Here is a 42,380-nt window from a genome sequence, read left to right as displayed (position 1 = left end):
TCTTTCTTCATGGCGTTGCTCTCCTCAGTGGAATCGGCACCCCGAGCCTAACGGCTCAAGGCGGGCAACGCCGCCCACTTCAGAGTTTCAACAGAGACCGGGACATTCCCGCGGCGTGGGGCGTGACGAAGACGCGCGGATGGGTCCAGAGCGGGCTCGACGCGGGCAGCGGCTCGACGTTGAAGACGTCGAGCGAGGCTTCCAACAGGATGTCCTGATCAAGCGCGTCGAGGATCGCCGCTTCGTTCTGCAGGCCGCCTCGGCCGGCATTGATCAGGATCGGGCCGCCGAGCGGCGTCTGCCGCTTCAGGCGCGACAACAGGCCGGCATCGATGATGCCACGCGTTTCGGTGGTCAGCGGCAGCAGCACGACGAGAATGTCGGTCGCGGCGAGAAAACCGTCGAGCCCGGCCTGGCCCGCGAAAGTTTCGGCGCCCGCGACCGTCTTTTGCGTGCGGCTCCAGCCGGCGATGCGGAAGCCCAGCGGTTTCAGCTTGCCGGCGGCGTCCTGGCCGAGCTCGCCGAAGCCCATGAAGCCGACGGTGATTTCGCGGGCCGCCGGCTGCATCCGCTCGTGCCAGATCTTTTGCGCCTGCTGGCTGCGATAGGCGCGGCCGCGGCGGAAATGGTCGAGCACCCGCCAGACGATATATTCGCTCATGCGGCTCGACAGATCGTCGGCGACGATCCGCACCACCGGAACGTCCGGCAGCTGCTTGTCCGCGAAAATATGGTCGACCCCCGCGCCGAGCGAGAAGATCGCCTTGAGGTTGGGCAGGTTTTCCAGGAGCGCCGGCGGCTGCTTCCAGACGACGGCGTAGTCGATCGCGGTATCGGCGCTGCTCGTCGGCTCCAGCACGATCGGGCGATCGCCGCCGGCCGCTTCGAGTGCCGCCCGCCAGCGCATCGGATCGAAACCGGTGACGGACAGGAGAATGGTCAAGGCTCGTCCTCTCTGTCGAGTGTTCCGGACAGCACCTGCGCCCGCGCACGCCCCTTGCGGGCGAACCAATGGGCGCAGCCGACCAGGAAGGCGTTTTCGATGCGGCCGTCGTCGACGGCGGCGATCAGATCGTCAACCTTGGCGAGGATCGGACGGATGTCCTCATGCTCGCCGTCCTTGCCGGCCGATTCGGTGAGGTCCGACGCATCCACGATGGCTAGAAAGATCGTCGCGTGCTCGGTGGTCAGGCCGGGCGACGACAGGATCCGGTAACAGCGCTCGATCGCCTGAGCTGTGAGGCCGGTTTCCTCGTGAAGCTCCCGCAGGGCGGCCGCCTCGCCGTCCTCGCCCGGATCGACGATGCCAGCCGGCAATTCCAGCGCCGCCGCCAGATCGAGCACCAGCGCGGCGGCGATGCGGAACTGGCGAATGACGACGATGGCGTCCCGCGCGGGATCGTAAGGGATGACGATGACGACCTCGCCGGTGGCGAGATATTCCCGCCGGATGGGGCCGAGCTCGCCTTCGCCGTCGAAACGCTCGTGATGCAGCGTCGTCGCCTGGAGCGGCCGAAAGCCGTCATGCAGGGTCTCGGTCTCGACGACCCGGAAATCCAGATGCTGGTCGGCGAGCTGATCGCGGTAATGGCCTTTGGTCACTGGGACAGGACCTCGGTCGGCACGGCGGCGATGTCGAAGGCCGCCGCCATCAGCGCCTTGGTGTAATCGGTCTGCGGCCGGTCGAAGATGTCCTCGGCCGGGCCGCGCTCGACGACGACGCCGTTGCGCATGACGATGACCTCGTTGGCAAGTGCCCGCACGACCTTCAGATCGTGGCTGATGAAGAGATAGGCGAGGTCATGCTTCTTCTGCAGGTCGCGCAGGAGGTCGACGACCTGTGCCTGGACGCTCATATCGAGCGCCGAGGTCGGCTCGTCCAGCATGACGAAGCGCGGGTTGAGCACCATCGCGCGCGCAATGGCGACGCGCTGGCGCTGGCCGCCGGAAAATTCGTGCGGAAACCGGAAGCGCGTCGCCGGGTCGAGCCCGACCTCATCCAGGGCGGCGACGACGCGGGCGTCGCGCTCGGCGGGCGTCAGCCGCTTTTCGTGGATCGCCAGGCCCTCGGCGACGATGTCGGCGATGCTCATGCGCGGCGACAGCGAACCGAACGGGTCCTGGAAGACGATCTGCAGCTTCTCGCGCAGCGGCTTCATCGCCTTGAACGAGCGTTCGTCGATGCGCTCCCCCTCGAAGCGGATTTCGCCTTCGGACGAGATCATTCGGCACAGCGCCAGGCCGAGCGTCGTCTTGCCCGAGCCCGACTCGCCGACGACGCCGACGGTCTGGCCGGCGCGCACGGTGATGTCGATGCCGTCGACGGCCTTCACATGGTCGGTGGTGCGGCGGAAGAATCCGGTCTTGATCGGAAACCAGACCTTGAGGTTTTCCGCTTCCATCACCACCGGCGCGTTGGCGTTGGCGGCGGGGGGGCGGCCCTTCGGTTCGGCCGCGAGAAGATGTTTCGTGTAGGCGTGCTGGGGATCGGCGAAAATCCGCTCGGTCGGCCCTTCCTCGACGATCTTGCCCTGATACATCACGCAGACCCGATCGGCGATCTTGCGGACGATGCCGAGGTCGTGGGTGATGAACAGCATCGCCATGCGCCGCTCGGCCTGGAGGGTCTTCAACAGCTCCAGAATCTGCGCCTGCACCGTCACGTCCAGCGCCGTCGTCGGCTCGTCGGCGATCAGAAGGTCCGGCTCGTTGGCGAGCGCCATGGCGATCATCACACGCTGGCGCTGGCCGCCCGACAATTGGTGCGGATAGGCGCCGAGCCGCTTTTCCGGATCGCGGATGCCGACCTGGCGCATGAGTTCCAGCGTGCGCTCGCGCGCCGCCTGATCGCGCAGGCCGCGATGGATCTTCAGGATCTCGCCGATCTGCCGCTCGATCGTATGCAGCGGATTGAGCGAGGACATCGGCTCCTGGAAGATCATCGAGATACGGTTGCCGCGCACCTTCCGCAGATCGTGTTCGTCATCGTCGATGAGGTTCTCGCCGTCGAACATCACGGCGCCGCCGGGGTGGCTGGCGGAGGGGTAAGGCAAGAGCTTGAGGATCGACAGCGCCGAGACCGACTTGCCGGAGCCGGATTCGCCGACCAGCGCCAACGTCTCGCCCTTGCCGATCGAAAACGAGATATCGTCCACGGCGATCTGCGTCTTGCCGCCCTGATGGAAGGCGACAGAGAGATTCTCCACGGACAGGAGCGGGTCGCGGGAAGTGGCGGCTGCGGCGGTGATCGGGCTCAAGCGGATCGATCCTTCAAATGGGCGTCGTCGTGCCGGTGCGCGTGGTCATGGTCCGCGCAACAATCGCGCTCGATCTCGACCGTGGCATGGCCGATCGCAAAGCGGCGCTTCAATTCCATCTTGATCGCGCGAGTCACTACCGTGCCGTCCGCCGCTTCCTCGATGCAGGCGTGGAGCGTCGCCATGCGCCGCTCCGGCGTGATCGACCAGGCGTGGACGTGATGGACCTCGCGCAGTCCCGCGACGCTCTCCACCAGATGCGGCTCGACGTCGGTCACATCCAATCCGCTAGGCGTGCCTTCGAGCAGCACATGACCGGCATCGCGGACGAGCCGCCACGCCGAGACGAGGACGAGAACGGCGACGAGTACCGACAGAATGGGATCGATCGGCGTCCAGCCGGTGGCAAGGATCACAACCGCCGCGACGATCGCCGCGACCGAGCCGAGCATATCGCCGAGCACGTGCAGAACCGCGCCGCGGATGTTGAGGTTGTCGCGGTCGGCGCCGTGCAGGATCGCGAAGACGACGATGTTGACGATCAGCCCGCCGATCGCGACGACAAGCATGGTGCCGCCGAGAATGTCGCCGGGCGAGCGCAGGCGATCGACTGCCTCGACGACGATGAAGCCGGCGATGACGAACAGCGCCAGGCCGTTGACGAAGGCGACCAGCACCTCGAAGCGGTGATAACCGAAGGTGCGGCGCTCGTCGCTGGGCCGCCGCGAGAGCCGGAAGGCAAACCAGCCGAGGCCGAGCGCGGCGAAGTCGGTCAGCATGTGCGCGGCGTCGGCGAGCAGCGCCAGCGAGCCCGAGATCAGGCCGCCGACCACCTCGGCGACCATGAACAGGCCGGTCAGCAGCGCCGCGATGCCGATCCGCGTCTCATTGGCTCCGGCGGTGTGGCCGGTGAAGCCGTGCGAATGGTTGTGATCGTGGCTCAAGGTAAGGTGTTCCAATCCGGCAGTGTGCCGATGTCCAGCATCTCCAATGTCGTTGGGGCTCGAATTCGTCGATCGGCCGTCAGGAAATATTGGCATTCGGCTTCGATCGCGGATGCGACGTGTATCGCATCCGGTGTCCGACCACCGAACTCAGCGCGCAGTTCAGCGCATCTCCTCAGCACAGTGCGACCTACGGGGACAATGACGATACCATCTCCGGTCGTTAAGAAACCTTCATAGTGTGCGACAAGTTCATGATCCCGGTCTTTGATTGGGAGCACCAACACTTCCGCGAGCGTTACCTCGCTGCTTACGACCATGCCATTACGCGCATGGACACTTCGCAAGAAAGCCTGAACCTCTTCATCGCGATACTCGATCAATCTGATGACGATGTTGGTATCAAGATAAACCGACGGATGGTCCATCAATCCCATTCGTCCCGAAGTTTGCGGATACGGGTCACGGCTTCTGCGACGCTCGTATTCTTGTGCGCTGCGATCCCCCAGTAGCGGAGATATTTCGGCAATTTTTCGGACGAATCGGAGCGTTCCGCCACCTCTTCTACGATGGTGACGGTCAAAAGCGCGTTCGGTGCCAGTCCTTCCCGCATATCGGCTGGAAGATGACCCGTCGGCACATGTTCAATTGTCTTGCGACGAACCTCATTCATTTTTCGCCAATCCTTATCGTCTCATCCGAAACTCTTGCGCGGATCGAAGGCGTCGCGCACCGCCTCGCCGACGAAGACCAGCAGCGAGAGCATCAAGGATATCACGAGGAAGCCGGAAAAGCCGAGCCAGGGCGCCTGCAGGTTGTTCTTGCCCTGGGCCAGCAATTCGCCGAGCGACGGCGAGCCCGGCGGCAGGCCGAAGCCGAGGAAGTCGAGCGAGGTCAGCGTGGTGATCGAGCCGTTGAGGATGAACGGCAGGAAGGTCAGCGTCGCCACCATCGCATTCGGCAGAAGGTGGCGGGTGATGATCGTCCAGTCGCCGACCCCGAGCGCCCGCGCCGCGTTGACATACTCGAAATTGCGCGCCCTGAGAAATTCCGCCCGCACGACGCCGACGAAGGCGACCCAGGAGAACAAAAGCATGATGCCGAGCAGGATCCAGAAGCCGGGCGGCAGGATCGCGGCGATGATCAGCAGAAGATACAGCACCGGGATCGACGACCAGATCTCGATGAAGCGCTGGAACAGAAGGTCGATCCAGCCGCCGAAATAGCCCTGGACGGCGCCGGCCGCGACGCCAATCACCGCCGAGGCGGCGGTCAGGATCAGGCCGAACAGCACGGAGATCCGGAAGCCGTAGATCAGCCGCGCCGCGACGTCCCGTGCCTGGTCGTCGGTGCCGAGCCAGTTCATGTTGCCGAAGCTGCAATTCGGGTCGTCGACGCCGAGAGGATAGCGCTGGCAGCGTTCCTCCTTCGAGAAGGTCCAGGAGGGGGCGGAGGGCGCCGGCGTCGGGATCTCGTTGTTGACGCTCTGGAAGGAATAGCGGATCGGCGGCCAGATCGCCCAGCCGTTGGCGGCGATCTCGTCCTGCACGAAGGGGTCGCGATAGTTGGTGACCGGCAGGAAGCCGCCGAACACCTCCTCGGGGTAGTCGACCACGACCGGATAGTAGAACTCGCCCTTGTATTCGACCAACAGCGGCCTGTCGTTGGCGACGAACTCGGCGAACAGCGTGACGATGAAGAGGAAGGCGAAGATCCACAGCGACCAGTAGCCGCGTCGGTTTGCCTTGAAGTTCTGCCAGCGCCGCTGGTTCAGCGGCGACAGGCGCGGTCGCCGGACGAATTCCGACTCCGGCGCCATCTGGGCGATGCCGCTGGTCTGCTCCTCGGCGATGCGAGCGGCCTCGGTCGCAGCATCTGGCTGGTGCCGGTTCTCCTCCAGGCGGTCTTTGAGAGCGTCATCCATATCAGACCTCCCGCTTTTCGAAGTCGATGCGGGGATCGATCCAGGTATAGGTGAGGTCGGAAATCAGCGTCGTCACCAGACCGATCAGGGAAAAGATATAGAGCGTCGCGAAGACCACCGGGTAGTCGCGCTTGTAGATCGATTCAAAGCCGAGCAGGCCGAGACCGTCGAGCGAGAAGATCGTCTCGATCAGCAGCGAGCCGGCGAAGAATGCCGAGATGAACGCGCCGGGAAATCCGGCGACGATGATCAGCATGGCATTGCGAAAGACGTGACCGTAAAGGACGCGCCGCTCCGACAGCCCCTTGGCCCGCGCCGTCGTCACATATTGCTTGCGGATCTCGTCGAGGAACGAGTTCTTGGTGAGCAGCGTCGTCGTGGCGAAGGCCGACAGCGACATCGCGATCAGCGGCAGCGTCAGATGCCAGAAATAGTCGGGGACTGTCCGAGTAGCGCAGTTCGGCAGATCGAAGGCCGGCGACCACGGCGCGCACCAGTCGCCGCGCACGCCGTCCGAGAGAAGGCCGCGCAGCGGGAACCAGTCGTAGAACGAGCCGCCGGCGAACAGCACGATCAGGATCACGGCGAACAGGAAGCCGGGGATCGCATAGGCGACGATGACGACGCCCGACGTCCAGACGTCGAAGGCGGAGCCGTCCTTCAAGGCCTTGCGAATGCCGAGCGGGATCGAAATCAGATAGGATAGAAGCGTGATCCAGATACCGAGCGAGATCGACACCGGCATCTTTTCCAGGATCAGTTCGAGCACCGAGATCGACCGGAAATAGCTCTCGCCGAAATCGAAACGGCTATAGTCCCACAGCATCTTGCCGAAGCGTTCCAGCGGCGGCTTGTCGAAGCCGAATTGTTTTTCTAGCCGGGCGATGAATTCCGGGTCGAGGCCTTGTGCGCCACGGTAACCGGAGTTTTCGCCGCCGCCCTGGCCGCTGCCGAAATCGCCGCCGCCGCCGGAGACGCGGTCGGTGGCGCCGCCGGCCTCACCCTGCAGGCTGGCGATGACCTGTTCGACCGGTCCGCCGGGGGCGAACTGGATGACGGCGAAGGAAATCGCCATGATGCCGATCAGCGTCGGGATCATCAGCAAGATGCGGCGAAGAATATAGGCGCCCATGTGCGGGGAATCGTCTCCGAGATGTCAGGCGAGCCGGCCGATTCGCGACCGAACGACGTGGTTGATCTTGATAGCCCGCCTTGCGGGGATCGCAAAACGCGGCCCCGCCGCGGCGCGACGGGCCGGAATTCTCAGGCGCGGCCGATCGCCTTGGCCTTTTCCTTGTCGAACCACCAAAGGCTTTCCACCGGCCAGCCATAGTCCGGCTTGGTGTCCTTGAAGCCGAAGATGTTCCAGAAGGCCGCGCGGTGAACATTTGCATTGATGTTCGGCAGCCAGTCGAGGCGCCAGCGCAGCACCCGGTCGAGGGCGAGCATCGCCGTCACCAGATCGTCGCGGCTGTTGGCCGAGCCCGCCTTCGCCAGCAGCGCATCAACCGTCTTGCTCGTCATGCCGGGATAATTGTAGGCGCCCGGACGGTCCGCCGCTTCGCTGCCGAAGAACAGCGTGAGACTCTCGCGGGTCGGGGTCGCGCTGAGGCTGAAAGCGGCGAGGATCATGTCGAAGTCGAAGCGGTTCACCCGATCCTGATATTGCGCTGCGTCGACGAGCCGGGTCGAGGCGTCGATGCCGATCATGCGCAACGTTTCCATGAATTTGGCATAGACGCGCTGCTGTTCCTGGCCTTGGGTCATGAACTCCAGGCGAAACGCTTCGCCCGCTTCGTTGACCAGCCGGTTGCCCTGGCGCGTCCAGCCGGCCTCGGCGAAAAGCCGGGTCGCCTCGCGCAGCATCCCCCGATCGCGGCCGCTGCCGTCGCTGACCGGCTGCACCCAAACCTCGCCGAAGACGTCGTCCGGCATTTCGCCCCGCAGCGGTTCCAGAAGCGCAAGCTCTGCCTCCGATGGCTTGTCTTCGGCGACGAATTCCGAGCCCTGGAAGGGCGAGTTGGAATGAATGCGCTGGCCGAACAGAAGGTTCGCGTTGGTCCATTCGAAGTCGAAGCACATGTTGATCGCGTGGCGCACCCGGCTGTCGGCGAAGCGCGTCCGCCGCTGATTGAGCGCCCAGCACTGGAATTTCGGCCGCTCCTCGCCGGGGAACTCCCGTTTCACCACCGCGCCGCTCGTCACCGCCGGAAAATCGTACTCCGTCGCCCAGTCCTTGGTGGTGAACTCCTCGCGGAAGGTGATGATGCCCTTCTTGAACGCTTCCAGCGCCGGCTGCCGGTCGCGGAAGAAATCGATGCGCAGCGTGTCGAAGTGATCGAGACCCCTGGCAAAGGGCAGATCCTTCGCCCAATAGTCGTCGCGCTTGCGATATTCGATGAAGCGGCCGAATTCGGAACGGGCGATCTCGAAGCGGCCGCTGCCGGGGATCGCCTCGCCGCTCACCCGGTCGAATTCCTTATCCTCGAAGAATGCGCGCGGGACGACCGGGATACCGAACGCGTTCAGTGCGTCCTGATAGCTCTGTTCGCCGGAAAAGCCGATCCGAACCGTCCGCGCGTCGTCCGCGACGATCTCGCTCACCGCCCGCAGCACGACTTGCAGGCTGGGATGACCGAGTTCCTTCAGCGTCTCATAAGTGAAGACGACGTCGTCGGCGGTCACCGGCTCGCCGGTCGAGAACTTGGCCTCCGGCCGCAGCTTGAAGGTGAAGGCATTGCGGTCTTTCGAGACCGTGACGCTTTCGGCAAGCGCGCAATAGAGCGCGTCCGGCTCGTCGAGCGACGACACCATCAGCGCGTCGTAAAGGCTCTCCATGCGTGGCGGCGCGTTGCCCTGAAGGACGAAGGTGTTGAGCGTATCGAAGGTCGAGGGCGACTGATTGAGGGTCCAGTTCGACACGGCGAGGTTCATCTGGCCGCCCTGCGGTGCCTCGGGGCTCGCATAGTCGAAATGGGTAAAGTCCGGCCCGTATTTCAGCTCACCAAAGGCCGACAGGCCGTGCAGCGGGGTTTCCGTGGCGACCTCGGCGAACGCGGCGCGCGGCAGGATGGTGGTGGCGCCGGCGCCCAGCGCCAATTGGCCGAAGCGGCGGCGGGTGAGGCGGCTCAGCGCAGTGGCCATCAGTTTGCCGACGCCGTGTCTTTCTCGGCCGCCTTGATCCACCAGGAAAAGGAATCGATGCCGGAATAGGCCGGCTGCTTCTCGGGCATGCCGAACTTGTCCCAATAGGCCAGCCAGTCCTCGGATTTGTACCACTGCGGCACGACATAATATTCCCATAGCATGACCCGATCGAGGGCGCGCGTCGCGGCGACGAGATCGTCTCGGCTGGGCGCGTAGACGATGTCATTGATGAGCTGGTCGATCGCCGGGTTCTTGATGCCGGCATAGTTGCGGCTGCCGGGCGCGTCGGCGGCGACCGTGCTCCAGAAGTCGCGCTGCTCGTTGCCCGGCGACAGCGACTGGCCCGGATAGCGCATGCCGACGGCCTCGAAGTCGAAATTGTTCATCCGCTCGATATACTGGTTGGTGTCGACGATGCGGACATTGGTCTGGATGCCGAGACGCTTCAATTGGCGGGCGAAGGGCTCGAGAACCCGGCTGTCCGAGGGGTCGTTGCCGAGGAACTCGATGGCGAAGGGGTCGCCCGTCTTGGCGTCGACCAGCGTCGTGCCCTTCAACTCGTAGCCGGCCTCCTTGAGGAGGCCCAGCGCCTCGCGCAGATAGTTGCGCGTCGAGGCCGCGTCGCCATAGACCGGAAGGGTGAACTCCTCGGTGAAGACCTCGTCGGGGATCTGGCCCTTCAGGGGCTCGAGATACTTCAACTCGCGCTCGCTCGGCAGGCCGGTCGCGGACAGTTCGCTGTTGTCGAAATAGCTGTCGATCCGCTGATACAGGCCGAAGAACAGCGTGCGGTTCATCTCCTCGAAATTATAGGCCAGCGTCAGCGCCTTGCGCACCCGCCGGTCCTGGAATTTCGGCAGTCGGTTGTTGAACACATAGGCCTGCATCGACTGGACCTGGGCATTGTCGATGGTCTTGCGGATCACCTGGCCGTTCTTGACCGCCGGGAAGTCGTAGCCCTCGGCCCAGCGTCGGGAGATGTTCTCCAGCCGCCAGTCGTCGAGTCCGCCCTTCTTGAAGGCCTCCCACGCCGCGTTGGCATCGCGCAGGTAGACGTAGCGGATGCTGTCGTAGTTGTAGCGGCCGACGCGGGTCGGGTTGTCGGCGCCCCAATAGTCGGGGACGCGCTCCCATTCGATCGACTTGCCTGTCGAGACCGTGCCGACCCCGTAGGGACCCGAGCCGAGCGGTTTTTCCAGCGACGGTTCGCCGATATCCCGCGGCTTGCCGTCGGCGCCCTCGGCCTCCCACCAATGTTTCGGCAGGACCGTGAGATCGCCCATGATGTTGGGCAGCTCGCGATTGTTGGCCTGATCGAAGGTGAAGGTGACTTCCCGCTCCCCGGTCTTCTCGGCCTTGGTGACGTTCTTGTAATAGGCCGACCACTGCGGATGCAGCTTCGTCAGCGTCTCGAAACTCCAGATCACGTCCTCGACGGTGATCGGCTCGCCGTCGTGCCAGCGCGCCTTCGGGTTCAAGCGAAAGGTGACGGAGGAAAAATCGGCCGGATGGCGCATCGCCTCGGCGATCATCGCGTGGGCCGTTCCCGGCTCGTCGGGCGACTGCTCCATCAGCGTGTCGTAGAGGATGCCGCCGCCGAACACGGCAAGGCCGGCGGCCGGCGTGCCGCGCACGACGAAGGGATTGAGGCTGTCGAAGGAGCCGATGGCGACGGAATTGAGCGTGCCACCCTTGGGCGCATCGGGATTGACGTAATCATAGTGCTTGAAGTCGGCGGGGTATTTCGACGGGCCGATCAGCGACGACGAAGTCTGCCACTCCCCGGCCTCGGGGACGGCGGCGGCAACGGCGGCGGGCGGAGCGGTCGGACTGTCCGTCGCTGTCGGTATGGCCGCGTCGGTCTTGTCCTGGGAAAGGGCCGGCGCGGTTCCGAGCCCGAAGGCGATCGCGACAAGGCAGGCGAGACGGGCGGCGCGCGTCGGCAGTGGCAAGGGCGGGGCCTCCGGTTGGATCTCGTGACTTTGAATCCCAAGACAATCCGGGAATCTCAAAAGAATCCGGATCATTTATGGCCATCATTCGATGGAAGTCACCTGACCAAATCTTAATGGACGTCAATGGCACCGAGGGCCGTTGTGGTTCTCGAACATGAGGATCTACGCAAATCGGTGACGTGAGTGGTCAGGGCCTTCGTTCAGCGGTGGTCAGGTCACGAGCAGAACGAATGACCGTTTCCGATCCGAGGCGGGGATAGGCGGCGGCCTGAATGCCAGCCGCCCCGTCTACAGTTCGCGCTCGATGGCCTCGAGCAACCGGAACCGCAGCTTGCCGGGCCCGCTGTTCAGCGAGATGACAAAGCGCACGTCGCCGTGGCTGGAAGTTCTGGCGTATCCAGCCAGCGTGCGAACGCCGGAGAAGGTGCCGGTCTTGTACCGGGAGCCGTTCTTGGTGCTGCGCAGCAGTTCGGCATGGGGCGCGAAACGGTCGAGCACCTTGGCGAGGCCTCGTGCGGTGAAGCTGTTGTTGCGGCTGATGCCTGAACCCTCCTCCAGATTTATGGCGTCTTCGAGGCCGTGTTTCGCGAGGTTCTCGCGAGCGACCTGGAGCGACTTCTCAAGGCTGACCGGCCCGCCCAGGCGTTTGGCGCCGATCTCTAGGAAGACCTGGTTGGCGATGTAGTTGTTCGAGCCGATGAGCATCTGTCGCAAGATTTCGGAGAGATCGCGCGACTGGCGGTGCATGTAAACCGGCTCCAGTCCCGCGGGGACGGAGCCGACCGAGATCTCGCCCTCGATGCTGCCGTCGGCGCGCTCGATGAAGGCGGCAAGCAATTCGCCGGCATACCGCACGCTTACCTTGGGATCTTCTTTGGCCAGGCTGATGCGGCTCCGGCCGTTGGGAGCGCGTGCCCGGAACTGGCTAATCGCGAGCGGCGTGATCGGGGTTTGCTCTTCGGCGGAGCGGACGGTCTTGCCGTTTCGGACAGCGTTGATCGTGTTGAAGTTAACCGCGAGCGCCGCGTTCAGCGCGTCATAGGCTTCGTCAGTGTCCTCGATACCCGGAATACGAAGATCGGCGGGGTAATAGCTCGCGTCGATCACGATGCCGGCGAAAGGCTCTGTGCCGGTTTCGGCGAGAAGCTTAGGCGCGAGCAGCGCCAGCTCTTCGGAGACCAGAAACGGGTCGCCGCCACCGCGCACGTAAAGCACTCTGTCGTCGTCCAGATAGAAGCGGGTCTCGAAGCGGTAGTCGCCGCCGAGCACCTCCATGGCCAGCCATGCCGTGACAAGTTTGGCCACGGAAGCGGGAACGAAGGGTTTGTCGGCATTCTGCGCGACCAACTCGTTGCCTTCTGCGTCCAGTACGAGCACCAGGCCCGAAGGCGCGAGGGCAGCGACCTTGTCCTTAACGTCAGCGAAGGCCGGGGCATACAGCAGGAGCACCGCGAAACCCGCGGCGAACAGGCGAGACCACATGGCGACTCCAGCTCGGGCTAGCATAGGCGACATACACCTACACTAAGGGTGCTCAAGCGTTAGGCAAGTTGGTTTGCAGGTTTAAGTGTCAGTCCACAAAGAATTTGAATGATATGAATCGCTTGTGATTCCATGCGGTCGATTTGATTCGACGAGGGCGTGGAAGCGATGTGGACGAAAGCGAATCGCGGGAAATACAATCGGGATGGTCAGCGCTATCCGAGCGATTTGACGGATACCGAATGGGCGCTGGTCGAGCCTTTGATCCCCCCTGCCAAGCGCGGCGGCCGCAGGCGTGAGGTCGATGTCCGGGAGGTTCTCGACGGCCTGCTTTATGTTCTGAGCACCGGCTGCCAATCGCGGGCCCTGCCGAAGGACCTGCCGCCGAAAAGCACACTGTTCAGCTATTTCGACCTGTGGAACTGGGATGGCACTCTCGGTCGTATTCATAAGGAACTTTACGTGAAATGCCGCGAAGCGATGGGCCGCGAAGCCAGCCCGACGGCGGCCATCATCGACAGCCAGAGCGTCAAAGGCGCTGAAAAAGGGGGCGTCGGATTGACCCGTGCGGGTATGATGCGGGCAAGAAGGTCAAAGGCAGGAAGCGCCATATCCTCGTCGATACGGTAGGTCTTGTGCTGCACGCGCTGGTTCATCCGGCCGACATCCAGGATCGCGACGGCGGTGTGTGGGTCCTGCGGACGCTGTTCGGGCGCTATCCGTTCTTGAAGAAACTGTTTGCCGACGGCGGCTATCAGGGACCTGTCTTCGACAAGGGTCAGAAGAAAGCCATGCCCGGACTTGCGACCGCGATCGTCAAGCGATCCGACACGGCCAAGGGTTTTGAGGTTCTGCCGAGACGCTGGGTGGTCGAACGGACGTTCGCATGGCTGGGGCGATGCCGCAGGCTGTCCAAAGACTTCGAGAACCTGTCGCGAAACGCGCTCGCCTTCCTCAAACTGGCGTCAATCCGCTTCATGCTGCGAAGGTTCTGTTTGAAATGAATAACTTTCCGGACGAACTCTTAATACAATCGGCTGGGGAAGCCGCCGCAGTGACAGCTGAAGCTGACTGCAAAGTTTCAGGCCGAAGGCGAGTCAATAAACCCCCATTATGCCGCTACGGCCGGTTTGTGCAACATTCTTGACCGACGTACGATAGATGATATTGTTACTTTATTCGCACGGCACGATTTCCATCGAACGCGATGTTAATCCCAGCGGCCACGCGGCTGCGATGTGAACGATAAGAGGTGAAGCAGCTCACGGCCATCACGGAGACCCAGCGCTATGTCGGATTCAAAGCAAGCCTTCGAAGCGTACATGCAGCACGTGAGGAAACAGGGCAGTTTCGAGACACTCACCGCAGCTCGCCTTGAGGAACCGCAGCCCGGCGGGTCGACGACGTGGAAGTTCTCGGCCCAGAATTTGCTGGGGATGACTCTGGCCTCTGTGACATTCTTTTTCGACTGGGACGTGTTCGATCCGCCGTGCCGACTGCGGAACGAGCGGTGGGGAATTAAGGACCGGTTCACCGCCCCACTATTCACGATCATCGAGTCAGACGCGGAGTCGACGTCAATCGAAAAAGACGCTGACGAGTGTGAGGAGAACGTCATGGACGGCGTTCGCTTCGACATTCGAGTGACTTTCGAGGGTCCATTAAACAACGTCCCCTATCGCAACTACCTTATCATCTGGGCCGACGGAACATCCGACTGGGGGCCGCGCTAAGAGGAGGGACGCCATGCCGGTCCCCGCAGCGGTAGCCCGAGCCCGTGCGGCTGCGCGGGCGCGCCGGGCACGGCGACGACGCCAACAACGGCGTCGGCGCCAGCGCGAACGCCAACAGCAACGAGAAAGAGCGCGGGAGCGGCGGCGGCGTCAGCGTCGAGACCGACGAGAGCGCGAACGCGGACGAGAGCGTCGCGTCCGGCGCGGACGAAACGTCACTCGGCGTCAACGAGACGAGCGATATCGTCGACGAACGGGACAACAGATCATTGACGAATATAAACAGGGCAGCGTGCTCGAAGAGTTCCCCGCTGAGTACCTCCCTCGCAATTGGGAAGAAGTAAAACGGGACGCACGGGCGGGTAATGCACGAGCTCGCACCGCGCGAAAGCTACTGATGGACGGCCGGTTCGATCGTTGAGCGATAAAACGTGGCACGTGCTCTTACGTAAACCTCAGCGTTCAGCGCTGAGAACGGCTCCGGTTTTGTCGCAGGGTTCGGCGTTCTGATGTCTTCTGGACAGCGATTTCGGCGTTTCGCGGAAGGGTTGCATCGGGGTTTTTGGCCCAGCAATACCCGCCCTGAATGTGGGCGCACCTCGTTTGCGAGAGACAGAAAAACAACCCAATGGGGTCGAATCCACTGTCATGGAATGACGCCGTCTTGCGACCGATCGGGGGCGTCGGCTGACAGCGCCCCCATCAAAAAGGCCCCGGTTCGCACCGGGGCCTTTCCTGGATTCGTCTGTCATCACGGCTGGAGCGCGGCGGTCAGTTTCCGGTCTGGGCGCCGTTCTCGTCGAAGCTCGCCAGATAGGCGATGATATCGGCGACATCCTCCGGCTTCTTGATGCCGGCGAAGGACATTTTCGTGCCCGGCACGGTGCCCTTCGGGTCGGTTAGCCAGGCGGTCAGTTCCTCGACCGTCCAGGTGGGATGCTCGGCCGCATATTCGGTCAGAGCCGGGGAGAATTTGTATCCCTCGACGGCGGCGATCTTTTCGCCAACGATGCCGTTCAGTTCGGGACCGATCTTGTTCTTCGCGCCTTCGCCGACCGCATGGCAGGCCGCACATTTGCGGAACGCTTTTTCGCCGGCCTCGGGATCACCGGACACCGAAGCCGTTTGCGCTGGCGCGGCGGCTGCCGGGGCGGCTGGTGCCGCGGCTTCCGGCGGGGCCGGTTGTTCCGCTGCGGGAGCCGATTCGGCCGCCGGCTGTGCGGCGGTTTCGGCAGGCGCGGCTTCGGCTGGCTTTTCCGCCGCCGGCGCCTGAGCCTCGCTCTCGGCCGCCTGGGTCGGCGCGGCCTCGGCACCAGGTGCGGCCTGCGCCGCGTTCGTGTCGGTCACCGCCGGCGCCTGGGCCTGGGCGTCGGCGGTCGCGGCCTCTGGTTGGGTCGTCGTCGCGGGATCGGCCGCGGCGGTTTCAGCCGGGGCGGCACCCTCGGCTGCTGCCTCTGCCGGCGCGGCGGCCTCGGCCGGCGCCTCCGGCAGCGGCGCCGGACTGTCGGCAAGCGTGCGCAGATAGGCGATCAGCTCGGCGCGGGCCTCGGGATCCTTGAGGCCGGCGAAACCCATCGCGGTGCCGGACACGTAACCTTTCGGGTTCTTCAGGAAGCCATTGAGATGTTCGTAATCCCAGTTGACCGAACCACCCTGCGAGAACTCGGTCATCCCGGCCGAATAGGCGAAATCGGAAATCGAGGCGATCGGACGGTTGACGACGTCCCAGAGATGCGGCCCAACCTTGTTGGCGCCGCCCTTTTCAGCCGTATGGCAGGCGGCGCATTTCTTGAATTGTCCGGCGCCCGCCTCGGCGTCCGCGGTCTGCAGAAGCGTGGCGATCGGCGTCTCCTCGGCCTTGGCCGCGCCGCCTTCGGCGCCGCCGGCGTCCGCTTCGGCCGCGACGATCTCGTAGCCGGGGGTCTCGGGGGCCTCGGAGTGGAAGAGCCCCTCGGCGAGGATACTCCCGCCAAACAGGACGAAGATCGTCGCGAGTACAGCACCGACGATCTTGTTGAACTCGAAGGAATTCATTGGTGGGACGGTCCCTCTGCAAAGACGGCGCGACGCCGCCACAATCCACTGGCGAAAAACGCGCGGAACCTAGGTCCTTTGCGGTTTGATGGCAACAGCTGTAAGAGGCGGTTTCGGTGCCTTTTTCGCCGCGCGGGCGCAATTTCAGCGTCCGCGCGCCCATCTTTTCGGTTCATGTGGAGCCCATGACGATTCTCGTGCTCATCCCCGCGCGCCTCGGCTCCACCCGGCTGCCGAAAAAGGCGCTCGCCGATATCGCCGGTCGGCCGATGGTGGTGCGCGTCGCCGAGCGGGCCGAGGCGGCCGGCATCGGCCGGGTCGTCGTGGCGACCGATGCCGAGGAGATAAGGGCCGCCGTTATGGCCGCCGGGCACGAGGCGGTGATGACCTCGCCCGAGCACCCGTCGGGCTCCGACCGCATCTTCGAAGCGCTGACGCGACTCGATCCCGACGGCGTCGTCGAGACGGTGGTGAATGTGCAGGGCGATCTTCCGACCATCGAGCCGGAAGCGATTCGTCAGGTTCTCGCTCCGTTCGAGGACCCGCGCTGCGACGTTGCGACGCTGTGCGTGGCGATTCGCGACGAAGCGGAAAAGACCAATCCCAACGTGGTGAAGCTGGTCGGCTCGCCGATCGGGCCGACCCGGTTGAAAGCGCTGTATTTTACCCGCGCCACGGCGCCCTGGGGCGAGGGGCCGCTCTATCACCATGTCGGTCTCTACGCTTACCGGCGAGCCGGCCTGGAGCGTTTCGTCCGGCTTCCGCCTTCGACGCTGGAGATCCGCGAGCGGCTGGAGCAATTGCGGGCGCTCGAGGATGGCATGCGTATCGACGCGGAGATCGTCGATGCGGTGCCGCTCGGTGTCGACGGGCCGGACGATCTGGACCGGGCGCGGACAATGTATGGAGTTGAAGCGTGAGCGAAGCTGCGACGAAACGAATCGCGTTCCAGGGCGAACCGGGGGCGAATTCCGACATGGCCTGCCATGTCGTCCATCCGAAGATGACGCCGCTGCCCTGTCCGTCCTTCGACGACGCGTTCGACGCCGTGCGCTCCGGCGAGGCGGCGCTGGCGATGATCCCGATCGAGAATACGCTTGCCGGACGGGTCGCGGACATCCATCATCTGATGCCCGATTCAGGCCTGCAGATCGTCGGCGAATATTTCATGCCGATCCATTTCCAGCTGATGACCCTGCCCGGCGTCGGGCGGGACGAAATCCGCAGCGTCCAGAGCCATATTCATGCGCTCGGCCAGTGTCGGAAATATATCCGCGGCAATGGCTGGAAGCCGGTGGTTTCCGGCGATACGGCGGGTGCGGCGCGGGAGGTCTCGGAAGCCGGCGACCGGACGATGGCGGCGCTCGCGCCGGAGCTGGCGGCCGCCCATTACGGGCTCGATATCCTCGAACGGAATGTCGAGGATTCGGCCAACAACATCACTCGTTTCGTCATCCTGTCGCGACCCGGCGCACATGAAGCCGATCTCTGGGCCGCGCAGGGTGGCGGCGATGGTGCCAGCGCCGGAAACGGCGGTACTATCACTACCTTCGTCTTCGAGGTGCGCAACCTGCCGGCCGCCCTCTACAAGGCGATGGGCGGCTTTGCGACCAACGGCGTCAACATGACGAAGCTGGAAAGCTACCAGATCGGGGGGCATTTCATCGCCACGCAGTTCTACGCCGACGTCGAAGGCCATCCGCAGGACGAGTCGCTTCGCCTGGCGTTCGAGGAGCTGTCGTTCTTCACCCACGACGTCAAGATCATGGGCGTCTACGAGGCCGCGCCGGAGCGACTCTACGGTAATGGAGCGCCATCGAGCCAATAGGTCCCCATAGGTTAGGCACGCGGCGTCAAAGGGCGTCGTCGGCGAAGGCCTTGATCAGGTGATGGGCGATGGCGAAGCGCTGCGGCACGGCGAATGCGTCAAAATGCCGGCCCTCCAGCATCGCCTGGACCTCGTCACGGGCGAACCAGCGACAGGCCTCCAGTTCCTCGGCGTCGAAATCGATGTCGCGGCTGGTTGCCTGGGCGACGCAGCCGATCATCAGGCTGCCGGGAAACGGCCAGGGCTGCGACGCGAGATAGCGCACGGCGCCGACCGTAAGGCCTGATTCCTCGAGAGTTTCGCGTCGGACGGCGGCTTCGACAGTTTCACCAGCTTCGACGAAGCCGGCGAGACAGGACCAGAAATTCTCTGGAAAATGCGGCTGGCGACCAAGTACGCAACGGCCCTCGCCATCGTGGACGAGCATGATCGTCACCGGGTCCGTGCGCGGGAAGACGACGTCGCCGCAGCCCGTGCAACGACGCCGATATCCTGCCGCCTCCGCCGCGGTCGGTTCGCCGCAGCGGGCGCAGAACCGATTCTTGGCATGCCAGCCGAGAAGGTGCGCTGCCTGGCCGAGTTGCCCCTCGGTATCGGGATCGAGGAACGCCTGCACGGCGATGGAGCGAAGGCCGATCAGCGCAAGGTCGTCCGTCAGGGCGGGCGTCTCGTCGATCGCGGCGGCGAGCGATGGCCGGCCGGCCGGGTCGAAGCCGAGCAGGACGCAATCATCCAGATTCGCGCCGCGTTCGATAGCGGCGGGTTTGGCAAAGCTCGGGTCCGGCGCGGCACCGTCGGTGCGGCAGAGCCACTGGCCGTCGTGGGTGAGGAAGATGCGGGCGTCTGTATGTTCCAGCGCAGCGGCCAGACTGTCGCCATTGCGCCGTTCGCCGTCGCGCCACAGGCGGTTTCCGGCGAACCCGATCAGTCCGCTCAGTTCCCGTGCGGCCGCCTGTTCGCTGTCGTCCTTCATGCGGGCAGGACCGCTTGCCGGATATCGGCCGCGAATCGGCCGGCCGCCTCTGCTTCGTAGGCCTCGGCCGTGCCGTATCCCCATACCGGCCCCGGCCAGTTCGGGTCGCCGTCGCGCCGCGCCACGATGTGCAGGTGGAACATCGGAACGATATTGCCGAGCGCGCCGATGTTGATCTTGGCGGCGCCCGTGAGCTTCTTCAGCGCCTTGGAAACGAGTCCGGTCTCAAAGGTCAGCATGGTCTGGTCCAGGGGGGTGAGGTCGTGGAACTCGGTGACGCCGTCGCGCTGCGGCACCAGTAGCAGCCAAGGCCAGCGGCGATCATTCATCAGGCGCAATTCGCAGAGCCCGAGCCTGCCGATCATCGTCGTGTCCCTGGCAAGACGAGGGTCGAGTTCAAAGGCTCGCATATTTTGAGATCCTTATCTTCGCAGGGCATCCGTCTTGCAATTAGGGCACCGATCGCCGATATGGAGGCCGGGAGGTTGGTGGTGGACGAGCCACTCGCCAACCGGGTCAGGTCCGGAAGGAAGCAGCCCCAACGAGCCACGGCACGGGTCATCGTGCCAGCCTCCCACCTTCTTCTCGAAATCGCGATGCTTTGCTCGGTCGGTTGTCCGACCAGGCGTGGGCACGCGCCTATGGCAGCCGCAACAGAACCGGTAACCAGCCGCTCTGCTGCGCAAGTTCGATCAGTTCGAAGACCGGCATCGCGACGAAAAAGACCAACCCGTCAGTCAGGGTCCGGTAGATCAGCTTGGTGCGGACCTGCAGCTCTTCCTCGTCCCGAAACAGCGACGGCTTCGGCAGAAAGCGCGGCACGGTGGCCAGATACCGGCCGTAGGATGGGCCGAATTCGCCCTTCAGGAATGATTCCTCACGCGCGATGACGACCTGGAAGGCGACCGCGCAACCGATCAGAAACAGAATCGCGATGGTGACGCTGCCGGTCTGCGCGCCGACGCCCGCTGCGGCGATGCTGGAAAAGACGTAAAGCGGATTGCGGGTGACCGAGTAGGGTCCCGTCGTGACGATTTCCGCCGATTTTCGGCCGCCGATATAGAGCGTGCACCACATCCGCCCGACGATGCCGATGACGATGAAGCCGAGACCGATCGCCTCGACCATGTCGTGGATTTCTTCGTTTCCGCTGGCCCCCACGAAAAGCAGGAGAACGAAGGCGGCGAGCAACAGCACGGCCAGGCTCAGCCGGCGCATCTTCTGATATTGCGCGAGTGCCATGGGTATTCTCTTTCGCGAATCATTGGTCACCGGGGGGCGGGGACGATATACGCCGGGCGCGCTTGCGACGCACCCCGGGAATGCTCGCTGATTGTTGGAACCGTCCGCTTGGGCATTGAATGGCTTGCGTCGGGGCGTCATACGTCGGAGAAACGGCCCACCAACCGCCGCATTCCGTCCAGGGTCGCGTCATGCCGTTTTCCATCCGTCCACACTTTGCCGTCGTTGGTCTTTCGGCCGGCGGGAAGGGGGTGTGATGGCCGATGATACTCCGGCCGCAATGGCCTCGGAACAGTCAACGCCCTACCGCGTGCTGGCGCGCAAATACCGTCCCCGCTCCTTCGACGACCTGATCGGCCAGCAGCCGATGGTGCGCACGCTCACCAATGCCTTCGACACCGGCCGCATCGCCCAGGCGTGGATGCTCACCGGCGTGCGCGGCGTCGGCAAGACGACGACCGCCCGCATTCTGGCGCGCGCGCTGAATTACGAGACCGACGCGATCGATCAGCCGACGATCCACATGCAGGGGCTCGGCGTTCACTGTCAGGCGATCATGGAGGGCCGGCATGTCGACGTGGTCGAGATGGACGCCGCCTCCCACACCGGCATCGACGACGTGCGCGAGATCATTGCCCAGGTGCGCTACCGCCCGGTCTCGGCGCGCTACAAGGTCTACATTATCGACGAAGTCCACATGCTGTCGAATCAGGCCTTCAACGGCCTGTTGAAGACGCTGGAGGAGCCGCCGGAACATGTGAAATTCGTCTTCGCGACCACCGAGATCCGCAAGGTTCCGATCACGGTCCTGTCGCGTTGCCAGCGCTTCGATCTGAGGCGCGTCGATTCGGCGACGCTGATGGCGCATCTCCAGCGCATCGCCGAATCCGAAGCCGTAGCGGTCGACGACGACGCGCTGCGGCTGATCGCCCGCGCGGCCGAGGGCTCGGTGCGCGACGCGCTGTCGCTGACCGACCAGGCGATCGCTCATGGCGCCGGCGCCGTCACGGCGGACGCCGTGCGCGACATGCTGGGGCTGGCCGACCGGGTCCGTATCATCGACCTGTTCCAGATGTTGATGAAGGGCGATGGCCGCGCGGCGCTGTCGGAGCTGCGCGAGCAATATGTCGCCGGCGCCGATCCGGTGGTTATCCTCGCCGACCTCGCCGATTTCACCCATCTGGTGACGACGCTGCGCTACGTGCCGGAAGCCGCCGAGGATGCTGCGCTGTCGCCGATGGAGGCGGAAAGGGGGCTCGAATTTTCCAAGACGCTCTCGATCCGGACCCTCGGCCAGGTCTGGCAGATGCTCTTGAAGGCGCTGGACGAGGCGCGCAACGCGACATCGCCGCGCCAGGCGGCGGAAATGGCGCTGATCCGGATCGCCCATGCGGCGGATTTGCCGTCCCCGGACGACCTGGTCCGGTTGATCCGCGAGGGCGGCCTCGCGGGCCTGCCGCCGCCGGCCGGCGGCAAGAGCGGCGGCGACGGAGCGCAGGCACACGCGCAAGCCGCGCCGGCGGTGGGTGTGGCGCTGTCGTCGCCGGGTGCATCCGAACGCCAGACGGATCGAACGACGGCCTTTGCAGGCAATGGCGCCCCGCCCCGTCCGCGTCTGTCGCTCGCGCCATCTGGTCAGGCGTCGCGTCAGGTGGCGTCCGCCCCTGCGCCGACGACGGCTCCGCCCGAGGTCGAGATCGGGTCGCTGGAAGCCCTCGTGGCGCTGGCCGAGGACAAACGCGATTCCTTGATGCAGGTGTCGATCCGCCGCTATCTGCGGCTGGTCAAGCTGGAGCCGGGCCGGATCGAAGTGGCGCTCACGCCGGAGGCGCCGCGCGCCCTCGTCACCGATCTTTCGCGCAAGCTGCATGAATGGACCGGGCGGCGCTGGGTCGTGACGATCTCCAGCGGCGAGGGGCAGCCGACGCTCGAGGAAACGGCGACCGCGCGGCGCGACAGCCTGCTATCGGACGCGGAGGCCGATCCGGAGGTGGCGGCGGTGCTGGCGGCGTTTCCGGGCGCCAAGGTGCTGGATGTCCGGCTGCGCGGCGACGCCGCGGCTGCCGATCTCGCCGCGGACCTTTCCGCCGAGGTTTCCGATGACGACATATTGGACGATCCGTCCGAGCTTGCGGACGACGATGACGATTAGGAGAAGAACGGCATGAAAGATCTGATGGGCATGATGAAGCAGGCCAAGGCCATGCAGGAAAAGATGGCGGGCCTTCAGGAGGACATCGCGCGGATCACCGTCACCGGCCAGTCCGGCGGCGGCGTCGTGTCCGTCACGCTGAGCGGCAAGGGCGAGATGCAGGCGCTGGCCATCGACCCGTCGCTGTTGAAGGACGACGAGAAGGACATCGTCGAGGATCTGGTCATCGCCGCCCACAACGACGCCAAGGCCAAGCTCGACGTGGCGATCCAGGAGAAGACCCAGGAATTGACCGCCGGGCTCGAACTTCCCGCCGGCATGAAGCTGCCGTTCTAGAAAGGACGCATCTTCCTCATGGCGAAAACTATCGCGGGCCCGGAGATCGAGCGGCTGATCCAGCTGCTCGCCAAACTGCCGGGCCTCGGCCCTCGCTCGGCCCGCCGCGCCGCACTGCACCTCGTCAAGCGCCGCCAACAGCTGCTGGCGCCGCTGACGACGGCGATGGCCGAGGCGCTGGACAAGGTCACGGTCTGCTCGGCCTGCGGCAATATCGATACGCATGATCCCTGCACGATCTGCCTCGATACGGCGCGCGACCAGACGACGGTCATCGTCGTCGAGGACGTGTCCGATCTCTGGGCGCTGGAGCGGGCGAAGGCGCTCAACGCGGCCTATCATGTGCTCGGCGGCGTGTTGTCGCCGCTCGATGGCATCGGCCCGGACGATCTGACCATCCGCCAGCTGGTCGAGCGGGTGCATCGCGGCGGCGTCAAGGAACTGGTGCTGGCGGTCAACGCCACCGTTGAGGGCCAGACCACGGCGCATTATTTGATGGACCAGCTGGAGGGCCTCGACGTGAAGGTCACGCGGCTCGCCCATGGCGTGCCGGTCGGCGGCGAGCTCGACTATCTGGACGAAGGCACGCTGGCGGCGGCGATGCGGTCGCGGGCGGTGTTGTAGGGCGAGCGAATCGCAGGGTGCCGATTGTGAAGCATGTGGCAAAGGCGGCAACGCCGGCTTTGGGGTAACGCGGAGTTGGTAACTCTATTTTGGATTGACCTACAGACGCGCGTCATCCTTGCCTCGCATCATCCGAAAATGAGGGCGGGCGCAGAAGGCGCTAGGAGCGAGTCGTCTCTCGATCACGCGCCTTCCAGACAAACCAGTTTCCCAAGCGCAGTTCACGCTCCCGCTCGACAACGCGAACGCGCCTACGCGCTGCGAAGTGAGGTGTGGAGCGCCGGAAACTCAGGAAATCGATTGTCAGGGAGGATGCGTTGATCAAGAGACCGACCAACCCCCAGAAATCTGGGAGCATGATAGTCGGGCGTTATCCGAACATAAAAAAACCCGGCGATTGCCGAGCTATGTGGAGACGTTTGCCACAATAACTTTTGTGACACTGAATATAGCCGAAAGTCAATTTTCTTACTCGGTTTGAAACAGAATCTTTGTATTCCGCTTTCCGGGATTTAGGTCGCGACGCATCAGCCGGGTCAACCTTCCGCCTCCTTGGCTCGGCTGGCGGACCCAGCTACGGTCACGCGATGTTTCGCTATCTTTTCCTCCCGCTGATCACTCTCGCCATTCTGATCGCCGCGCCGCTGCCCGCCCGTGCCGACGCGGTGGCCGACGGCTTCCGCGCCTTCCTCGAAGCCGACATATGGCCTGCGGCCAAGGCGCGGGGCGTGCCGCGCGCCTTGTTCGACGCGGCGTTCAAGGGTGTGACGCCGAATTTGAAGCTGCCGGACCTCCAGCTTCCCGGGTCCAAGCAGGCCGTCGCGGAGATAAACTTCCAGGCCGAGTTCAAGAGCGGCGCCGACTATCTGTCGGAGCGGGCCGTCGCCGCCAATGCCGCGACCGGGCGCAAGCTCATCGCCCGCTATAAGTCGGTGCTCGACAGGATCGAGGCGCGCTACGGCGTGCCGGCGCCGATCATCGTCGCGATCTGGGGCCGCGAATCGGCCTTCGGCAACGCGAAGATCCCGGAAAACGCCTTCGAAGTGCTTGGCACCAAGGCCTATCTGTCGCGGCGCAAGGCGTTGTTTCGGGACGAACTCCTCGCGGCGCTCGAAATCGTCGCGGACGGGCATCTGCAAGTCTCGCAGATGAAATCTTCCTGGGCCGGGGCGCTGGGCCAGCCGCAATTCATGCCGTCGAAATTCCTCACTTTAGCAGTGGATTTTGACGGCGACGGCAAGAAGGACATCTGGAATTCAGTGCCCGACACGCTGGCCTCGATCGCGAATTATCTGCGTCAGAGCGGCTGGCAACCGGACCGGGACTGGGGCTTCGAGGCCGTCGTGCCGGCCGGCGTTTCCTGCGCCAATGAGGGGCCGGAACGCGGCCGTCCGATCGCCGAGTTCGTCGCCGCCGGCGTGACACGCGTCTCCGGCCGTCCGTTTCCGCCGCAGGAGGCGACGGAGCAGGGGCATTTGATGATGCCGGCCGGGCGCTTCGGCCCCGCCTTTATCGCGACGCCGAACTTCTACGTCATCAAGGCGTATAACAACTCCGACCTCTACGCCTTGTTCGTCGGCCATGTCGCCGACAGGATGCAAGGCGCGGGATCGCTGCAAGGGCGGTGGGCGAAGACCGATCGCATGACGCGCGGAGACGTCGCGCGGATGCAGACAAAGCTGGAGGCAAAGGGCTACGACGTCGGCGGCGCCGATGGGCTCGCTGGCTTCAAGACCCGACGCGCGATCGGCGATTTCGAGGCCCGCGCGGGCTTGCCGGAGACCTGTTGGCCTAGCCAAGCGATAGCCGCAAAATTGTGACGGCCGCCTCGGTCATCCACAGCTAATTTAAGCCTTCGTTGAGGATGTGGGTCGAAAGCATCGGGGTGTTGCGGCGTGTCCCTATCGCGTCTGCGGACCGCTCTGTATGCCAATTCTGCGGAACCCGAGGAGGGCACGCGAAGTCTATTCGCAGTGCCACGCGGCGGGAGTTGCCTGGGGAGGCGACGCGGACGGTCCGACACGAGAATCGGACCGTCTGCCCCTCTCCGGCAGGGTAAGCCGACGCAAAATCCTAAGAATTCGGCAATTGAGTAGCGGTTTCCGGCGCTTTTTCCTTGAAATGGTGGCTGCTGCAATAGTTTCGCCACATCCTGTGCCGATCACTTGTTGATCGATGGCGGCGCGATTCGCGGGCGTTCCATCAGCTTTGGGGGGAAAGCCGTTTGAACCGTTCCGTCTGGGTTCCATCCAGCATCGTGCTGCTCGCAGGTCTTGGCACCGTTTTCGTCGGGACCACCGATCGCCTGACGCCGACGGTTCCCAGCGAAGCCGTGAAGACGGCCGAATTCGTGCCGCCCGAGCGCGAAGCACGGGTCGAGGTTTCCTATCGCCGTGATGGGGACGACCCGTTTTCCGATGTTGCCGTCGCGACCGTCGAACCCTTCGATGGGGACGGCGACGACGCCTTGGAGATGATCCCCGCGAATAGCCTCCTGCCCGCTCAGGCGGTGCCGAAAGCGGCGCGCTCGCTGCAGCGTCTGGCCGCTGCCGGCGACGCCAAGGCCAAAGCCCTGAAAATCGCCGAGGCGGACGGGGACGCTTCGGCGGATCGCCAGCCCGCGGTGATCGACACACCGCCCGAACCCGCTCGGTCCGCCTGGCAGTCCGCCTATTTCGCCGACAACCCGCTGGTCGGCCAGGTCTTCGGCGCCGATGGCACGCCGTCGAGCCAGGACGCGCTGTTGGGCGCGGCGCACGGTGCCCGCTACGTGCTGCTCGGCGAAATCCACGACAATCCTGACCACCATCTGATCCAGTCCGACATTATCGGCGGGCTGGCGAAGCTGGGCGCAAAGCCCTCGGTGGTCTTCGAAATGATCCCGCAAGGCTTCGCCGACATTCTGGCGGGGTTCGAGGCTGGCGATATCAAGGATCTCGCAACGCTGGCCGAGCGGCTCGAATGGTCCGAACGGGGCTGGCCGGACTTCTCGCTGTATCGGCCAATCTTCGACTCTGCCGTGGCGAACGATCTGCCGATCCGCGCGGGCAATCTCGATCGCGAGACCGTCAGGGCGATCGCCGAGGACGGCGTTACGGCGCTCAAGGACGCCGATGTGCGGCGGTGGGGGCTGGACGATCAAATGCCAGCGGCGCAATCGGCGGAACTGGCCGAAACGATCCGCGAGGCCCATTGCGGGCTGATGCCGGACGGTGCCATCGCGCCGATGACGCTGGTGCAGCGGGCCCGTGACGGGGCATTGGCAGAGGCGATGATCGGCGCGGCCGGCGAGACCGGCAGCGCGGTGCTGATCGCCGGTTCCGGTCATGTCCGCAATGACTGGGCGGTGCCGGTGATCCTGGCCGAGCGCGAGCCGCAATCGCGCGCGGTGTCGGTGCAGATGGTCGAAGTCGCCGAGGGCGAAGGCCAGCCTGCTGACTATGGACTGACGCCGGCGGCGCCGGCTCCCTTTGACTTCACCATTTTCACGCCACGCCAGAATGTCAGCGACCGCTGCGCCGAGTTGCGTGCGCAGATGGGCGCGAGCATCGACTGACCGGCGGAGGTTGCTGAGCGGCACTCCGCCGGCGTCTCACATTCCCCTCAGAATTCGTAAAACGTCCGGATTGCCTTCCAGCCGTCTTCCGCCGTATCGGCGAAAGTGATGAGGTTGAGATCCTCGGGCGCGATGGTGCCTTCCTCGGCCAGCGCCTCGAAATTGATCACCCGCCGCCAGAATTCCTCGCCGAACAGGATCACCGGGATGCGCTGCATCCGCTGGGTCTGGATCAGCGTCAGGGCCTCGAACAGCTCGTCCATGGTGCCGAAGCCGCCCGGGAAGATCGCCATCGCCTTCGCCCGCAGCAGGAAGTGCATCTTGCGGATCGCAAAATAGTGGAAGTTGAAGGACAGATCGGGCGTGGCGAAATGGTTCGGCGCCTGCTCGTGCGGCAGGGTGATGTTGAGCGCGATCGACACTGCATCGACATCCGCAGCGCCGCGATTGCCGGCCTCCATGATGCCGGGGCCGCCGCCGGTGACGATGACGAATTCCTTGCCGCCGGAACTGTCCGCCGAGTGCTGTGAGGCCAATTGCGCGAAATTGCGCGCCTCGTCATAGAATCGGGCGTTGGCTTCGAGATTGCGCTTCTGGGTGTCGTTCTTGGCCGCCCAGGCATCGGTGCCGGGCTCGGGGATGCGGGCGCCGCCGAACAGGACGACCGTGGACAGGATGCCCGCCTCGATCAGCGCCATCTCGGGCTTCATCATCTCGAGTTGCAGGCGCACGCCGCGCAATTCCTCGCGGGTCAGGAAGTCGGCGTCGTCGAAGGCGAGGCGGTAGGTCGGCGACAGCGTCTGCGGCGTGTGCTCCTGGTCCTTGGTGGCCTCCTTGTCCCGCTGCGAACTTGGAAACGGATCCCAGCCATGCTGGTCGCGGGGTGGTTGCTGCATTATCGAGGCCTCGTTCGGTTTGCCCGTGCGGTTTCATTGACCGCTTCACCCCCTTCAACTAGGGTCCGCGCCGATTTGGACAGGGTCTTGAGGCCCTGAAGCCCCCCCCGATTTTCAGGAGTTTTGCCGATGACCGCGCCCGACCGCGCCGCTCTCGAAACCACGATCGAACGAGCCTTCGAGGACCGCGACAGCGTCTCGGCATCGACCACGGGCGAGATTCGCGACGCCGTCGACGCGGCACTCGACCTGCTCGACCGTGGCGAGGCCCGCGTCGCAACCCGTGGCGGCGATGGTCAGTGGACGGTGCATCAGTGGTTGAAGAAGGCGGTGCTGTTGTCGTTCCGGCTCAACGACATGCAGGTCATCGAGGGTGGCCCCGGCGGGGCGACCTGGTGGGACAAGGTGCCGTCGAAATTCGCCGGCTGGGACGAAACGCGCTTCCGCGCGGCAGGTCTCAGGGCGGTTCCCGGTGCCATCGTGCGGCGCTCGGCCCATATCGGCAAGGACGTCGTCTTGATGCCGTCCTTCGTCAATCTCGGCGCCTATGTCGACGAGGGTACGATGGTCGACGGCTGGGCGACCGTCGGCTCCTGCGCCCAGATCGGCAAGAACGTGCATCTGTCGGGCGGTGTCGGCATCGGCGGCGTGCTGGAGCCGATGCAGGCCGGTCCGACGATCATCGAGGACAATTGCTTTATCGGCGCGCGCTCCGAGGTGGTCGAGGGCTGCATCGTGCGCGAGGGCGCCGTGCTCGGCATGGGCGTATTCATCGGCCAGTCGACCAAGATCGTCGACCGGGCCACAGGCGAGATCAGCTATGGGGAGGTGCCGCCCTATTCGGTGGTCGTCGCCGGCGCGCTGCCCGGCAAGCCGATGGGCAATGGCGAGCCCGGCCCGAGCCTTTATTGCGCCGTCATCGTCAAGCGGGTCGACGAGCGCACGCGCTCGAAGACCTCGATCAACGAGCTGCTGCGCAACTGACGCGGGTAGAGTGCAGTGCGTCCGTTCGGGCGCACAAAGCACGCTCTAACATTTTGATTGAGCATCGGAATAATCCAAAACCGGATTCCACTTTTTAGTCTGATGCACTAGCCGGACTGCATCAGCCCGGGCCTGAGCGAGGATGAGATGGCGAGACTGCAATCCTTCTGGCCGTTGTCGCTCGCCGCGCTCGGCGGCCTGTTCGGCTGGTTGCAGCCGGCGCCGGCGATTCCGCCGGACCATCAGGGTCTCTGCCGGACCGAAACCGCCGGGGGCGTCGATTACATCGTCTGCGACGTCCCGCTCGACCGCTACGCGGTGATGCTGCGGTCCGAGGACGCGGCGGGACAGCCTTACGAGACCTTTGCCAAGGCGGCGGCGAGCGTCGGCGACCGGCGCCTGCGGCTGATCATGAACGCCGGCATGTATCACGAGGATCGCCGCGCGGTGGGACTCGCCGTGCAGGACGGGCGCGTGCTGAAGCAGGCTGTGCGCGGCACCGGTAGCGGCAATTTCTCGATGCAGCCGAACGGGGTGTTCTTCATCGAGAACGGCAAGGCTTACGTCCGCGATACGGAGCGCTATCTCGCCGGCAACCACGCCCCGGAGCTCGCCACCCAGTCGGGGCCGATGCTCTTGATCGACGGCCGGCTGCATCCCCGTTTCATCGAGGGTTCCGACAGCCGCTATGTGCGCAACGGCGTCTGCGCCAGCGAGGACGGCCGGACGGTACGCCTCGTCCTGTCCCGCGAGCCGGTGAATTTCTGGGATTTCGCGACGTTCTTCGAGGCCCGGCTCGGCTGCCGCGATGCGCTGTTCTTCGACGGCAAGGTGTCGAGCCTTGCCTATCCCGATGCCGGCATCGACTACCGCCGCGACCGGCTCGGGCCGATGCTGGTCATCGTCGATCGCGACTGAGCCGACGCTACTTGGCGGCGGTGCCGGTCATGCGCGCGGCGAGCGCGGCATCGTCCGCGACCACGGCAGTCGCTGCGACGATCCGGCCGCCCTTGGCTTCGCCGTCTCCTGAAACCGCGGCCTGGCCGCCGGTTGCCGCCGCGCTTTCGATCTGTGGCGCTGGGGCAGGCGCGGCGGCGACAGCGACCTGGTCGGCCACCTTCTCCGGCGCCGCTATCTGGACAGGCTTGGCTGAAACGGCACGAACCCTCGTCTTCGTAGACGTTGATGGCTCCTCCGACGGTGTCACGGCGGCGACGAGCGTTCCGATAAGACCCGGCTCTTCGGCAGGCGCCTCAACCACAGCCGGCATCCGCCGCCGTTTGACGATCTCGGCCATATGCGCCTTGACGGCGGAGCAATAGCGGGCGGCCGATTTGCTCATCCGGGTGGTGCGCAGCCCGCCCTTGTATTTCATCGACGCCTTGCAGACGTCGCGGCCCCCCTGTTCCCAAGCGCCCTTCAGATATTTCATGCCGTAGGTGAGGTTGGTGTCCGGGTCGTAAAGGGCGTTGGGAGATCCGGAAAAGCCCATGCTGCGGGCCGTGGCTGGCTTGATCTGGCTGAGGCCGTAGACGCCGCCGGCGCCGCGCGCCTTCGGATTGTAGCGGCTTTCCACGCGCACGACGGCATAGGCCAGCGCCGGCGGGATGCCGTTTTCGCGTGCGTGCTTTTCGATCATCCGGTCGAGGGCGGCGCTGCCGGAGATCGTGCCGCGCTCGGTGGCCTGTTTCGCCTCGCGGGCCGCGATCTTGACGTCCCCGTCGGACGGGGCGACTCCCGTGGCCAGGGCGGCGACCTCCGCCTCGGTTGCCGTATCGGTCTGTGCGGTCTCAAGGGCGGTAGCCAGCGGCGAGCCGCCAGCGACGCAACCGGTAAGGCTCGCAATGGCGACGATCGCGAACGTCGACGCCGTGACGGCGCGCCTTGTCGCTGGAATCATGAACTCCGACACTCGCATGCACTTTTCTCTCAACAAACCGGCCGCGCCCAGTCCGTTGGTCCGCTTCGCGGCGGAAAGGTGGCGAAACCATTCTTTGCTCGATTTTCCGCAGCTATGACGGTGACTTATCGCGTGCCTGTGGCGAGCCTGCATCAATTGGTCTATCTGACGCGGCCATGACACAGATGACCGATCCCGTCGACATTCTCTCGCGCCTGATCCGCTGCCCGTCGGTGACCCCCGACGAGGGCGGCGCTCTGGCCGCGCTCGAAGCCATGCTGGCGCCGCTCGGCTTTCAAGTCGAGCGCCCGGTGTTTTCCGGTGAGGGTACGCCCGATGTCGAGAACCTCTTCGCCCGCGCCGGGTCGTCCGGCCCGCATCTCGTCTTTGCCGGGCACACCGACGTAGTGCCGCCGGGCGAGATAAGCGACTGGCGGGAAGGCCCGTTCTCGGCGGCGATCGTCGATGGCGAGCTCTACGGGCGCGGCGCGGTCGACATGAAGGGCGGCATCGCCGCTTTCGTCGCCGCCTATGGGCGCCATGTCGCCCATCACGGCGCCCCGGCTGGCCGCGTCTCGCTGCTGATCACCGGCGACGAGGAAGGACCGGCGGTGAACGGCACGGTGCAGCTTCTGGAATGGGCCAAGGCGAGAGGCGAAGATTTCAACGCCTGTCTGGTCGGTGAGCCGACCAACCGCGAAGCGCTCGGCGACATGATCAAGGTCGGCCGGCGCGGCTCGCTCTCGGCGGAGGTGCTGGTCACCGGCCGGCAGGGCCACGTCGCCTATCCGCATCTGGCGGACAACCCGGTGCGCGCGGTCGTTGCGATCGCCGAGGTGCTGATGGCAGAGCCGCTGGACGCGGGCTCCGAGCGCTTCCCGGCCTCGAACCTCGAAATTACCTCGATCGATACCGGCAATCCGTCGGTCAACGTCATTCCGGCGCGCGCGCGCCTGTTCTTCAATGTCCGCTTCAGCGACCGCTGGACGCCGGAGAGCCTAAAGGAGGAACTGACGCGGCGCATCGAAGCAGCCACGGCTTCGCAGCGGTTCCGTCCCGGCCGCGAGGCGGCGGCGGTCGAGATCGTATGGCGCGAGCGTCCGGCCGAAGCGTTCCTGACGCGGGACGATGCCCTGACCCAGTCGCTGATCGACGCGATCGCTGATGTCACCGGGCGTCAGCCGGAACTCTCGACATCGGGAGGAACGTCGGACGCGCGTTTCATCAAGGATTATTGCCCGGTTGTGGAATTTGGTCTTGTCGGCAAGACTATGCACATGGCCAATGAACGGGTGGCCCTGTCCGACCTCGAGGAACTGACGAGGATTTATGAAGCTTTCATCGCCCGCTGGTTCGCCGCCCACGCCTGACTTGGTGCCGAGCATCGACGATATCGTCCGCTTTTTCTCGGGCGCCGCCTTGCTGATGGCCGGCCGGGCCGAGGGGCTGAAGCGCCTCGATCTGTCCGCCGACGGCTTCTGGCAGTCCTTTTCGGCCATCGTGGTGGCGCTGCCGCCGATCGCGCTGTCATGGATCGAGTTCGAATCGGTCCAGGGCGAGGGCCGGGCCACCGACATGGGGCCGGTCGCCGTCTATGGCGCGCACGCCTTGGCCGATGTTCTCGCATGGGTGCTGCCGATCCTCGTCCTGATGCTGGTCGCCAAGCCGATCGGCTATTCCCGCAAGATCGTGCCGCTGGTGGTCGCCACCAATTGGGGCGGTGCCATGCTCGCTTGGGTGTTCGCGCCCTATTGGCTGATCGTGCTGTTGGTCGGCATGGGTGGCGGAACGGCACTGCTCGGCGCGCTCGTCACCCTCGCCTCGATCGCGCTCACCGTGCGGCTGATCTTCTTTGCCACCGGCAAGGATCTGGGCGGCGCCGTGGCGGTCACCATTTTGATGATTGTCGCTGCCCTGGTCAGCTATGGCGCGGTGATGGACCTGACCGGCATTCCGCTGATCTGATCAGGCCATATTAGCCGGGATAAGGCGGCAGTGTGCGCTTCGGCGCCGTGCCATATTCAATCCGCGTCAGATACAGCCCGTCGGCCGGCGCCACCGGGCCGCAGCGGGTGCGGTCACGCGATTTCAGCGCGGTGACGAGGTCTTCCTCGCTCCAGCGGTGTTCGCCGACAAGCTTCAGCGTGCCGGCGAAGGAGCGGATCTGGTTGTGCAGGAACGACTGGGCCATGGCGTGGATGTGGATCTCGTCGCCGGGTCCCTTGAGGACGTCGAGGCGTTCGAGCGTGCGGATCGGGTTCTTGGCCTGACAATGGGCGGAGCGGAAGGTGTTGAAATCGTGGGTGCCGACGAGACACTGGGCGGCGTGATGCATCGCGTCCACGTCGAGCGGCTTGGAAACCCACCAGACCTGGCCGGCGAGCAGCACGGGCGGCGGCCGACGGTTGAAGATGCGGTAGAGATAATGCCGCTTGCGGGCGGAAAAGCGGGCGTCGAAATCCTCATCAACGCGCTCGACGTCGAGGATCGCGACGGCCTCGCGGCGCAAATGGGCGTTGAGCGCGTCGCGTATGACGTCGCAGTCCCATTCGCGCGACAGATCCAGATGCGCCACCTGTCCGGTGGCATGAACGCCGGCGTCGGTCCGCCCGGCGCCGAACAGCACAGCAGGCTCGCCGGAAAAACCGGCAATGGCGGTCTCGACGGCCTCCTGCACCGAGGGATCGCTGGTTTGGCGCTGCCAGCCGCAATAGGGCTTGCCGTTGTACTCGATGGTGAGCTTGTATCGGGGCATCAGGCGGTGCCGGCGACGCTGCCGGCCGGCACGGGCGATCCCCGCAAAAGGTCGTCCGCCGCCATCGGCTTGCCGCCGGCGCGTTGCAGTTCGAGAAGACGCACCGCCCCCGAACCGCAGGCGACGAGCAGGTGGCCGTCCAGCACCGTGCCCGGCGCGCCCGCGCCCGTCTCGGCCGAGGCACGCAGGATCTTCACCCGCTCTGGCTTGCCGCCGAACGACAGCGTCGTCCAGGCGCCCGGAAACGGCGAGAAGGCGTTGATCTTGGCCGCGATCGGTTGGGCTTCACCGGTAAAGTCGAGCGCGGCCTCGGCCTTGTCGATCTTCCTGGCGTAGAGCGGCGCACGCCCCGTCCGCGCGGCGATCGCGTTCTGGTCCTCGAAGGTCAGCGTACCGGCTTCGAGCTTTTCGAGCGCCTCGGCCATCAGATCGGCCGAGATCGCCGCGAGCCGGTCGTGTAATTCGCCCGCCGTTTCGGTCTGGCCGATCGGCGTCTCGGCGGCCAGCGCCACCGGGCCGGTATCGAGGCCGAGTTCCATGCGCATCACCATCATGCCGGTGGCGGCGTCGCCAGCCTCGATCGCCCGCTGGATCGGCGCGGCGCCGCGCCAGCGCGGCAGCAGCGAGCCGTGACCATTGAGACAGCCGTGGCGCGGCGCGTCGAGAATCGGACGCGGCAGCAACAGGCCATAGGCGACGACGATTGCGACGTCTGCCTCCAGTGCCGTGAAGGCCGTGATCTCCGCCTCGTCCTTGAAGTTCAGCGGCGTGCGAACGTCCAGCCCCAGCCGTTCGGCTTCGGTCTGGACGGGGGAAGGGGTCAACGTCAGGCCCCGGCGCCCGGCCTTGCGCGGCGGCTGGGTGTAGACGGCGGCGATGTCATGTTCGGCGGCGTGGATGGCGCGCAAGGTCGGGACGGCGAAGGCGGGCGTCCCCATGAAGACGACGCGCAGCGTCATCGCCGGCTCACGCGATGGCCTTGCGGGCCGCCTTGGTGAACTTCTTTACCACCATGTCCCGCTTCAGCTTGGAGATGTGGTCGATGAACAGGACGCCGTTGAGATGGTCGATCTCGTGCAAGAGGCAGGTGGCCAGGATGCCGTCCGCCGTCTCTTCGTGCATCTTGCCGTCGAGGCCGAGATAGCGGACCGTCACCTCGGCGGACCGCTCGACCTCGGCATAATAGTCCGGGATCGACAGGCAACCTTCCTCATAGACATTGCGGTCGTCGGACTCGGCCAGAATCTCGGGATTCAAAAACACCTGCGGCGCCTTGTCGTCCTCCTCCTTGGACACGTCGATGACCAGCAGGCGAAGCGGTTCGCCCACCTGGATCGCGGCGAGCCCGATGCCGGGCGCGTCGTACATCGTGTCCAGCATGTCGTCGGCCAGCCGCTTGACGCGCTCGTCAACCGTTTCGACGGGTTTGGAGGTCTGGCGCAGGATCGGATCCGGCAGAATGATGAGAGGCTTGATCGTCATGGCCGCTGAGGTAATCGCTGACACAATCGCGGTCAATCGGTGCGGTGCCGACATGCGGACGGGCTTCCATGCGCCGTTGATACTTCCAGCGCAGCAATGTTCGTGCTTTGGTCCAATTCGTTAACGAATCGAATCTAGGGTCGGACCATGGACAGCGACGCTCTTGCCGCCCTTCTCACGACGCCCATCATCACGATCGGCGACCATGCAGTCCCGGTCTTTGCCCTGGTTCTGGCGGGCCTGCTGTTGCTCCTCCTCGTCCTCTGGCTGCGCGCCCGCCGCGCCGCGCGGGAAGCACTGGAGCTGGTGGAAAGCCGCGAGGCGGAATCGTCCGATCGACTGGACGCGGTGCTGAAATCCCAGTCCGAAATTACCGGTCGGATGCAGACGATGGCCGAGATCTTCGGCGCCCGACAGGCGGACCTCACGCGCACGCTCGCCGAGCGCTTCGACGGGCTAACCTCGCGCGTCGGGCAGTCGATCCTCCAGACCACCACCACGACCAACGCCTCGCTGTCCGCCTTGTCCGAGCGCCTCGCGGTGATCGATCGCGCCCAGGGTGAAATCCGGAATTTGGCCGGCGAGGTCGTGCGGTTGCAGGACATTCTCGCCAACAAGCAGACGCGCGGCGCCTTCGGCGAGGGCCGGATGCAGGCGATTGTGGCCGACGCACTGCCGAGCGCTGCGTACTCATTCCAGGCGACGCTCTCCAACGGCAAGCGCCCCGACTGCCTGATCAAGATGCCGAACGGCGCGCCCTCGCTCGCCATCGACGCGAAGTTTCCGCTCGAGGCCTACAGCGCGCTGCGCGACGCCGAGAGCGACGATGCCCGGGACTTTGCCGCGAGCCGGCTGCGGCGCGACATGGACGTTCACGTCAAGGCGATCGCCGGTAAGTACCTCATTCCCGGCGAGACGCAGGATACCGCGTTCCTGTTCGTGCCGTCGGAGACGATCTTCGCCGAGCTGCATGAGCGGTTCGAGGACGTCGTCCAGAAAGCCTATCGGGCGCGGGTCGTCATCGTGTCGCCGTCGCTGCTGCTGTTGTCGATCCAGGTCGTTCAGGCGATCCTCAAGGATGCGCGGATGCGCGCCGAGGCCGGACGTATCCAGCAAGAGGTCCGACACCTGACGGAGGATCTGACCCGGCTCGACGCCCGCGTCGCCGCATTGAAGACCCATTTCGGTCAAGCCGGTCGTGACGTCGATCAGATCCTCGTCTCGACCGAGAAACTGATCCGGCGCGGTGAGCGGATCGAGGCCGTCGACCTCGGCGAGACGGAGACCTTGACCCCTGTCCGGGCGCGGGTGCCCGCCGAGTGACGCAAGCGGCGCGACTAGAGCTTTTCCTCAAAGTGGAAAGGTCCCGGACATCCTTTCTTAAGAAAAAATGAATTTGGTCGGGATCGAATCCGACCTTCTCGCGTTTCTTTTGTGTCACCGGACGCGAGGGGAATGACATGCGGCGCTTCACGAAGGTTCTGTTAGCGGGAATAGCCTTGGCCACCGCGCCTTTGGCGCCGCTGACGGCCGTCGCCCAGGTGTCCGAGTTGTCGATCGCCTACAACAACCAGACCGATGCCGATTTCCGCAAGGGTCTGCAGATTCGTCTCGCCTGGACCGGTGACTATGTCGGTGCCTTCGATGGCAGCATCGACGCCGCATCGCTGCGCGCTATCCGCGACTTCCAGGCCCGTCATGGGATGGCGCCAAGCGGTATCATCGACGAAGCGATGCTGGAACTTTTGATCGCGCGGTCGGACGACGCCGAGAAGGCTCTCGGCATGACGTTGGTCGATGATGCCGCGACCGGTGCCCGCGCCGCGCTGCCTCTGGGAATGGTGCGTGACTTCGGTGCCACCGAGGTCGGCAATCTGTGGCGCTCCGCTGACGATGCTGTCGAAATCGAAACCGTGCGCATCGCCGACACCGGACAGACCCTCAAGGGACTCTTCGATGTCCTGAGCCAGGCGACGGAAACGCGTTCGGTCAGCGACGCCGAGTTCGGCGGCCTGTGGTTCGTTCTGCGTGGTCAGGAATCGGGCCGCAGCTACGTGATGCGCTTCGCGAGCCGGGACGGTGATCTGCGCGGCCTTTCGATCTCCTACACCAACGGTGAGGCGGGGCGGATGGCGCCCTATGCGGTGGTCGCGTCGAATCTCTTCGATCCCTTTGCCGGCGAGCCGCAGGCGCCGCTGGTCGCGTCGAACGAGGCGAAACCATTCTCCTCGATGCTGGCGCGCAAGCGTGATGTCGGCGCGCCGGAGGCCCGCTATGCCATGGCCTATTCCTATCCGAACCGCCCGCATGTTTTCGAGCTTCCCGGCGAGACCGGCTCCGGTGCGATCCAACCGGTCGCCCGGGAATTCGACATGGCCGGCACCGGCTTCGTCGTTTCGCGCGACGGCTGGCTCCTGACCAATGCGCATGTCGTCAAGGCCTGCAGGACGGTTCTCGTCGGCGATCTCGGCGCGGCCAGCCAGACCATTATCGACACGGACAACGATCTCGCGCTGATCAAGGTCGACGGAGCGCTCGGTGAGCCTCTGGAAATCTCGGCGGGCAAGCCACGTCTTGGCGAGGACATTCTGGCGCTCGGCTATCCGCTGCGCTCGATTCTCGCAGACTCGCTCAACGTGACGCGCGGCAATGTCTCTTCGCTGCTCGGCCTGATGAACGACCCGCGCTATTTGCAGATTTCGGCCGCGGTGCAGCCCGGCAATTCCGGCGGACCGCTGGTCGATCTCGCTGGCCGCGTCGTCGGCGTGGTCACAGCCAAGCTGAACGCGGTCGCCGTCGCCGACGCCACCGGCGACATTCCCCAGTCGATCAACTTCGCCATCCGGCCCGATGCCGCGGCAGCCTTCCTCCAGGCCAACGGCATCGCCTATGAGACGGCCGATGCGTCCGAGCCGCTCGCCAGCGTGCCGGATGCGACCGCCGAGGTGAAGGATTCGATCCTGCCAATCCTCTGCGTCGGTAACTGAGGGCATATCGCGTCGTCCCCTCTGACCGCATAAATTGCAAGCGGTTTAACGGGGTCCCGCGCCGCTCCGGTCGCCAAAGCGCCAGAACGCGAGCGAAAATCGGGTTCGCCGTTGCGGAACTTCTTCCGAAACCACTGCGTTTTTCACCAAACGCTACGGGCGTGCCGCTACGCCGCCCACCACCCCGTTGAGGAGACCTGAATGCCCGATCTCGACACAGACCCGTCAATGATGCGCGAGCAGCAGGACCGGGACACGCCCCAGTCCATTGGCTCTGATACATTTCCCGCGCGGGAAAGCAGTGACAGCGACGCCGGTAGCCGAGCGGATCGCGAGGCGGCGAAAGCCGGTTTGGCCGCCCGGCCCAAGGAAATGACACCGAGGACGAACCACGAGGACCGGCCCGTGCAGGCGGCTGGTCCCTACGACATCGCGTTGATGCGGAAAGCCGCGCTCGCCCGGGGTGCCAGCCTCGTCAGGAAAGGCCGGTCGCTGCTCGGCAACTGAACCGACCGACGGGTCAGCGCACCGACCGCAGGAACGTCGCCAGATCGTCGGTGACGTAGTCGATGTGTTCGCCGTCGCGGCCCTCGTGCTCCCAGACGTCGCCGAAGGCTTCTTCCAGATTGCGCGGCACGATCAGCACCGTGCGCATGCCGAGCCGCTTCGGCACTTCGAGATTGCGCGCCAGATCCTCGAACATGACCGCGCGATCGGCGTCGATCCGGTGCAGCCCCATGAACTTGTCGTAGGTCTCGGAGGCGGGCTTCGGAACGAGCCCGGCGGCGACCAGATCGAAGATATCCTCGAAATGATCGAGAATGCCGAGCTGGCGCGCCGTGCGTTCGGCGTGGCCGCGGTCGCCATTGGTGAAGATGAACTTGCGCCCCGGCAGCGCCTTGATCTCGTCGCCGAGCGCGGGATCGGGGCTGAGCCACGAATAGTCGATGTCGTGGACATATTGCAGGAAGGCGTCGGGATCGACGGCGTGCTCTTGCATCAACCCGCGCAGGGTGGTGCCGTAGCGTCGGTAGAAATCCTTCTGGACCACACGCGCCTCGTCTCTCGGCAGGGACAGGAAATCCGAGACGAAGGCAGTCATGCGCTGATCGATCTGCGCGAACAGGTTCGTGTGGCGCGGGTAGAGCGTGTTGTCGAGATCGAAGACCCAGTCGCGGATGTCGGCGAAATCCTGCGGCGTCGCGTCGGCGGTCTGACGGATGGCTGTGTGCGCGGTCATGATGTCCAGAGGTTCGAGCAATCGGCCGCCTTGCCAAGCGTCGCCGAATAGGAGAGCGAGGGGCGTTGAGACAAAGCTGACGGATCGCCTGTGCCGCTCTGGATTCCGATTACCATCACCGCCGCCTTCCTGCAAAATCTGCGCTCGGCGCTGCAACGGCAGTTGAAGGGCCGGATGGGCACGACCGGGGCGACCTTCGCGCGCTTCGGCTTCGGCTTTCCCTTCGCCGTCCTCTATGTCTTCGCCCTTCGGACCCTTCTCGGCACGGACTTCCCGCCGCCGAACGCAACGTTCCTGTTTGCCGTCGCCGTCGGGGGGATCGCGCAGATCCTCGCCACCTTCCTGCTCGTCTATCTGTTCTCATTCCGCAACTTCATGGTTGGCACGGCCTATTCCAAGACCGAGCCGATGCAGGCGGCGCTGTTCGGCCTGCTGATCCTCGGCGAGGCCATCGCGCCGCTGGCCTTCGTCGCCATCGTGGTCGGCGTGTTCGGAGTCGGGCTGATTTCGGTCGCCGGACGCGGGGCAGGCGGCCGGCGCGGCTGGAGTGCGCTCGCCGACGGTCTCGTCTCGCGTGAGGCGGGGATCGGACTTCTCTCCGGCGCGCTGTTCGGCGTCTCTGCGGTCTGCTTTCGCTGGGCGTCGCTGTCGCTTGGCGATGGCGGAGTGGCGATGCGGGCGGCGATGACGCTCGCCTTCGCGACCGGTATCCAGACGCTGGCGATGCTTCTCTGGATGGCGCTCAGGGATCGCGCGGAACTGAAAGCCGTCGCGCGGGCCTGGCGGCCCGCGCTGCTCGTCGGGATCGTCGGCGTCTGCGGTTCGGCCGGCTGGTTCACGGCGATGACGCTGGAAAAGGTCGCCTACGTCCGCGCGCTCGGCCAGATCGAGCTGGTCTTCACCTTCGCCTCGTCGGTGTTCTGGTTCCGCGAGACCATAACTCGGCTAGAACTCGCCGGCTGCGTGCTGATCGTCGGGGGGATTGTGGTGTTGTTGGGGGCTGCGACGTAGGGCGTCGACGTTTCGAGAGTTCGATGCCTCGACATATCCGACCAACTGGGAATCGATTGCCGAGTACGGTAGTGTCTCAGTTTGAAAGAGTTCATTTCAACGAGGGGGAAAGATCGATATCTGTCCCCTCCTCAGCGAACGGATACCCCGTCAGCCGCTCAAGATCGCGCGCCGAAAGCGCAACATCCGACTTGAAGCTATCGATGCCGTATCGACCGCTCTGGAAGACCAACTCCGCCACTCTCTTCAAAAGGAGAGGTTCCTCGAACGGAATTGCTTTGCTGCCTCTATCTAAGGGCTCGATCGTACGCCATTTTTTGAAAGAAATTTGTTTGTAAATGTTAGTTACTTGCCGTTCATCAAACAGTCCTAAATCCTTGGCGCGGTAAACCATCNTTTGAAAGAAATTTGTTTGTAAATGTTAGTTACTTGCCGTTCATCAAACAGTCCTAAATCCTTGGCGCGGTAAACCATCGCTTGGATCGAAACTTTCCACCGCGCCTTTAGATCAATAAAGCTATCGGCGCGTGGGGAATACACTTCATTCGGGAATGACTTTCTTGGAAGAAGAAAAGCGCCCGCGAAACGATCTGCTTCACGCTCGATTTCCTTCAATCGAAATTTATCTTCAATTTCCTCCGACCCCACCCACCTATGAAGACATAGGTGGGCCAGCTCGTGGGCAGCATCAAACCTTGCCCGCGCTGCCGACTCCTTGATTGACGAGAGGAAGACGAACGGACGGGGACCAGACCAATAGGAGAACGCCTCAATGCTTTCTCCCTCGATCCTGTAGCGCGAAACGATGACACCCTTCGTTTCCATCAAGCGAATAACATTCGATATTGGGCCAAGACCGAGGCCAAAATGCTGCCGGGTCTGCTCAGCGTATTCTTCTATCTCATCCTCATCATAGCTGCCGCCTCGAGGTTCGAATGATGGAATATCTACCGTTGGGTAGTTCGCAATCTCATCAAATGCATAAGCGGCGGCCGAAAGCCACCGCGCATAAACTGCGCAGGCTTGGTTACGTCGCTTCGTATCCGCCCCCATTTTTCGAAAGAAATTGGCGCTATGCTTGCCAAAGTCGCCGCGATCTTGCTTCGTAAAGAAGGAGATCGGCTGTTCCAGCGCATCTGATATCCTGGACATAACGCTTGGCTCGGGGTTCTTATCTCCCTGTTCGTATGAGGAAACCGCCTGACGGCTCACGCCAATCCGGTCTGCCAGTTCGGTCTGGGTGATACGCGCAGCGAGCCGCGCCTCAGTCAGACGCTCAGGAATCAAGAGCCGCCCGATGCGATCTGCATGGGCGGCGCTCGGAAATTGAAGGATATTATCGGGAGCTGTCATTGTCCTTCATCCACCGTTCGATGTCCTCTTTCAGCAGATTCAATGCGTCCAGATCGACATCTGTATCTTCTGCTACCGGGCCCTCGGCCGGCATCTCATGCGGGAGATTCATGAGGTTTCGCGACAACCATGCCCATCTCGTCTTGGAATTGGCGGAAGGCACTCCAAAATGTGCGAAATTGAGTTCCTGGTGGCCGTGCAAGAGCAGAAAATGAGGAGCGCCCGACAATGGTTCATCCTCCTCAAGTTCCGAAAAAAGACCCGGAATTCGAAGCCTCGCGTTCTCACGAAATACTACATTGCGGGGCTGGCGCTTCGGGTTGTCGACTTGGCTAACCGAGGCGGTGGAGTGGGAAAACCGCAATTCCAAATAGCGGCCAGTAGGTTTGGCAAAGGCGCGCCAGCGAAAGTCGCATGGTAGCGACCCGTTCTCTATCGCACGTTTGAGCCCAAAATCGACCGCCCACGAAATTAGAGCATCCGGCGAATAATTTGAATCGACGGGTTCCCATTTGATGTTCGGTTTGATTCTCTGTGAGCAGGAGGTGCTTCATGGGAAAGGCTGTTTCATCAGATTTGCGGGAG

40 protein-coding genes, 1 other RNA gene and 1 pseudogene are annotated in these 42,380 nt (G+C 64.3%); 19 read left to right on the top strand and 23 right to left on the bottom strand.

What is annotated here, in order from left to right; translation table 11 throughout:
* Positions 1-79 precede the first annotated feature (79 nt).
* The 11 genes from VQ045_RS15565 to VQ045_RS15515 form a co-directional block, all read right to left on the bottom strand.
* Entirely contained in the window at positions 80-907 is an 828-nt protein-coding gene (locus tag VQ045_RS15565; protein ID WP_331830745.1) for a 2-hydroxyacid dehydrogenase, read from the bottom strand.
* A 32-nt stretch (positions 908-939) separates the two neighbouring features.
* Complete coding sequence (locus VQ045_RS15560; RefSeq protein WP_331830743.1) at positions 940-1,602, bottom strand: NUDIX domain-containing protein; 663 nt, start codon at positions 1,600-1,602, stop codon at positions 940-942.
* Positions 1,599-3,257, bottom strand: coding sequence for an ABC transporter ATP-binding protein (locus tag VQ045_RS15555; protein WP_331830742.1), 1,659 nt, complete (start codon positions 3,255-3,257; stop codon positions 1,599-1,601). The genes VQ045_RS15560 and VQ045_RS15555 overlap by 4 nt, the downstream gene beginning before the upstream one ends.
* A complete protein-coding gene (locus VQ045_RS15550) occupies positions 3,254-4,201 on the bottom strand; it encodes a cation diffusion facilitator family transporter (protein WP_331830741.1) in 948 nt (315 codons plus the stop codon). The genes VQ045_RS15555 and VQ045_RS15550 overlap by 4 nt, the downstream gene beginning before the upstream one ends.
* Positions 4,198-4,629: a type II toxin-antitoxin system VapC family toxin gene (locus VQ045_RS15545; RefSeq protein WP_327626134.1), complete on the bottom strand. Its 432-nt coding sequence runs from the start codon at positions 4,627-4,629 to the stop codon at positions 4,198-4,200. Before VQ045_RS15545 ends, VQ045_RS15550 begins: the two co-directional genes overlap by 4 nt.
* Positions 4,629-4,874, bottom strand: coding sequence for a hypothetical protein (locus VQ045_RS15540; protein ID WP_327626135.1), 246 nt, complete (start codon positions 4,872-4,874; stop codon positions 4,629-4,631). The genes VQ045_RS15545 and VQ045_RS15540 overlap by 1 nt, the downstream gene beginning before the upstream one ends.
* A gap of 21 nt (positions 4,875-4,895) precedes the next feature.
* A complete protein-coding gene (locus VQ045_RS15535) occupies positions 4,896-6,020 on the bottom strand; it encodes an ABC transporter permease (protein ID WP_327626144.1) in 1,125 nt (374 codons plus the stop codon).
* Positions 6,021-6,126: 106 nt separating this feature from the next.
* A complete protein-coding gene (locus VQ045_RS15530) occupies positions 6,127-7,257 on the bottom strand; it encodes a microcin C ABC transporter permease YejB (protein ID WP_327626136.1) in 1,131 nt (376 codons plus the stop codon).
* Positions 7,258-7,388: 131 nt separating this feature from the next.
* Positions 7,389-9,269: an extracellular solute-binding protein gene (locus VQ045_RS15525; protein WP_331830740.1), complete on the bottom strand. Its 1,881-nt coding sequence runs from the start codon at positions 9,267-9,269 to the stop codon at positions 7,389-7,391.
* Positions 9,269-11,122, bottom strand: a complete 1,854-nt coding sequence (locus VQ045_RS15520) for an extracellular solute-binding protein (protein ID WP_442879882.1) — start codon at positions 11,120-11,122, stop codon at positions 9,269-9,271. The genes VQ045_RS15525 and VQ045_RS15520 overlap by 1 nt, the downstream gene beginning before the upstream one ends.
* A gap of 393 nt (positions 11,123-11,515) precedes the next feature.
* Positions 11,516-12,709, bottom strand: a complete 1,194-nt coding sequence (locus VQ045_RS15515) for a D-alanyl-D-alanine carboxypeptidase/D-alanyl-D-alanine-endopeptidase (protein ID WP_331830738.1) — start codon at positions 12,707-12,709, stop codon at positions 11,516-11,518.
* 168 nt (positions 12,710-12,877) lie between these two features.
* Here VQ045_RS15515 and VQ045_RS15510 point away from each other — a divergent pair.
* From VQ045_RS15510 to VQ045_RS15500, 3 genes and pseudogenes are all read left to right on the top strand, one after another.
* Positions 12,878-13,713: pseudogene (locus VQ045_RS15510) on the top strand (IS5 family transposase).
* 285 nt (positions 13,714-13,998) lie between these two features.
* Entirely contained in the window at positions 13,999-14,442 is a 444-nt protein-coding gene (locus tag VQ045_RS15505; RefSeq protein WP_327626141.1) for a hypothetical protein, read from the top strand.
* Positions 14,443-14,486: 44 nt separating this feature from the next.
* On the top strand, positions 14,487-14,786 hold the full coding sequence (locus VQ045_RS15500) for a hypothetical protein (RefSeq protein ID WP_327648078.1): 300 nt from the start codon (positions 14,487-14,489) through the stop codon (positions 14,784-14,786).
* Positions 14,787-15,213: 427 nt separating this feature from the next.
* On the opposite strand, the gene VQ045_RS15495 is transcribed toward VQ045_RS15500, so the two are convergent.
* Entirely contained in the window at positions 15,214-16,476 is a 1,263-nt protein-coding gene (locus tag VQ045_RS15495; protein ID WP_331830737.1) for a c-type cytochrome, read from the bottom strand.
* 185 nt (positions 16,477-16,661) lie between these two features.
* On the opposite strand from VQ045_RS15495, the gene VQ045_RS15490 reads away from it, so the two are divergent.
* Positions 16,662-17,396, top strand: a complete 735-nt coding sequence (locus VQ045_RS15490; RefSeq protein WP_331830736.1) for a 3-deoxy-manno-octulosonate cytidylyltransferase — start codon at positions 16,662-16,664, stop codon at positions 17,394-17,396.
* Positions 17,397-17,452: 56 nt separating this feature from the next.
* On the top strand, positions 17,453-18,304 hold the full coding sequence (locus VQ045_RS15485; RefSeq protein WP_442879881.1) for a prephenate dehydratase: 852 nt from the start codon (positions 17,453-17,455) through the stop codon (positions 18,302-18,304).
* A gap of 25 nt (positions 18,305-18,329) precedes the next feature.
* On the opposite strand, the gene nudC is transcribed toward VQ045_RS15485, so the two are convergent.
* Both nudC and VQ045_RS15475 read right to left on the bottom strand, forming a co-directional pair.
* Complete coding sequence (gene nudC / locus VQ045_RS15480) at positions 18,330-19,277, bottom strand: NAD(+) diphosphatase (RefSeq protein WP_331830734.1); 948 nt, start codon at positions 19,275-19,277, stop codon at positions 18,330-18,332.
* Entirely contained in the window at positions 19,274-19,687 is a 414-nt protein-coding gene (locus VQ045_RS15475) for an HIT family protein (protein WP_331830733.1), read from the bottom strand. Before VQ045_RS15475 ends, nudC begins: the two co-directional genes overlap by 4 nt.
* 70 nt (positions 19,688-19,757) lie before the next feature.
* Between VQ045_RS15475 and ffs the strand changes: the two genes are divergently transcribed.
* Positions 19,758-19,855: signal recognition particle sRNA small type (ffs, locus tag VQ045_RS15470), an RNA gene on the top strand.
* Between the two features lie 61 nt (positions 19,856-19,916).
* Here the strand turns inward: ffs and VQ045_RS15465 are convergent.
* On the bottom strand, positions 19,917-20,519 hold the full coding sequence (locus VQ045_RS15465) for a methyltransferase family protein (protein WP_331830732.1): 603 nt from the start codon (positions 20,517-20,519) through the stop codon (positions 19,917-19,919).
* Between the two features lie 256 nt (positions 20,520-20,775).
* Between VQ045_RS15465 and VQ045_RS15460 the strand changes: the two genes are divergently transcribed.
* The 5 genes from VQ045_RS15460 to VQ045_RS15440 all read left to right on the top strand — a co-directional run bounded on the left by VQ045_RS15460 (position 20,776) and on the right by VQ045_RS15440 (position 27,187).
* A complete protein-coding gene (locus tag VQ045_RS15460; protein ID WP_331830731.1) occupies positions 20,776-22,671 on the top strand; it encodes a DNA polymerase III subunit gamma/tau in 1,896 nt (631 codons plus the stop codon).
* A gap of 12 nt (positions 22,672-22,683) precedes the next feature.
* The gene (locus VQ045_RS15455; RefSeq protein ID WP_206455228.1) at positions 22,684-23,007 is read left to right on the top strand and encodes a YbaB/EbfC family nucleoid-associated protein; all 324 of its coding nucleotides are present in this window, start codon (positions 22,684-22,686) and stop codon (positions 23,005-23,007) included.
* An 18-nt stretch (positions 23,008-23,025) separates the two neighbouring features.
* On the top strand, positions 23,026-23,631 hold the full coding sequence (recR, locus tag VQ045_RS15450) for a recombination mediator RecR (RefSeq protein WP_331830730.1): 606 nt from the start codon (positions 23,026-23,028) through the stop codon (positions 23,629-23,631).
* 587 nt (positions 23,632-24,218) lie between these two features.
* A complete protein-coding gene (locus VQ045_RS15445; protein ID WP_331830729.1) occupies positions 24,219-25,451 on the top strand; it encodes a lytic murein transglycosylase in 1,233 nt (410 codons plus the stop codon).
* Between the two features lie 404 nt (positions 25,452-25,855).
* Positions 25,856-27,187 carry a ChaN family lipoprotein gene (locus VQ045_RS15440; RefSeq protein ID WP_331830728.1) on the top strand — a complete coding sequence of 444 codons (1,332 nt, stop codon included), beginning with the start codon at positions 25,856-25,858 and terminating at the stop codon, positions 27,185-27,187.
* Positions 27,188-27,234: 47 nt separating this feature from the next.
* On the opposite strand, the gene VQ045_RS15435 is transcribed toward VQ045_RS15440, so the two are convergent.
* Complete coding sequence (locus VQ045_RS15435) at positions 27,235-28,083, bottom strand: LOG family protein (protein ID WP_331830727.1); 849 nt, start codon at positions 28,081-28,083, stop codon at positions 27,235-27,237.
* Between the two features lie 129 nt (positions 28,084-28,212).
* On the opposite strand from VQ045_RS15435, the gene dapD reads away from it, so the two are divergent.
* Both dapD and VQ045_RS15425 read left to right on the top strand, forming a co-directional pair.
* Complete coding sequence (gene dapD, locus VQ045_RS15430) at positions 28,213-29,067, top strand: 2,3,4,5-tetrahydropyridine-2,6-dicarboxylate N-succinyltransferase (protein WP_327623731.1); 855 nt, start codon at positions 28,213-28,215, stop codon at positions 29,065-29,067.
* A gap of 147 nt (positions 29,068-29,214) precedes the next feature.
* A complete protein-coding gene (locus tag VQ045_RS15425; RefSeq protein WP_331830726.1) occupies positions 29,215-29,985 on the top strand; it encodes a phosphodiester glycosidase family protein in 771 nt (256 codons plus the stop codon).
* A 7-nt stretch (positions 29,986-29,992) separates the two neighbouring features.
* On the opposite strand, the gene VQ045_RS15420 is transcribed toward VQ045_RS15425, so the two are convergent.
* Positions 29,993-30,967 (bottom strand): lytic transglycosylase domain-containing protein, encoded by a 975-nt coding sequence (locus VQ045_RS15420; protein WP_331830725.1) that lies wholly within the window; start codon positions 30,965-30,967, stop codon positions 29,993-29,995.
* 176 nt (positions 30,968-31,143) lie between these two features.
* Between VQ045_RS15420 and dapE the strand changes: the two genes are divergently transcribed.
* Both dapE and VQ045_RS15410 read left to right on the top strand, forming a co-directional pair.
* Positions 31,144-32,337, top strand: coding sequence for a succinyl-diaminopimelate desuccinylase (gene dapE, locus VQ045_RS15415; RefSeq protein ID WP_331830724.1), 1,194 nt, complete (start codon positions 31,144-31,146; stop codon positions 32,335-32,337).
* On the top strand, positions 32,297-32,932 hold the full coding sequence (locus VQ045_RS15410; protein WP_331830723.1) for a hypothetical protein: 636 nt from the start codon (positions 32,297-32,299) through the stop codon (positions 32,930-32,932). Before dapE ends, VQ045_RS15410 begins: the two co-directional genes overlap by 41 nt.
* Positions 32,933-32,942: 10 nt before the next feature.
* Here VQ045_RS15410 and truA read toward each other — a convergent pair whose 3' ends face one another.
* The 3 genes from truA to def are packed head-to-tail and all read right to left on the bottom strand — an operon-like array spanning position 32,943 to position 35,204.
* A complete protein-coding gene (gene truA, locus VQ045_RS15405) occupies positions 32,943-33,722 on the bottom strand; it encodes a tRNA pseudouridine(38-40) synthase TruA (protein ID WP_327623726.1) in 780 nt (259 codons plus the stop codon).
* Positions 33,722-34,681, bottom strand: coding sequence for a methionyl-tRNA formyltransferase (gene fmt / locus VQ045_RS15400; protein ID WP_327623725.1), 960 nt, complete (start codon positions 34,679-34,681; stop codon positions 33,722-33,724). The genes truA and fmt overlap by 1 nt, the downstream gene beginning before the upstream one ends.
* 7 nt (positions 34,682-34,688) lie before the next feature.
* Positions 34,689-35,204, bottom strand: coding sequence for a peptide deformylase (def, locus tag VQ045_RS15395; RefSeq protein WP_331830722.1), 516 nt, complete (start codon positions 35,202-35,204; stop codon positions 34,689-34,691).
* 147 nt (positions 35,205-35,351) lie between these two features.
* On the opposite strand from def, the gene VQ045_RS15390 reads away from it, so the two are divergent.
* From VQ045_RS15390 to VQ045_RS15380, 3 genes are all read left to right on the top strand, one after another.
* Entirely contained in the window at positions 35,352-36,527 is a 1,176-nt protein-coding gene (locus VQ045_RS15390; RefSeq protein ID WP_331830721.1) for a DNA recombination protein RmuC, read from the top strand.
* Between the two features lie 137 nt (positions 36,528-36,664).
* Positions 36,665-38,191 carry a serine protease gene (locus VQ045_RS15385; RefSeq protein ID WP_331830720.1) on the top strand — a complete coding sequence of 509 codons (1,527 nt, stop codon included), beginning with the start codon at positions 36,665-36,667 and terminating at the stop codon, positions 38,189-38,191.
* Positions 38,192-38,392: 201 nt separating this feature from the next.
* Positions 38,393-38,698 (top strand): hypothetical protein, encoded by a 306-nt coding sequence (locus VQ045_RS15380; protein ID WP_331830719.1) that lies wholly within the window; start codon positions 38,393-38,395, stop codon positions 38,696-38,698.
* Between the two features lie 13 nt (positions 38,699-38,711).
* Here VQ045_RS15380 and VQ045_RS15375 read toward each other — a convergent pair whose 3' ends face one another.
* On the bottom strand, positions 38,712-39,431 hold the full coding sequence (locus tag VQ045_RS15375; RefSeq protein WP_331830718.1) for a pyrimidine 5'-nucleotidase: 720 nt from the start codon (positions 39,429-39,431) through the stop codon (positions 38,712-38,714).
* A gap of 90 nt (positions 39,432-39,521) precedes the next feature.
* On the opposite strand from VQ045_RS15375, the gene VQ045_RS15370 reads away from it, so the two are divergent.
* On the top strand, positions 39,522-40,442 hold the full coding sequence (locus VQ045_RS15370) for a DMT family transporter (RefSeq protein ID WP_331830717.1): 921 nt from the start codon (positions 39,522-39,524) through the stop codon (positions 40,440-40,442).
* A gap of 91 nt (positions 40,443-40,533) precedes the next feature.
* Here VQ045_RS15370 and VQ045_RS15365 read toward each other — a convergent pair whose 3' ends face one another.
* Together VQ045_RS15365 and VQ045_RS15360 are read right to left on the bottom strand one after the other, a co-directional pair.
* Positions 40,534-40,836: a hypothetical protein gene (locus tag VQ045_RS15365; protein ID WP_331830716.1), complete on the bottom strand. Its 303-nt coding sequence runs from the start codon at positions 40,834-40,836 to the stop codon at positions 40,534-40,536.
* On the bottom strand, positions 40,812-41,795 hold the full coding sequence (locus VQ045_RS15360) for a helix-turn-helix domain-containing protein (RefSeq protein WP_331830715.1): 984 nt from the start codon (positions 41,793-41,795) through the stop codon (positions 40,812-40,814). The genes VQ045_RS15365 and VQ045_RS15360 overlap by 25 nt, the downstream gene beginning before the upstream one ends.
* Positions 41,796-42,380: the final 585 nt, after the last annotated feature.

The organism is Aurantimonas sp. E1-2-R+4, assembly GCF_036549515.1.
Taxonomy (GTDB): domain Bacteria; phylum Pseudomonadota; class Alphaproteobacteria; order Rhizobiales; family Rhizobiaceae; genus Aurantimonas; species Aurantimonas coralicida_A.
The sequence above is the reverse complement of the archived record's forward strand: the minus strand, read 5'-3'. Positions and strand labels throughout refer to the sequence as shown.

What these genes read in the sequence shown, in the direction of transcription:
- VQ045_RS15565 (WP_331830745.1), bottom strand. Translation starts at nt 907, where the DNA reads ATGCGCTGGCGGGCGGCACTCGAAGCGGCCGGCGGCGATCGCCCGATC.
- VQ045_RS15545 (WP_327626134.1), bottom strand. Translation starts at nt 4,629, where the DNA reads ATGGACCATCCGTCGGTTTATCTTGATACCAACATCGTCATCAGATTG.
- VQ045_RS15540 (WP_327626135.1), bottom strand. Translation starts at nt 4,874, where the DNA reads ATGAATGAGGTTCGTCGCAAGACAATTGAACATGTGCCGACGGGTCAT.
- VQ045_RS15535 (WP_327626144.1), bottom strand. Translation starts at nt 6,020, where the DNA reads ATGGCGCCGGAGTCGGAATTCGTCCGGCGACCGCGCCTGTCGCCGCTG.
- VQ045_RS15530 (WP_327626136.1), bottom strand. Translation starts at nt 7,257, where the DNA reads ATGGGCGCCTATATTCTTCGCCGCATCTTGCTGATGATCCCGACGCTG.
- VQ045_RS15525 (WP_331830740.1), bottom strand. Translation starts at nt 9,269, where the DNA reads ATGGCCACTGCGCTGAGCCGCCTCACCCGCCGCCGCTTCGGCCAATTG.
- VQ045_RS15515 (WP_331830738.1), bottom strand. Translation starts at nt 12,709, where the DNA reads ATGTGGTCTCGCCTGTTCGCCGCGGGTTTCGCGGTGCTCCTGCTGTAT.
- VQ045_RS15505 (WP_327626141.1), top strand. Translation starts at nt 13,999, where the DNA reads ATGTCGGATTCAAAGCAAGCCTTCGAAGCGTACATGCAGCACGTGAGG.
- VQ045_RS15495 (WP_331830737.1), bottom strand. Translation starts at nt 16,476, where the DNA reads ATGAATTCCTTCGAGTTCAACAAGATCGTCGGTGCTGTACTCGCGACG.
- VQ045_RS15490 (WP_331830736.1), top strand. Translation starts at nt 16,662, where the DNA reads ATGACGATTCTCGTGCTCATCCCCGCGCGCCTCGGCTCCACCCGGCTG.
- VQ045_RS15485 (WP_442879881.1), top strand. Translation starts at nt 17,453, where the DNA reads ATGGCCTGCCATGTCGTCCATCCGAAGATGACGCCGCTGCCCTGTCCG.
- nudC (WP_331830734.1), bottom strand. Translation starts at nt 19,277, where the DNA reads ATGAAGGACGACAGCGAACAGGCGGCCGCACGGGAACTGAGCGGACTG.
- VQ045_RS15475 (WP_331830733.1), bottom strand. Translation starts at nt 19,687, where the DNA reads ATGCGAGCCTTTGAACTCGACCCTCGTCTTGCCAGGGACACGACGATG.
- VQ045_RS15465 (WP_331830732.1), bottom strand. Translation starts at nt 20,519, where the DNA reads ATGGCACTCGCGCAATATCAGAAGATGCGCCGGCTGAGCCTGGCCGTG.
- VQ045_RS15460 (WP_331830731.1), top strand. Translation starts at nt 20,776, where the DNA reads ATGGCCGATGATACTCCGGCCGCAATGGCCTCGGAACAGTCAACGCCC.
- VQ045_RS15455 (WP_206455228.1), top strand. Translation starts at nt 22,684, where the DNA reads ATGAAAGATCTGATGGGCATGATGAAGCAGGCCAAGGCCATGCAGGAA.
- recR (WP_331830730.1), top strand. Translation starts at nt 23,026, where the DNA reads ATGGCGAAAACTATCGCGGGCCCGGAGATCGAGCGGCTGATCCAGCTG.
- VQ045_RS15445 (WP_331830729.1), top strand. Translation starts at nt 24,219, where the DNA reads ATGTTTCGCTATCTTTTCCTCCCGCTGATCACTCTCGCCATTCTGATC.
- VQ045_RS15435 (WP_331830727.1), bottom strand. Translation starts at nt 28,083, where the DNA reads ATGCAGCAACCACCCCGCGACCAGCATGGCTGGGATCCGTTTCCAAGT.
- dapD (WP_327623731.1), top strand. Translation starts at nt 28,213, where the DNA reads ATGACCGCGCCCGACCGCGCCGCTCTCGAAACCACGATCGAACGAGCC.
- VQ045_RS15425 (WP_331830726.1), top strand. Translation starts at nt 29,215, where the DNA reads ATGGCGAGACTGCAATCCTTCTGGCCGTTGTCGCTCGCCGCGCTCGGC.
- VQ045_RS15420 (WP_331830725.1), bottom strand. Translation starts at nt 30,967, where the DNA reads ATGATTCCAGCGACAAGGCGCGCCGTCACGGCGTCGACGTTCGCGATC.
- dapE (WP_331830724.1), top strand. Translation starts at nt 31,144, where the DNA reads ATGACACAGATGACCGATCCCGTCGACATTCTCTCGCGCCTGATCCGC.
- VQ045_RS15410 (WP_331830723.1), top strand. Translation starts at nt 32,297, where the DNA reads ATGAAGCTTTCATCGCCCGCTGGTTCGCCGCCCACGCCTGACTTGGTG.
- truA (WP_327623726.1), bottom strand. Translation starts at nt 33,722, where the DNA reads ATGCCCCGATACAAGCTCACCATCGAGTACAACGGCAAGCCCTATTGC.
- fmt (WP_327623725.1), bottom strand. Translation starts at nt 34,681, where the DNA reads ATGACGCTGCGCGTCGTCTTCATGGGGACGCCCGCCTTCGCCGTCCCG.
- def (WP_331830722.1), bottom strand. Translation starts at nt 35,204, where the DNA reads ATGACGATCAAGCCTCTCATCATTCTGCCGGATCCGATCCTGCGCCAG.
- VQ045_RS15390 (WP_331830721.1), top strand. Translation starts at nt 35,352, where the DNA reads ATGGACAGCGACGCTCTTGCCGCCCTTCTCACGACGCCCATCATCACG.
- VQ045_RS15385 (WP_331830720.1), top strand. Translation starts at nt 36,665, where the DNA reads ATGCGGCGCTTCACGAAGGTTCTGTTAGCGGGAATAGCCTTGGCCACC.
- VQ045_RS15380 (WP_331830719.1), top strand. Translation starts at nt 38,393, where the DNA reads ATGCCCGATCTCGACACAGACCCGTCAATGATGCGCGAGCAGCAGGAC.
- VQ045_RS15375 (WP_331830718.1), bottom strand. Translation starts at nt 39,431, where the DNA reads ATGACCGCGCACACAGCCATCCGTCAGACCGCCGACGCGACGCCGCAG.
- VQ045_RS15365 (WP_331830716.1), bottom strand. Translation starts at nt 40,836, where the DNA reads ATGGTTTACCGCGCCAAGGATTTAGGACTGTTTGATGAACGGCAAGTA.